This is a genomic window from Phenylobacterium sp. Root700 (genome assembly GCF_001429025.1).
In the GTDB taxonomy this organism is placed as follows: Bacteria; Pseudomonadota; Alphaproteobacteria; order Caulobacterales; family Caulobacteraceae; genus Phenylobacterium.
Window position 1 is genome coordinate 1 of record NZ_LMHT01000014.1, and the last position, 53,184, is coordinate 53,184.

The 53,184-nt window shown below is 67.9% G+C and carries 63 protein-coding genes (1 of these 63 only partly in view); 33 read left to right on the top strand and 30 right to left on the bottom strand.

Annotated features, from left to right (window positions below; translation table 11 throughout):
* Positions 1-182: 182 nt before the first annotated feature.
* Positions 183-998, bottom strand: coding sequence for an enoyl-ACP reductase (locus ASE02_RS08800; RefSeq protein ID WP_156405983.1), 816 nt, complete (start codon positions 996-998; stop codon positions 183-185).
* Positions 999-1,123: 125 nt separating this feature from the next.
* On the opposite strand from ASE02_RS08800, the gene ASE02_RS08805 reads away from it, so the two are divergent.
* A complete protein-coding gene (locus ASE02_RS08805) occupies positions 1,124-1,660 on the top strand; it encodes a GNAT family N-acetyltransferase (RefSeq protein WP_056733259.1) in 537 nt (178 codons plus the stop codon).
* Here the strand turns inward: ASE02_RS08805 and fabB are convergent.
* The 3 genes from fabB to ASE02_RS08820 form a co-directional block, all read right to left on the bottom strand.
* Positions 1,657-2,868, bottom strand: coding sequence for a beta-ketoacyl-ACP synthase I (gene fabB, locus ASE02_RS08810; protein ID WP_056733262.1), 1,212 nt, complete (start codon positions 2,866-2,868; stop codon positions 1,657-1,659). The genes ASE02_RS08805 and fabB overlap by 4 nt on opposite strands.
* Positions 2,869-2,893: 25 nt before the next feature.
* Positions 2,894-3,409, bottom strand: coding sequence for a 3-hydroxyacyl-[acyl-carrier-protein] dehydratase FabA (fabA, locus tag ASE02_RS08815; protein WP_056733264.1), 516 nt, complete (start codon positions 3,407-3,409; stop codon positions 2,894-2,896).
* An 85-nt stretch (positions 3,410-3,494) separates the two neighbouring features.
* Entirely contained in the window at positions 3,495-4,031 is a 537-nt protein-coding gene (locus ASE02_RS08820; RefSeq protein WP_235536652.1) for an SH3 domain-containing protein, read from the bottom strand.
* Between the two features lie 110 nt (positions 4,032-4,141).
* On the opposite strand from ASE02_RS08820, the gene ASE02_RS08825 reads away from it, so the two are divergent.
* Entirely contained in the window at positions 4,142-5,128 is a 987-nt protein-coding gene (locus ASE02_RS08825) for a D-glycerate dehydrogenase (protein WP_056733269.1), read from the top strand.
* 161 nt (positions 5,129-5,289) lie between these two features.
* On the opposite strand, the gene ASE02_RS08830 is transcribed toward ASE02_RS08825, so the two are convergent.
* Positions 5,290-6,042 (bottom strand): HesA/MoeB/ThiF family protein, encoded by a 753-nt coding sequence (locus tag ASE02_RS08830; RefSeq protein WP_056733524.1) that lies wholly within the window; start codon positions 6,040-6,042, stop codon positions 5,290-5,292.
* A gap of 109 nt (positions 6,043-6,151) precedes the next feature.
* Between ASE02_RS08830 and hslV the strand changes: the two genes are divergently transcribed.
* The 5 genes from hslV (at position 6,152) to ASE02_RS08855 (ending at position 10,601) form a co-directional block, all read left to right on the top strand.
* Positions 6,152-6,700 (top strand): ATP-dependent protease subunit HslV, encoded by a 549-nt coding sequence (gene hslV, locus ASE02_RS08835; protein WP_056733271.1) that lies wholly within the window; start codon positions 6,152-6,154, stop codon positions 6,698-6,700.
* Entirely contained in the window at positions 6,687-7,529 is an 843-nt protein-coding gene (locus ASE02_RS08840; RefSeq protein WP_056733274.1) for a hypothetical protein, read from the top strand. Before hslV ends, ASE02_RS08840 begins: the two co-directional genes overlap by 14 nt.
* A gap of 16 nt (positions 7,530-7,545) precedes the next feature.
* On the top strand, positions 7,546-8,853 hold the full coding sequence (gene hslU / locus ASE02_RS08845; protein WP_056733276.1) for an ATP-dependent protease ATPase subunit HslU: 1,308 nt from the start codon (positions 7,546-7,548) through the stop codon (positions 8,851-8,853).
* Positions 8,854-9,087: 234 nt separating this feature from the next.
* Positions 9,088-9,930, top strand: a complete 843-nt coding sequence (locus tag ASE02_RS08850) for a hypothetical protein (RefSeq protein WP_056733278.1) — start codon at positions 9,088-9,090, stop codon at positions 9,928-9,930.
* Positions 9,927-10,601, top strand: a complete 675-nt coding sequence (locus ASE02_RS08855; RefSeq protein ID WP_056733280.1) for an alpha/beta family hydrolase — start codon at positions 9,927-9,929, stop codon at positions 10,599-10,601. Before ASE02_RS08850 ends, ASE02_RS08855 begins: the two co-directional genes overlap by 4 nt.
* Before the next feature lie 53 nt (positions 10,602-10,654).
* Here the strand turns inward: ASE02_RS08855 and ASE02_RS08860 are convergent, their stop codons facing one another.
* Positions 10,655-11,131, bottom strand: a complete 477-nt coding sequence (locus ASE02_RS08860) for a DUF2244 domain-containing protein (RefSeq protein WP_056733282.1) — start codon at positions 11,129-11,131, stop codon at positions 10,655-10,657.
* 87 nt (positions 11,132-11,218) lie between these two features.
* Between ASE02_RS08860 and nth the strand changes: the two genes are divergently transcribed.
* The 4 genes from nth to ASE02_RS08875 all read left to right on the top strand — a co-directional run bounded on the left by nth (position 11,219) and on the right by ASE02_RS08875 (position 15,259).
* Positions 11,219-11,893: an endonuclease III gene (gene nth / locus ASE02_RS08865; RefSeq protein ID WP_056733284.1), complete on the top strand. Its 675-nt coding sequence runs from the start codon at positions 11,219-11,221 to the stop codon at positions 11,891-11,893.
* A complete protein-coding gene (gene gcvA / locus ASE02_RS08870; protein WP_056733285.1) occupies positions 11,890-12,804 on the top strand; it encodes a transcriptional regulator GcvA in 915 nt (304 codons plus the stop codon). The genes nth and gcvA overlap by 4 nt, the downstream gene beginning before the upstream one ends.
* An 88-nt stretch (positions 12,805-12,892) precedes the next feature.
* A complete protein-coding gene (locus tag ASE02_RS22295; RefSeq protein ID WP_156405984.1) occupies positions 12,893-13,030 on the top strand; it encodes a hypothetical protein in 138 nt (45 codons plus the stop codon).
* Positions 13,031-13,240: 210 nt separating this feature from the next.
* Positions 13,241-15,259, top strand: coding sequence for a transglycosylase domain-containing protein (locus tag ASE02_RS08875; RefSeq protein ID WP_162257159.1), 2,019 nt, complete (start codon positions 13,241-13,243; stop codon positions 15,257-15,259).
* Positions 15,260-15,386: 127 nt separating this feature from the next.
* Here ASE02_RS08875 and ASE02_RS08880 read toward each other — a convergent pair whose 3' ends face one another.
* Positions 15,387-15,671: a hypothetical protein gene (locus tag ASE02_RS08880; RefSeq protein WP_235536653.1), complete on the bottom strand. Its 285-nt coding sequence runs from the start codon at positions 15,669-15,671 to the stop codon at positions 15,387-15,389.
* A 133-nt stretch (positions 15,672-15,804) separates the two neighbouring features.
* On the opposite strand from ASE02_RS08880, the gene ASE02_RS08885 reads away from it, so the two are divergent.
* From ASE02_RS08885 to ASE02_RS08910, 6 genes are read left to right on the top strand one after another with little or no spacing between them, the layout of a single operon-like run.
* Entirely contained in the window at positions 15,805-16,794 is a 990-nt protein-coding gene (locus tag ASE02_RS08885) for an adenosine kinase (protein ID WP_056733289.1), read from the top strand.
* A 20-nt stretch (positions 16,795-16,814) separates the two neighbouring features.
* The gene (gene hisB, locus ASE02_RS08890) at positions 16,815-17,405 is read left to right on the top strand and encodes an imidazoleglycerol-phosphate dehydratase HisB (protein ID WP_056733528.1); all 591 of its coding nucleotides are present in this window, start codon (positions 16,815-16,817) and stop codon (positions 17,403-17,405) included.
* Positions 17,406-17,415: 10 nt separating this feature from the next.
* Positions 17,416-18,048, top strand: coding sequence for an imidazole glycerol phosphate synthase subunit HisH (hisH, locus tag ASE02_RS08895; RefSeq protein ID WP_056733291.1), 633 nt, complete (start codon positions 17,416-17,418; stop codon positions 18,046-18,048).
* A complete protein-coding gene (hisA, locus tag ASE02_RS08900; RefSeq protein WP_056733530.1) occupies positions 18,045-18,767 on the top strand; it encodes a 1-(5-phosphoribosyl)-5-[(5-phosphoribosylamino)methylideneamino]imidazole-4-carboxamide isomerase in 723 nt (240 codons plus the stop codon). Before hisH ends, hisA begins: the two co-directional genes overlap by 4 nt.
* A 14-nt stretch (positions 18,768-18,781) precedes the next feature.
* Positions 18,782-19,543 carry an imidazole glycerol phosphate synthase subunit HisF gene (gene hisF / locus ASE02_RS08905; protein WP_056733293.1) on the top strand — a complete coding sequence of 254 codons (762 nt, stop codon included), beginning with the start codon at positions 18,782-18,784 and terminating at the stop codon, positions 19,541-19,543.
* Positions 19,540-19,869: a phosphoribosyl-ATP diphosphatase gene (locus ASE02_RS08910; RefSeq protein WP_056733295.1), complete on the top strand. Its 330-nt coding sequence runs from the start codon at positions 19,540-19,542 to the stop codon at positions 19,867-19,869. The genes hisF and ASE02_RS08910 overlap by 4 nt, the downstream gene beginning before the upstream one ends.
* A 159-nt stretch (positions 19,870-20,028) precedes the next feature.
* Here ASE02_RS08910 and ASE02_RS08915 read toward each other — a convergent pair whose 3' ends face one another.
* Both ASE02_RS08915 and ASE02_RS08920 read right to left on the bottom strand, forming a co-directional pair.
* Positions 20,029-20,256 (bottom strand): YdeI/OmpD-associated family protein, encoded by a 228-nt coding sequence (locus tag ASE02_RS08915; protein WP_156405986.1) that lies wholly within the window; start codon positions 20,254-20,256, stop codon positions 20,029-20,031.
* 51 nt (positions 20,257-20,307) lie between these two features.
* Positions 20,308-21,309: a sensor histidine kinase gene (locus ASE02_RS08920; RefSeq protein ID WP_056733298.1), complete on the bottom strand. Its 1,002-nt coding sequence runs from the start codon at positions 21,307-21,309 to the stop codon at positions 20,308-20,310.
* Positions 21,310-21,515: 206 nt separating this feature from the next.
* Between ASE02_RS08920 and ASE02_RS08925 the strand changes: the two genes are divergently transcribed.
* A complete protein-coding gene (locus tag ASE02_RS08925) occupies positions 21,516-22,400 on the top strand; it encodes a CPBP family intramembrane glutamic endopeptidase (RefSeq protein WP_056733300.1) in 885 nt (294 codons plus the stop codon).
* Here ASE02_RS08925 and ASE02_RS08930 read toward each other — a convergent pair.
* The 4 genes from ASE02_RS08930 to ASE02_RS08940 are packed head-to-tail and all read right to left on the bottom strand — an operon-like array spanning position 22,381 to position 24,009.
* Entirely contained in the window at positions 22,381-22,689 is a 309-nt protein-coding gene (locus tag ASE02_RS08930; protein WP_056733302.1) for a polyhydroxyalkanoic acid system family protein, read from the bottom strand. The two genes, ASE02_RS08925 and ASE02_RS08930, sit on opposite strands and share 20 nt — an antisense overlap.
* 42 nt (positions 22,690-22,731) lie before the next feature.
* Positions 22,732-22,908: a hypothetical protein gene (locus ASE02_RS22300; RefSeq protein ID WP_156405987.1), complete on the bottom strand. Its 177-nt coding sequence runs from the start codon at positions 22,906-22,908 to the stop codon at positions 22,732-22,734.
* On the bottom strand, positions 22,901-23,572 hold the full coding sequence (locus ASE02_RS08935; RefSeq protein WP_056733304.1) for a LysR family substrate-binding domain-containing protein: 672 nt from the start codon (positions 23,570-23,572) through the stop codon (positions 22,901-22,903). The genes ASE02_RS22300 and ASE02_RS08935 overlap by 8 nt, the downstream gene beginning before the upstream one ends.
* Positions 23,573-23,574: 2 nt before the next feature.
* On the bottom strand, positions 23,575-24,009 hold the full coding sequence (locus tag ASE02_RS08940; protein ID WP_056733306.1) for a hypothetical protein: 435 nt from the start codon (positions 24,007-24,009) through the stop codon (positions 23,575-23,577).
* A 179-nt stretch (positions 24,010-24,188) separates the two neighbouring features.
* Between ASE02_RS08940 and ASE02_RS22305 the strand changes: the two genes are divergently transcribed.
* Complete coding sequence (locus ASE02_RS22305; protein WP_156405988.1) at positions 24,189-24,326, top strand: hypothetical protein; 138 nt, start codon at positions 24,189-24,191, stop codon at positions 24,324-24,326.
* A 211-nt stretch (positions 24,327-24,537) separates the two neighbouring features.
* Here ASE02_RS22305 and ASE02_RS08945 read toward each other — a convergent pair whose 3' ends face one another.
* The 4 genes from ASE02_RS08945 to timA all read right to left on the bottom strand — a co-directional run bounded on the left by ASE02_RS08945 (position 24,538) and on the right by timA (position 28,048).
* Positions 24,538-25,503 (bottom strand): Tim44 domain-containing protein, encoded by a 966-nt coding sequence (locus ASE02_RS08945; protein ID WP_200957650.1) that lies wholly within the window; start codon positions 25,501-25,503, stop codon positions 24,538-24,540.
* Between the two features lie 78 nt (positions 25,504-25,581).
* Positions 25,582-26,118, bottom strand: coding sequence for a Smr/MutS family protein (locus ASE02_RS08950; protein ID WP_082601966.1), 537 nt, complete (start codon positions 26,116-26,118; stop codon positions 25,582-25,584).
* 38 nt (positions 26,119-26,156) lie between these two features.
* The gene (locus ASE02_RS08955) at positions 26,157-27,323 is read right to left on the bottom strand and encodes an MltA domain-containing protein (RefSeq protein WP_082601967.1); all 1,167 of its coding nucleotides are present in this window, start codon (positions 27,321-27,323) and stop codon (positions 26,157-26,159) included.
* Positions 27,324-27,436: 113 nt separating this feature from the next.
* Positions 27,437-28,048 (bottom strand): TIM44-related membrane protein TimA, encoded by a 612-nt coding sequence (gene timA / locus ASE02_RS08960; protein WP_056733311.1) that lies wholly within the window; start codon positions 28,046-28,048, stop codon positions 27,437-27,439.
* A gap of 151 nt (positions 28,049-28,199) precedes the next feature.
* On the opposite strand from timA, the gene secB reads away from it, so the two are divergent.
* Both secB and ASE02_RS08970 read left to right on the top strand, forming a co-directional pair.
* Positions 28,200-28,700, top strand: a complete 501-nt coding sequence (gene secB, locus ASE02_RS08965) for a protein-export chaperone SecB (protein ID WP_056733314.1) — start codon at positions 28,200-28,202, stop codon at positions 28,698-28,700.
* Between the two features lie 87 nt (positions 28,701-28,787).
* Positions 28,788-29,327, top strand: coding sequence for a GNAT family N-acetyltransferase (locus tag ASE02_RS08970; RefSeq protein ID WP_056733316.1), 540 nt, complete (start codon positions 28,788-28,790; stop codon positions 29,325-29,327).
* Between the two features lie 114 nt (positions 29,328-29,441).
* On the opposite strand, the gene ASE02_RS08975 is transcribed toward ASE02_RS08970, so the two are convergent.
* From ASE02_RS08975 to ASE02_RS09000, 6 genes are all read right to left on the bottom strand, one after another.
* Entirely contained in the window at positions 29,442-29,771 is a 330-nt protein-coding gene (locus tag ASE02_RS08975) for a hypothetical protein (RefSeq protein ID WP_056733318.1), read from the bottom strand.
* A gap of 40 nt (positions 29,772-29,811) precedes the next feature.
* Positions 29,812-30,519: a DNA polymerase III subunit epsilon gene (gene dnaQ, locus ASE02_RS08980; protein ID WP_056733320.1), complete on the bottom strand. Its 708-nt coding sequence runs from the start codon at positions 30,517-30,519 to the stop codon at positions 29,812-29,814.
* A gap of 15 nt (positions 30,520-30,534) precedes the next feature.
* Entirely contained in the window at positions 30,535-31,173 is a 639-nt protein-coding gene (gene coaE, locus ASE02_RS08985; protein WP_056733322.1) for a dephospho-CoA kinase, read from the bottom strand.
* 110 nt (positions 31,174-31,283) lie between these two features.
* Positions 31,284-32,126 carry a shikimate dehydrogenase gene (gene aroE, locus ASE02_RS08990; RefSeq protein WP_056733324.1) on the bottom strand — a complete coding sequence of 281 codons (843 nt, stop codon included), beginning with the start codon at positions 32,124-32,126 and terminating at the stop codon, positions 31,284-31,286.
* Positions 32,123-32,719, bottom strand: a complete 597-nt coding sequence (locus ASE02_RS08995) for a nucleoside triphosphate pyrophosphatase (RefSeq protein ID WP_056733326.1) — start codon at positions 32,717-32,719, stop codon at positions 32,123-32,125. The genes aroE and ASE02_RS08995 overlap by 4 nt, the downstream gene beginning before the upstream one ends.
* Positions 32,716-33,564 (bottom strand): pyruvate, water dikinase regulatory protein, encoded by an 849-nt coding sequence (locus ASE02_RS09000; RefSeq protein WP_056733327.1) that lies wholly within the window; start codon positions 33,562-33,564, stop codon positions 32,716-32,718. The genes ASE02_RS08995 and ASE02_RS09000 overlap by 4 nt, the downstream gene beginning before the upstream one ends.
* A gap of 519 nt (positions 33,565-34,083) precedes the next feature.
* Here ASE02_RS09000 and hemE point away from each other — a divergent pair.
* From hemE to rho, 4 genes are all read left to right on the top strand, one after another.
* The gene (gene hemE / locus ASE02_RS09005; RefSeq protein WP_056733330.1) at positions 34,084-35,115 is read left to right on the top strand and encodes a uroporphyrinogen decarboxylase; all 1,032 of its coding nucleotides are present in this window, start codon (positions 34,084-34,086) and stop codon (positions 35,113-35,115) included.
* Positions 35,112-36,158, top strand: a complete 1,047-nt coding sequence (gene hemH, locus ASE02_RS09010; protein WP_056733332.1) for a ferrochelatase — start codon at positions 35,112-35,114, stop codon at positions 36,156-36,158. Before hemE ends, hemH begins: the two co-directional genes overlap by 4 nt.
* Positions 36,155-36,610, top strand: a complete 456-nt coding sequence (locus ASE02_RS09015; protein ID WP_056733334.1) for a CopD family protein — start codon at positions 36,155-36,157, stop codon at positions 36,608-36,610. The genes hemH and ASE02_RS09015 overlap by 4 nt, the downstream gene beginning before the upstream one ends.
* A gap of 343 nt (positions 36,611-36,953) precedes the next feature.
* Complete coding sequence (rho, locus tag ASE02_RS09020) at positions 36,954-38,369, top strand: transcription termination factor Rho (protein WP_056733335.1); 1,416 nt, start codon at positions 36,954-36,956, stop codon at positions 38,367-38,369.
* 211 nt (positions 38,370-38,580) lie between these two features.
* On the opposite strand, the gene ASE02_RS09025 is transcribed toward rho, so the two are convergent.
* Together ASE02_RS09025 and ASE02_RS09030 are read right to left on the bottom strand one after the other, a co-directional pair.
* A complete protein-coding gene (locus tag ASE02_RS09025) occupies positions 38,581-39,552 on the bottom strand; it encodes a quinone oxidoreductase (protein ID WP_056733337.1) in 972 nt (323 codons plus the stop codon).
* Positions 39,552-40,262: a dienelactone hydrolase family protein gene (locus tag ASE02_RS09030; protein WP_056733339.1), complete on the bottom strand. Its 711-nt coding sequence runs from the start codon at positions 40,260-40,262 to the stop codon at positions 39,552-39,554. The genes ASE02_RS09025 and ASE02_RS09030 overlap by 1 nt, the downstream gene beginning before the upstream one ends.
* A 109-nt stretch (positions 40,263-40,371) precedes the next feature.
* Here ASE02_RS09030 and ASE02_RS09035 point away from each other — a divergent pair, with 109 nt between their 5' ends.
* The 6 genes from ASE02_RS09035 to ASE02_RS09060 all read left to right on the top strand — a co-directional run bounded on the left by ASE02_RS09035 (position 40,372) and on the right by ASE02_RS09060 (position 46,491).
* Positions 40,372-40,623, top strand: a complete 252-nt coding sequence (locus ASE02_RS09035) for a DUF6489 family protein (RefSeq protein ID WP_056733341.1) — start codon at positions 40,372-40,374, stop codon at positions 40,621-40,623.
* The gene (gene mnmE, locus ASE02_RS09040; protein WP_056733344.1) at positions 40,620-41,954 is read left to right on the top strand and encodes a tRNA uridine-5-carboxymethylaminomethyl(34) synthesis GTPase MnmE; all 1,335 of its coding nucleotides are present in this window, start codon (positions 40,620-40,622) and stop codon (positions 41,952-41,954) included. The genes ASE02_RS09035 and mnmE overlap by 4 nt, the downstream gene beginning before the upstream one ends.
* A gap of 329 nt (positions 41,955-42,283) precedes the next feature.
* Positions 42,284-44,134, top strand: a complete 1,851-nt coding sequence (mnmG, locus tag ASE02_RS09045) for a tRNA uridine-5-carboxymethylaminomethyl(34) synthesis enzyme MnmG (RefSeq protein ID WP_156405989.1) — start codon at positions 42,284-42,286, stop codon at positions 44,132-44,134.
* Positions 44,112-44,801, top strand: a complete 690-nt coding sequence (rsmG, locus tag ASE02_RS09050) for a 16S rRNA (guanine(527)-N(7))-methyltransferase RsmG (RefSeq protein ID WP_156405990.1) — start codon at positions 44,112-44,114, stop codon at positions 44,799-44,801. The genes mnmG and rsmG overlap by 23 nt, the downstream gene beginning before the upstream one ends.
* Positions 44,802-44,808: 7 nt before the next feature.
* Complete coding sequence (locus ASE02_RS09055) at positions 44,809-45,600, top strand: ParA family protein (protein WP_369818540.1); 792 nt, start codon at positions 44,809-44,811, stop codon at positions 45,598-45,600.
* Positions 45,601-45,606: 6 nt separating this feature from the next.
* Complete coding sequence (locus ASE02_RS09060) at positions 45,607-46,491, top strand: ParB/RepB/Spo0J family partition protein (RefSeq protein ID WP_056733350.1); 885 nt, start codon at positions 45,607-45,609, stop codon at positions 46,489-46,491.
* Positions 46,492-46,720: 229 nt separating this feature from the next.
* Here the strand turns inward: ASE02_RS09060 and holA are convergent, their stop codons facing one another.
* The 4 genes from holA to ASE02_RS09080 all read right to left on the bottom strand — a co-directional run bounded on the left by holA (position 46,721) and on the right by ASE02_RS09080 (position 51,495).
* The gene (gene holA, locus ASE02_RS09065; RefSeq protein ID WP_056733352.1) at positions 46,721-47,773 is read right to left on the bottom strand and encodes a DNA polymerase III subunit delta; all 1,053 of its coding nucleotides are present in this window, start codon (positions 47,771-47,773) and stop codon (positions 46,721-46,723) included.
* Between the two features lie 13 nt (positions 47,774-47,786).
* Positions 47,787-48,284, bottom strand: coding sequence for an LPS assembly lipoprotein LptE (gene lptE, locus ASE02_RS09070; RefSeq protein WP_056733353.1), 498 nt, complete (start codon positions 48,282-48,284; stop codon positions 47,787-47,789).
* A gap of 6 nt (positions 48,285-48,290) precedes the next feature.
* Entirely contained in the window at positions 48,291-50,873 is a 2,583-nt protein-coding gene (leuS, locus tag ASE02_RS09075) for a leucine--tRNA ligase (RefSeq protein WP_056733354.1), read from the bottom strand.
* A 109-nt stretch (positions 50,874-50,982) separates the two neighbouring features.
* Complete coding sequence (locus ASE02_RS09080; RefSeq protein ID WP_056733359.1) at positions 50,983-51,495, bottom strand: DUF3576 domain-containing protein; 513 nt, start codon at positions 51,493-51,495, stop codon at positions 50,983-50,985.
* Positions 51,496-51,797: 302 nt separating this feature from the next.
* Between ASE02_RS09080 and ASE02_RS09085 the strand changes: the two genes are divergently transcribed.
* A complete protein-coding gene (locus tag ASE02_RS09085; RefSeq protein WP_235536654.1) occupies positions 51,798-52,136 on the top strand; it encodes an NtrZ family periplasmic regulatory protein in 339 nt (112 codons plus the stop codon).
* Here the strand turns inward: ASE02_RS09085 and ASE02_RS09090 are convergent.
* Positions 52,126-52,713 (bottom strand): thiamine phosphate synthase, encoded by a 588-nt coding sequence (locus ASE02_RS09090; RefSeq protein WP_235536655.1) that lies wholly within the window; start codon positions 52,711-52,713, stop codon positions 52,126-52,128. The genes ASE02_RS09085 and ASE02_RS09090 overlap by 11 nt on opposite strands.
* Before the next feature lie 22 nt (positions 52,714-52,735).
* On the opposite strand from ASE02_RS09090, the gene ASE02_RS09095 reads away from it, so the two are divergent.
* Positions 52,736-53,184, top strand: the 5' portion of a protein-coding gene (locus tag ASE02_RS09095) for a YggS family pyridoxal phosphate-dependent enzyme (RefSeq protein ID WP_056733362.1). 202 nt of this gene lie beyond the right edge of the window; 449 of the gene's 651 nt are visible here — the first part of the coding sequence; its start codon is at positions 52,736-52,738; its stop codon lies beyond the right edge, outside the window.

Genomic DNA, 53,184 nt, shown 5'->3' on the forward strand with positions numbered 1-53,184 from the left:
AAGCGGCTCCTAACGGATAGCTTGGCTCCAACTCGTCAGCGCCAGCCGTAACGCAACAGGCCCTCTGGGGGAGCTGTCGGCGAAGCCGACTGAGGGGGACTTTGACTCTACTGGAGCCGAAGCCCCCTCCGTCTCGCTTTCAGCGAGCCACCTCCCCCAGCGGGGGAGGATCTGAATGGCCTCTAGCCCTCTTCGTCTTCCGTGAAGCCCATCATGTGGAAACCGGCGTCGACATGGATCAGCTCGCCGGTGGTCGAGCGGCCAAGGTCCGACAGCAGCCACAGGGCGGCCCCGGCGACGCCTTCCATCGAGGTGTCTTCCTTCATCGCCGACAGGTCGCGGCCCTTGGCCAGCATACCCTTGCCGCCGGAGATCCCGGCCAGCGACAGGGTGCGCATGGCCCCCGGCGACAGCGCGTTCACCCGGATGCCCTTGGGACCCAGGTCACGGGCCACATAGCGGGTCGCGGCCTCCAGCGCGGCCTTGGCCACGCCCATGGTGTTGTAATTCGGAATGGCGCGCTCGGAGCCCATATAGGTCAGGCAGATGATCGAACCGCCGTTCGGCATCAACTTCTCGGCGCGGCGGGCGCAGTCGACGAAGCTGTAGGCCGAGATGTCCATCGCCTGGAGGAAGCCCTGACGCGTGGCGTTGTCGACGAACGAGCCCTTGATCTGGTCGCGCGGCGCATAGGCGATGGCGTGGACGAAAAAGTCGATGGTCCCGAAGGCCTGCTTCACCGCCTCGAAGGCGGCGTCCATCTGCTCGTCCTGCGTGACGTCGACCGGAACCACCGTCGTGACACCGATGCTCTCGGCCAGCGGCTGCACGCGGCGCTCCATGCCGGGCAGGTGGAAGAAGGCCATCTGCGCGCCCTGGGCGGCGAGTTGCGAGGCGATGCCCCAGGCGATCGAGTCGTGGTTGGCGACGCCGATGACCACGCCCTTCTTGCCCTTCATCAGATCGCCCGTGGGCAGATCCCAGCCGTCCTTGGCCATGCGCGTCTCCTGGCGTTGAATATGCGCGGGTTTGTGAACGGGCCGGCCTACCGGCGCAAGCCTTGTCGACAGGCTCCGCCGCTGTAGGTTGCGGCGCTGCACGCGAGCGTCGGAAGAGTGATCGAATGAGCGGACTGCTACCGGTGATTGAGACGCAGCGCCTGATCCTTCGCGCCATCGAGCCTGGTGACGCCGCGGCCCTGGCCGCCAACCTGACCCCGGCGGTCACCAGGTGGCTGGCCTCCTGGCCCGACCCGATGACGCCGGAGATCGCCCTGGCCAGGATCGCCCGCTCACAGGCGGCGATGCGCCGTGGCGGCCATGTCTTCTACGTGCTGGAGCGTCGGTCCGACCGCCGCGTGATCGGCGGACTGAGCGGCGGGATCACCGCCGCCGATCGTCAAAGGATGGAGCTGGCCTATCACCTGGCCGAGGACTGCCAGGGGTCGGGCTATATGGGCGAAGCCGCCAGGGCCGCCCTGCCGGTGCTGTGGAGCCTGATCCCTGTGCAGGTCATGGAGGCCGGGGCGCAGATCGCCAACGCGGCCTCGTTCGGGGTCATGAAAGCGATGGGCATGACCCCGGTCGGCGAACGGCTGGTCTATTCCTCGGCGCGAGACCGCCAAGAGGCCAGCCAGTTCTTCGAAGTTAGAAGGCCCTAAACCTTCGCCATCACCAGGCAGCCGTTGGTGCCGCCGAACCCGAACGAGTTCGACATCACCGTCTCCAGCTGGACGTCCTTGCGGGCCAGCAGGATCGGCAGGTCGGCGAACTCGGGATCGAGATTCTCGATGTGCGCGCTCTGCGCGGCGAAGCCGTTGTTCAGCATCAGCAGGCTGTAGATCGCCTCCTGCGCCCCGGCCGCGCCAAGGCTGTGGCCGGTCAGCGACTTGGTCGACGAGATCAGCGGCACGTTGGCGCCGAACACCTCGCGCACCGCGCCCATTTCCTTGCTGTCGCCGACCGGCGTCGAGGTGCCGTGCGGGTTCAGATAGTCGATCTTGCGACCGCCGAGATCAGCCATGGCCATCCGCATGCAGCGCACCGCGCCCTCGCCTGACGGAGCGACCATGTCGAAGCCGTCGGAATTGGCGGCGTAGCCGACGACCTCGCCATAGATCTTGGCCCCACGGGCCTTGGCGTGCTCGTACTCTTCCAGCACCAGGATGCCGGCGCCGCCGGCGATCACGAAGCCGTCGCGGGCCGCGTCATAGGCGCGGCTGGCGGTCGAGGGCTTGTCGTTGAAGTTGGAGCTCATCGCGCCCATGGCGTCGAACAGCACGCTCAGCGTCCAGTCCAGCTCCTCGGTGCCGCCGGCGAACACCACGTCCTGCTTGCCCATGGCGATCTGCTCGTAGCCCGAGCCGATGCAGTGGGTGGAGGTGGCGCAGGCCGAGGAGATCGAGAAATTCAGGCCCTTGATCTTGAACCAGGTGGCCAGGGTCGCCGAGGCGCCTGAGCTCATCGCCTTGGGCACCGCGAACGGACCAACCCGCTTGGGGCCGCGCTCCTTGGCGGTGTTGGCCGACTCGATGATCGACTTGGTGGACGGGCCGCCGGAGCCGACGATCAGGCCGGTGCGCTCGTTGGAGACTTGCGACTCCTCCAGACCGGAATCGGCGATCGCCTGTTCCATGGCGATGTGGCCGAAGGCCGTGCCCTGGGCCAGGAAGCGCGCGGCGCGGCGGTCGACCATCGTCTCCCACTCAAGCGTCGGAGCCGCATGGACCTGCGAGCGGAAGCCAAGCTCGGCGTATTCCGGCGCGAAGGTGACGCCGGACTTGGCCTCACGCAACGAGGCGAGCACCTCGTCAGCGTTGTTGCCGATGGACGAGACGATACCGATTCCGGTGACGACGACGCGGCGCATGCTGTCTCCTCGACTTGGCGGCGGCTTAGCGCTGGTAAAGACCGACCCGAAGGTCTTGGGTGTGATAGATCGGGTTGCCGTCAGCTTCCAGCACGCCGTCGCCAATACCCATGACGAGGCGGCGGTTGATGACCCGCTTCATGTCGACCTTGTAGGTGACCTTCTTGATGTCGGGCGTCACTTCGCCGGCGAACTTCACTTCACCGCAGCCGAGCGCGCGACCGCGGCCCTTGCCGCCGATCCAGCCCAGATAGAAGCCCACAAGCTGCCACAGGGCGTCGAGCCCCAGGCTGCCCGGCATCACGGGGTCGCCGATGAAGTGGCAGTTGAAGAACCAGAGGTCGGGATTGATGTCGAACTCGGCCTCGATATAGCCCTTGCCGTGCGCGCCGCCGTCCTCGTTGATCGTGATGATGCGATCAAACAGCAGCATCGGCGGTGAGGGCAGCTGTGCGTTGCCCGGGCCGAACATCTCGCCTCTGCCGCAGGCCAGCAGCTCTTCGAGATTGTAGTGGTCCTTGGCCTTCACGCCCTGGCTCATGCTCGGCTTTCTTGTCGGAGACCCCGGAAAAAGCGGAGTCATTGGAATCATTGAATTCAGGCCCTAGCAGAGCAGGCCGTTCGGCTCAACGGCGCCGAGCGGAGGTCCGCTGGGCCACTTTGCACTGGATGGCGTCCGAAGTTCCCCAGAATTCATTGGCCGGAGCCCAGCCCGTGACCCGATCGGCGCGCACCTTGCACCAGCCGTCCTCACAGCGGATCAACGTCGCCAGGGCCCTTGGGTTCAGATAGGCCTCGATCGCCGCCTCGGCCTTAGGTTTCCGGTGCAGGGCCAAGGGTGTGGGCTTGTTGCGCAACACCGTGCTCTCGCCGCTGGTCAGGCGTTTGTGCACCCAGGCCATGCCCCCGTCCGGGTCGCAGATCCGCCGCCACTCGCTGTTTTCGGCGATCACCTGCACCGGCAGGCCCTTCACCTGGTAGACCCAGAGCAGCCGGTGGTCTTCGCTGGGTCCGGCCCGGGCGTAGACCTTGTCGAATTTCAGGGAAATATAACGCGGAACCGGCTGGCCGGAGGGGGTCTGGCGCGGTTCAGCGCGGGCCGCGGGCGCGCACGCCGCGCCGACCAGCAGCGCCGTCAAAAAAATAAGCGTCGGGAATTTCATTCGATAGTTCAGTTTAGGCTCGCCTTGGCCGTCCATGGCCGCTTTGCTAGAGGTTCCTGGTCACAACGCAAAGCGCGCCGCGCGCAGTTAAAGATTCCTTTCAAACGCCCATGGCCGCCCGCAAGCCGAAAATCATCGTCACACGCAAACTCCCCGATCAGGTGGAGACCCGGATGCGTGAGCTGTTCGACACCGAGCTGAACCTCGATGACGCGCCCATGAGCCGCGAGGCCTTGCTGGACGCCGTCCAGCGGGCCGACGCCCTGGTGCCGACCATCACCGACCAGATCGACGGCGACCTGATCGCCGCGGCGGGTGAGCGCCTGAAACTGATCGCCAACTTCGGAATGGGCGTCGATCACATCGACGTGGCCGCCGCCACCGAACGCGGCATCGTGGTGACCAACACGCCTGGCGTGCTGACCGAGGACACCGCCGACCTGACCATGGCGCTGATCATGGCGGTCTCGCGCCGGATCGTGGAAGGGGCCAATGTCGTCCAGGCTGGCGACTTCACCGGCTGGACTCCCACCTGGATGAACGGCCGCCGCGTCAACGGCAAGCGGCTGGGGATCATCGGCATGGGCCGGATCGGCCAGGCGGTGGCGCGCCGCGCCAAGGCCTTCGGCATGCAGATCCATTATCACAACCGCAAGCCGGTCAGCCACGTGATCGCCGAGGAGCTTGAGGCCACCTACTGGGAGAGCCTCGACCAGATGCTGGCCCGGATGGACATCATCTCGGTCAACTGCCCGCACACCCCGGCCACCTATCACCTTTTGTCAGCGCGCCGGCTGAAGCTGCTTCAGCCGCACGCCATCGTCGTCAACACCGCCCGCGGCGGGATCATCGACGAGGGCTCGCTGGCCGACCTGCTGGCGGCCGGCGGCATCGCCGGCGCGGGCCTCGACGTCTTCGAGTTCGAACCGGCGATCAATCCCAAGCTGCTCAAGCAGCCCAACGCCGTCCTGCTGCCCCACCTGGGCTCGGCCACGGTCGAGGCACGGATCGACATGGGCGAAAAGGTGATCATCAACCTCAAGACCTGGATGGACGGCCACCGGCCGCCGGACCGGGTCCTGATGTCGATGCTGTAGCCAAGGGTGTCATCCCGGAAGTCGCGAAGCGGCTATCCGGGACCCATGAACACCTGATGGGTCAGGACGCGGCCAGGCGTCGCCTTATTCCACCAATTTTGCGCGTATGGGTCCCGGTCTTGCTTCGCAAACCGGGATGACACTGGGGTTTGCGGCGACCTCTAGGCCCCGGCGCGCCCATGCCCGCAAACCTCGCACTCAGGATCGGCCCCGATCCGCACCGTCCGGGTCTCGGCCGCCAGGGCGTCGTAGATCAGCAGCCGGCCGGCCAGCGGCTCGCCCGCCCCGGCGATCAGCTTGATCGCCTCCAGCGCCATCATCGAGCCGATCACGCCGGCGATCGCGCCGACCACGCCGACGGTCGAGCAGGTCTCGGCGTCCGGCGGGATCTCCGGCACCAGGCAGCGGTAGCAGGGCTTGCCGCGAAACACCCCGACCTGGCCGGTCCAGCGGCCGATGGCCCCCGACACCAGGGTCCGCTCGTGAGCCACGCAGGCGGCGTTGACCGCGAAGCGCGTGGCGAAGTCGTCGGTGCCGTCCAGCACCAGGTCGACGCCTTTCACCAACGGCCCGGCGTTGCAGCTCTCCAGATGCACCGGGGTGCAGTCGACATGCACATGCGGGTTGAGCGCGCGCAGATGCGCGGCGGCCGCCTCGACCTTCCGGGCGCCGACGTCCGTGTTACGAAAAATGATCTGTCGCTGCAGGTTGGAGGTGTCGACCACGTCGGGATCGACCAGCACGATCCGCCCGATCCCGGCCGCCGCCAGATAGAGCGCGGCCGGCGCGCCCAGGCCGCCGGCCCCCACGATCAGCACGCTGGCCGCCTTCAGCCGCTGCTGGCCCTGGCCGCCGACCTCGCGCAGCACCAGCTGGCGGGCATAGCGCTCGACTTCGTCGTCGGTGAAGCTCATCGTCGCATTGTCCATTCTCGGCGCAGGCCGGTTCCTGATCGCCGCCTGCATGCCCTAACTTAAGTGCATCACGCTTGACCTCACCGGGACCGCTGGCCACATCCGCAGCATGATGACAGCCTCGAACTTTCCAGATTGGCACGGAACCACGATCCTGGCGGTACGCAAGGACGGTAAGACCGTGATCGCCGGCGACGGTCAGGTCTCGATGGGCCAAACCGTGGTCAAGGGCAACGCCCGAAAGGTCCGCACCCTGGCCGGCGGCAAGGTCCTGGCGGGCTTCGCCGGCGCCACCGCCGACGCCTTCACCCTGATCGAACGGCTCGAGGCCAAGCTCGAGCAGTATCCCGACCAGCTGGCGCGGGCCTGCGTCGACCTGGCCAAGGACTGGCGCACCGACCGCTACCTCCGCAAGCTGGAGGCCATGCTGCTGGTCGCCGACAAGGAGTCCATCTTCACCGTCACCGGGGTCGGCGACGTGCTGGAGCCGGAAACCGGCGTCGCGGCCATCGGTTCGGGCGGCAACTACGCCCTGGCCGCGGCCCTGGCCCTCGCCGACTCCGGGCTGTCGGCCGAGGAGGTGGCCCGCAAGTCCATGGCGATCGCCGCCAGGATCTGCGTCTACACCAACGGAGAACTCACGGTTGAGAGCCTCTAGCCTCAGCCTCGCCCTGCTGCTGATCGCCACCCCGGCGGTCGCGCAGGGTGATCCGGCCCCGGTCGTGGCCGCCGAACGCGCCTTCGCCGTCGACGGCCTGGCCCTGGGGGTCAAGGGTTCGTTCCTGAAACACTCGGCGCCCGAGGCGATCGTCTTCGCGCCCGATCCGGTCAAGGCCCACGACCTCCTCAAGGCCAGGCCCGACCGCAAGGGCCCGTCGCTGGTCTGGTGGCCGTTGTGGGCCGGGATCGCCCGCTCCGGCGACCTTGGCTTCACCACCGGGCCCAGCACCTTGGACGGCCAGGAAAACGGCTGGTACTTCACCGTCTGGGCCAGGCAAGCCGACGGCGGCTGGAAGTGGCTCTACGACGGCGGCGCGCCCAGCGCCCACGGCGACGCCCCGCCCCAAGGCTCCCGACCCACCTATCTGCCCGCCGCCACCGGCCCAGGCGCCACGCCCGCCAAGGCGATGAAGCAGGTCCGCGCCGCCGAAGCGGCCCTGGCCAAGCGCGCCGCCGCCGACCTTAAGACCGCTTATCTGGCGGCCCTGGCGCCGGGCGCCCGGATCGCCGGATCGAACGCCGTCCCCGCCACCACCGCCGCGGCGGTCGCCGCCGAGCTCGCCACCCGGCCGTCGATGATCAAATTTTCAGCCCTGGGCGGCGGCGCCTCAGCCGCCGGGGACCTGGCCTGGACCTATGGCGACGCGGCCTGGAGCGAGGGCGCGAAGCCCGCCCGCGGCCACTATGTCCGCGTCTGGCAGAGCCGATCGGAGGGCTGGCGATTGGTCTTCGATGAGATTCTCCCTGTCGCCGGACCAAAGTCGTAATTATCTAGCGGCCGACATGACCGAATTCTCCCCCCGCGAAATCGTCTCCGAACTCGACCGCTTCATCGTCGGTCACCCCGAGGCCAAGAAGGCCGTCGCCGTCGCCCTGCGCAATCGCTGGCGCCGCCGGCGCGTGCCCGCCGACCTGCGCGACGAGGTGACGCCGAAGAACATCCTGCTGATCGGCCCGACCGGCGTCGGCAAGACCGAGATCGCCCGGCGGCTGGCCAAGCTCGCCCACGCCCCGTTCCTGAAGGTCGAGGCCACCAAGTTCACCGAGGTCGGCTATGTCGGCCGCGACGTCGACCAGATCGTCCGCGACCTGGTGGAAAGCGCCATGGCCATGGTCCGCGACAAGCGCCGAGCCGCCGTCCGCGCCAAGGCCGAGGCCGGCGCCGAGGAGCGTCTGCTGGACGCCCTGACCGGTCCCGGCTCCACCGCCGCCCGCGACAGCTTCCGCAAGAAGCTGCGGGCCGGAGAGCTGGACGACAAGGAGGTCGAGCTGACCCTGGCCGAGAGCGGCGGCGGCATGCCGATGTTCGACGTCCCCGGCCAGCCAGGCTCGCAGATGGGCATGCTCAATCTCGGCGAGATGATGGGCAAGGCCTTCGGCGGCCGCACCAAGACCCACAAGACCACCGTCTCCGGCGCCTGGGCGCCCTTGATCGCCGAGGAAAGCGACAAGCTGCTGGATCAGGAGGCCCTGACCCAGGAAGCCCTGGAGCTGGCCGAGAACCAGGGCATCGTCTTCCTGGACGAAATCGACAAGGTGGCGACCAGCCGCGAACGCTCGGGCGGCGCCGACGTCTCCCGCGAGGGCGTGCAGCGCGACCTGCTGCCGCTGATCGAGGGCACCACCGTCTCCACCAAGTACGGCCCGGTGAAGACCGACCACATCCTGTTCATCGCCTCGGGCGCCTTCCACGTCGCCAAGCCGTCGGACCTGCTGCCGGAGCTGCAAGGCCGGCTGCCAATCCGCGTCGAGCTGAAGGCCCTGACCCGCGATGATTTCCGCCGCATCCTCACCGAGCCGGAAGCCAACCTGATCCGCCAGCACCAGGCGCTGCTGCTGACCGAAGGCGTGATCCTGACCTTCACCGAGGACGCCGTCGACGCCATCGCCGACGCCGCCGTCACCGTGAACAACGCGGTCGAAAACATCGGCGCGCGCCGCCTGCAGACCGTGCTGGAAAAGGTGCTTGAGGAGGTCAGCTACACCGCCTCCGACCGCTCGGGCGAAACCTTCAACGTCGACGCCGCCTATGTGCAATCGCGGATCGGCGAACTGGCCCAGAACACCGACCTCAGCCGGTTCATTCTGTAGGTCGAGCGCCCTCCCCTCGTTCGTCATCCTCCGGTCGTCTGAAAGACGATTCGGGGGACCCAAGCTGAGTTGCAGAACCTGCCAAGCCCTATGGGTCCCCCGGATCTCGCTTCGCGAGCCCGGAGGATGACGAGTCTTGGGTTGGCGGTCCGCTCCGCGCCCTGCCGCAATCACCGCTTGCCTCACCCTCGCAAACGTCGATGAATTCTCCGGCTATCGCAGGGGAACCGCCGCATGCAGGTCGAACTCGCCGAAGAGCGCATCTTCCGGATGACCGACCGCTTCAGCCTGGAGCACGCCGAGGGCCGCGCCTGGTCCAAGCGGATCGAGGCGTTCGGCGCGCTGGCCCGCGTCACCGGCCTGTTCGCCCAGCCCAAGGACGAGGAGTTCGCCGTCGTCTACCGCGAGCGCCGACTGCAGCCGTTCTGGCGGGTCACCGTCTCCACCGCCACGGCCTATGAGCGCACGCGCACCTACCTGGTGAAGGTGCCGCCGGAAGTGCGCGAGGTGACCATCGGCGAAACGGTCCTGCCCGCCAGCACCGGCCAGATCCAGGTGGTCGGACTGGAGTCCTGCCGCGAGGAGACCCGCCGAGAGACCCTGATCGACGGCCTGAGCAAGCAGGTCGCCCCGGCGCTCGCCGCCTATCTGCAGCACGACGCCATCGAGACGAGCGCCGACGCCCTGGCCGCCGCCACGGCCGAGGGCATGGTGATCGTCCCGCCGGAGGCCAAGGCCTCGATGGTGGTGCGCGACGTCGTCGCTTCGGCGATCGGCAAGATCGACGCCGACCGGGTCACCGAGGAACTGGTGCGGGTCGAGGCCGTCGACCTCTACTATCGGCCGGTCCACGCCTTCCGTTATCGGCGGGGCGACAAGGAGGCGGTGGTCGAGTTCGACGCCGTCACCGGCGAGACCAAGGTCGGCGGCGCCACCTTCGAGCAATATCTGGGCAAGGCGCTGGAGCCGAAATTCCTGCTCGACGTCGGCGCCGAGACCCTCAACTTCGTGATCCCCGGCGCCAACCTCGCCAAGCTGATGATCGTGAAGGGCCTGGAGCTGAAGGCCGGCAAATGACGCCCGAACCTGTCGTCATCGATCTCGGCGAGGACCGCGCCGTTTCCGGCCTCTGGATGCAGCCGGACGCGGCGATCGCCGCCCTTGTGCTCGCGCACGGCGCCGGCGCCCCCATGACCCACAAGTCGATGACCGCCATCGCCGAAGGGCTGGCCGAGCGCGGCGTCGCGACCCTGCGCTACAACTTCCCCTATATGGAGCGGGGATCCAAACGCCCCGACACGCCGGCCGTGGCGCACGAAGCCGTCCGCGCCGCCGTCGGCCAGGCCGCGCGCCTGGCCCCGAACCTGCCCCTGTTCGCCGGCGGCCGGTCGTTCGGCGGGCGCATGACCTCGCAGGCCCAGGCGGCGCAGGCGCTGCCCGGCGTGCGCGGCCTGGTGTTCTTCGCCTTCCCCCTGCACCCGCCGGCCAAGCCCGGCGTCGAGCGCGCCGAGCACCTCGCGGCGATCAAGATCCCGCAGCTCTTCCTGCAAGGCTCGCGCGACGAGTTCGCCCGGCTCGACCTGCTGGAGGCCACGGTGGGGGGTCTTGGCGCCCTGACGACCCTGAAGCTGCTGGACGCCGCCGACCACGCCTTCCACGTTCCGGCCAAGACCGGCCGCAAGGACGCTGACGTGCTGGGCGAAGCTCTAGATACCGCCCGCGCATGGATGCTGGGGCGCGAGGCCTAGGGTCCAGGCTCAAATTGGGATGAGCGGTATTGAGTCCAGACCTAGGCCGGCGGCTAACGCCACCCTCGCCGCGCGTCATAGATCGCCCGTTCCAGCGCGTGGGCGAAGTCGGCGCGCTCGGCTGGGCTCAGCGCGGCGGCCACATGGGCGTGACGGCCCGACAGCGCCAGGCGCACGCCGACCACCACGTCGTCCTCGTCGATCTCGCGCGCCACCCGGGTGAAGGCGGTCGGGCTTTCCCAGACCACCTGGCTCGAGGTCGGGGTTTCATAGACCACGCGGACCTCGCGGGAGGTCACCTGCACGCGCTCGACCCGCTTGGCCTGGGCGTAGCTGACCAGGAAGGCGGCGATCACCGCCACCAGGTCCAGCCCCAGGAAGAGCGGCACCAGGGTCGCGCCCATCGCCAGGAACACCGCCGCGGCCGCGCAGTTGAAGAAGGTGACCACGCAGATCAGCACCACGAACCCTCGCTGGGACAGCGAGCGGTTGGGGGTGATCACGGCGTCCATGTAGACGAGGCCATCCATCGTACCGGCGAGTTTAGTCCGGAAAACCGCCGTGCAAAGCCTCAAGCTCTTGGCGAGCCGCGCGACGCGGGCGATGGTCGCCCCGACATGGCCAAGCCCGTTACCAAGAAGCGCGTCAGCCCCGCCGAAAAGGCCCGGGTCGAGGAACTGTTCAGCCGCTTCCTGTCGCTCAGCGACGACCCGCGCACCGAGCTGAACTATCACAGCCCCTACACCCTGATCGTCGCGGTGGCGCTTTCGGCCCAGGCCACCGACGTCGGCGTCAACAAGGCGACGGCCAAGCTGTTCGCGGTCGCCGACACGCCCGAGGAGATGCTGGCCTTGGGCGAGGAGGGCCTGATCCCCTACATCTCCTCGATCGGCCTCTTCCGGACCAAGGCCAAGAACGTCATCGCCGCCGCCAAGATCATCGTCGAGCAGCATGGCGGCGAGGTGCCTCTGAACCGCGAGGCGCTGATGGCGCTGCCCGGCGTCGGCCGCAAGACCGCCAGCGTCGTGCTGAACGAACTGCGGATCGAACCGGCCATCGCCGTCGACACCCACGTCTTCCGCCTCGCCCACCGGCTGAAGCTGTCGTCGGCCAAGACCCCCGACCAGGTCGAGGCCGACCTGATGGCCATCGTGCCCGAGCCCTATCTGACCAGGGCCCATCACTGGCTGATCCTGCACGGCCGCTACATCTGCACCGCCCGGCGGCCTAAGTGTGAGGAATGCGAGATCTCCGATCTCTGCCCGTCGAAGTCGCTGTTCGCGGCGTCATGAACGGACGGCTGCCGCTCAACGCCCTGCGGGTGTTCGAGGCCTGCGCCCGGCACGGCAGCTTCCTGCAGGCCGCCGATGAGCTAGCCATCACCCCCGGCGCCGTCTCGCGCCACATCAAGGGGCTGGAGGCCGAGCTGGAGGTGCGGCTGTTCGACCGCTTCAACCGCGCGGTGCGGTTGACCCAGGCCGGAACCCAACTGGCCACCGGCGTCCATCAGGGCCTCTCGACCCTGCAATCTGCAGTCGACGCCGTCCGCTCGCGACGCGACGCGCCGCTGGTGGTGACGGTGATCCATTCGCTGGCCGCCCGCTGGCTGGTGCCGCGCCTGCACGATTTCCAGCGGCGCTATCCCGATGTCCAGATCCTGGTCTCGGCCTCCGACACGCCCAAGGACCTGGCGCGCGACAATGTCGACGTCGCCATCCGGCTCGGCCGTGGCCCCTATCCGGGCCTGCACGTCACCCACCTGTTCGACACCATCATGTCGCCGGTCTGCAGCCCGGGCCTGGTCGAGAAGTTCGGGCCGTTCGAACACCCCAACGACCTGGCCCGCGTCACCCTGCTGCATGACGTGCTGATGTTGTCCGATGAGCCGGAATGGAAGGATTGGCTGGCCGCCGCCGGCGCCGATAAGGTCGATCCGCATCGCGGCCCTCGGTTCTCCAACACCTATCTGGCGGTCGAGGCGGCCCTGGCCGACCGGGGCGTGGCGCTCGCCCACCATGCCATGGTCATCGACGACCTGGCCAGCGGGCGGCTCGTCCAACCCTTCGACCTCAGCCTGCCCAGCCCGTTCAGCCAGCGGATCCTGTCGCTGCCCGAGAAGGCCGACCAGCCGAATATCCGCCGGTTCCGCGCCTGGCTGCTGGACCAGGCCCGTACTGACGGCTTGACCAGTACAGTTGACTAAAGATCAACTGACCCCCTCTAAGCTCGTTTGTCACCAGAGGCCCGAAAGGCCCATATCCTAAGCGTTCACGCGCTGTAGGAGCCTCCCCGTGACCTGCACCTATCCTCAATCGATTGAGCTCAAGGCCCATCACACCGCCGACGCCGTCATTCGCGACGTCGTGGTGACCATCGCCGTGGCGGTGATCTTCTCGCCGCTGGCCATCTTGGCCCTCGGCGCGCTCTAGGCCGCGTCAAATCGAGACATCTCGCGGCGGACGGCACGTGTCCGCCGCCGAAATGGCGCAGGTTCACGCCGCGCTGAGCACGCGACAGCTGGCGCGCGGCTTGCAAAGATCGGGACGAACCCGGCCGTCGAACGGCGCCATCCTTCGTCAACCCGCTCCTGGCCGGCCTCCCGCCGGAATTGATCCGTGCTTCCCGCGTCCCCCGATGCCGTGTCGCCCGCTCCGAAGCCCCGACGCCGGGCTCCGGTCGACTGGCGGCTGGCCGCCTGCACGGCGCTGTTGCTGTTCAATCTGGGGCTTGGCGGCTGGTTCGCCTTCGACCGCGCCTTCCTGCGCGACCTGCCGAAAGTTCCCGGTCCTGAGGCCCTGTGGTCGGCGGGCCGTCCGCCCGGCCTGACCTTCGTCGGCTCCGACGGCCAGGTGATCGCCCGGCGCGGCCCGCGCCACGGCGCGCCCGTGCGGCTGACCCAGCTGCCGGCCCATGTGCCGCTGGCCTTCCTCGCCATCGAGGATCGGCGCTTCTATGAACACGGCGCCGTCGACCTCCGCGGCGTCCTGCGGGCCGGCGTCGTCAACCTGCGGACCGGCCGCACGGTGCAGGGCGGCTCGACCATCAGCCAGCAGGTGGCCCGCAACCTGTTCCTCGAGCCCGACCAGACCCTGCGCCGCAAGGTCCAGGAGATCCTGCTGGCCGTCCAGCTGGAACGGATGCTGACCAAGGACGAGCTGCTCGAGCTCTATCTCAACCGCATCTATTTCGGCGACCGCGCCTATGGCCTGTCGGCCGCCGCCGAGACCTATTTCGGGAAGTCCGCCGCCGACCTGACCCTGTCGGAAGCCGCCGTCCTGGCCGCCCTGCCCCGCGCGCCGACCCGGCTGTCGCCGACCAACGCGCCGGATGCGGCCTGGGCGCGGGCCAAGATCGTCCTGCGCCGGCTCGGCGAAATGGAGTGGCTCGACCCCAAGATCACCCGCGCCGCCGCCGACGGCCCGGCGCCGGCCATCGTCAGCTTAGGCGCCCCTGGCGAGGGCGACATGGCCTGGGCCTATGACGCCGCGGCGATCCAGGCCCGCGAGCTGGTCGGCCACGCCACGCCCGACCTGGTGATCCAGATCACCGTCGATCCGAACGCCCAGGCCCTGGCCGCCAGCGTCGTCCGCCGTGCGATGGCCAGCCAGGGCCGCGCCCGCGGCGCCCGACAGGCCGCCCTGGTGGCCCTGGCCCCAGACGGCGCGATCCGCGCCATGATCGGCGGGGTGAACCACGAGGCCAGCCCCTTCAACCGCGTCACCCAGGCCCGTCGCCAACCGGGCTCGGCCTTCAAGCCGATCGTCTGGGCCGCGGCGTTGGAGCATGGGGTGCGGCCGATGGACTGGCGATCCGACGCGCCGATCCGCATCGGAACCTGGAGCCCCCGCAACTATGGCGGCGGCTATGCCGGGGCCGTCTCGGTCCAGCGCGCGCTGCAGCTCTCGCTCAACACGGTCTCGGTGCGGCTGGCCCGCGAGACCGGCCTGACCAAGGTCGCCGACCTCGCCCACCGCTTTGGCCTGACCTCGATCCCCGACCATCCCGGCGGGTCGCTGGCGCTGGGCGCCTACGAGGTGACGCCGCTGGAGCTGGCCGCCGCCTACCAGGTGCTGCAGTCGGGCGGCGGCCAGACCCGGCCCTATCTGATCGCCAGGATCACCGACGCCCGGGGCCAGGTGCTGTACTTCCACCCCGCCAGCGCCGCCGTTCCGGTCTATCCCACCTTCCAGGCCGCCCAGATGGTGCAGATGATGCGCGGCGTGATCCTGGCCGGCACCGGCAAGGAGGCCGCCTTCGGGCGGCTGGCGGCCGGCAAGACCGGCACCAGCCAGAACCACCGCGACGCCTGGTTCGTCGGCTTCACCCCCGACTGGCTCTGCGCGGTGTGGGTCGGCAATGACGACGGGCGGCCGATGGCCAAGGTCACCGGCGGCCAGATCCCGGCCCAGATCTGGCGCGGCTTCATGTCCGCCGCCCACAAGGGCCTGCCCGACACCGAGTTCGCCTGGTTCCCGGCCCTGCCGCCGCCGCTCTATGTCGAGGAGCCGGCCCCGCCGCCGGCCGACGGAGATCTCGGCCCCGTACGCCGCAACGCCATGGCGAGCCGCGACGGCCGCATCTGGCTGCCGCCCGGCGCGGAACTCTCGGAAGCCAGCTACCAGGACGACGAACCGAACATCTCGGAAATTCCGTACTGAACCCCACTCGTCATCCTCCGGGCTCGCGAGGCGAGATCCGGGAGACCCAAGCCGAGTTGCAAACCTAGAACCGCCGTTTGAGTCCCCCGGATCGTCTTTCAGACGACCGGAGGATGACGAACCAAGGTCAGGTGATCCGCTTGACGCTGACCGGATCGCTGCTGGGGAAGCTCTCTTCCAGGCCCTCGTCGAGCAGGGCCTCCTGCCGGTCCTCGGAATATTGCTGCTTTTCGGCCAGCTGATCGGGCTTCTCGTTCTCGCCCAGGGCCGCGATCGGCCGCGAGTGCGGGGCGTCGCTCCTGTGGTCGCCGTGCGGGCGGCCCTCCACGGCGGAGTCCGCCGCCGCGCCGCCTGATCCGGCGATGATGTAGCGCTCCGGCTGCTTTGTCTTGTCGCGCTTCAGAATACTCATGGTCGCTTCTCCGCACTGTGCAATATCAACACATGGGCCGAAGCGCGGTTGCAGATCGGCGCCAACGCGTTGCCCCGCCACGTCTTTCCCTGTAGGAGGCGAGGCCAATTTCCTCGAAAGCCGACCCTCCCGCATGACCGAGCTCTACGACGTCGCCGCCATCGGCAACGCCATCGTCGACGTGATCGCCCCGGCCACCGACGAGTTCCTCATCCAGCAAGCCATGGACAAGGGTTCCATGATGCTGGTCGACGAGGCCCGCAGCGCCGCGCTCTACGCCGCGATGGCGCCGGGCGTCGAAGCCTCGGGCGGCTCGGCCGGCAACACCATCGCCGGCGTCGCCTCGTTCGGCGGCAAGGCCGCATTCCTGGGCAAGGTCGCCAATGACCAGCTCGGCAAGGTCTTCACCCACGACATGCGCGCCATCGGCGCCCACTTCGACACCTCGCCCCTGCTGAACGGCAAGGCGACGGCGGTCTCGATGATCAATGTCACGCCCGACGGCGAGCGGACGATGTCGACCTTCCTGGGCGCCTCGACCGAATTCACCTCCGACGACATCGACGCGAATGTCATCGAAGCGGCCAAGATCGTCTATCTCGAAGGCTACTTGTTCGACGCCGAAGCGGCCCGCAAGGCCTTCGCCAAGGCCGCGGGCCTGGCCCGCGCGTCCGGCCGGATGATCGCCATCACCCTCTCCGACGGTTTCGTGGTCGATCGCCACCGCGAGGCGCTGCTGGGCTTCCTGGAAACCCAGGTCGATCTGGTGTTCGCCAACGACACTGAGGTCACCGCCCTCTTCCAGACCACCGACTTCGACGCCGCCGTCGCGGCGCTGCGCTCCAAGGTCAAGATCGCCGCCGTCACCAAGGGCGCGCAGGGCTCGGTGATCGCCGCCGGCGGTGAAACCTTCGCCGTTCCCGCCTATCCGGTCGAGAAAGTCGTGGACACGACCGGCGCAGGCGACCAATACGCAGCCGGGTTCATGTTCGGCCTCGCGACCGGCCGGCCGCTCAATGTCTGCGGCCAGCTCGGCTCCCTCGCGGCCTCCGAGGTGATCTCGCATTATGGTCCTCGCCCGTTGGTCAATCTGAAAGACCTGGCGGCTACCAAAGGACTCTAGGGCCCAAAGGACGTTTGGAAATGTCGCGAACGGCGGAAGTCAGCCGCAACACCAAAGAGACCCAGATCACGGTCAGCGTGGATCTGGACGGCTCTGGCGTGTCCGATGTCGAGACCGGCATCGGCTTCTTCGACCACATGCTGGACGCCTTCGCCCGCCACAGCGGGATCGACCTGAACGTCCGCACCAAGGGCGACCTGCACATCGACTTCCACCACACCGTGGAAGACACCGGCATCGTCATCGGTCAGGCGATCAACAAGGCGCTGGACGGCTTCAAGGGCGTCCGCCGCTTCGGCCACGCCTATATCCCGATGGACGAGACCCTGACGCGCTGCGCCCTCGACCTCTGCAATCGCCCCTATCTGGTCTGGAAGGTCGCCTTCAAGACCCCGAAGATCGGCGAGTTCGACACCGAGCTGTTCAAGGAATTCCACCACGCCTTCGCCATGAGCCTTGGCGCCTGCATGCATCTGGAAACCCTCTACGGCGACAACAGCCACCACATCGCCGAAAGCGGTTTCAAGGCGCTCGCCCGCGCCCTGCGCGACGCGATCGAAATCGACCCCAAGACCCATGGTCACGCCCCGTCGACCAAGGGCGTGCTCTAGGATTCATCCCATGCAGAGCGTCGCCCTGATCGACTACGGGTCGGGCAACCTTCGCTCGGCCGAAAAGGCCCTCGTCCGCGCCGCCGACGGCCGCGCAAACATCGTCGTCACCAGCGACCCTAAGGTCGTGGCCGCCGCCGACCGCGTCATGCTGCCCGGCGTCGGGGCCTTCGCGGCTTGCATGAAGGCGCTGGCCGAGCGCCCTGGCCTGATCGAAGGCATGACTGAAGCGGTGCAGGCCAAGGGCCGTCCGTTCCTCGGCGTCTGCGTCGGCATGCAGCTGCTAGCCTCGCGCGGCCTGGAGTTCGGCGAGACCCCCGGCCTCGGCTGGATCGAAGGCGACGTCCGTCGCGTCGAGCCCGCCGATCCGAGCGCCAAGATCCCGCACATGGGCTGGAACAACCTGATTTCGCTCAGCGGCCCGCCGCTGGTCAGCGAGATCGGCGAGGCCCCTATGTACTTCACCCACTCCTTCGCCTTCTATCCGACGGACGAGAGCGATGTGGCGGCCTATGTCGACCATGGCGGAAAGTTCCCCGCCGCGGTCGCCAAGGGCAATGTCGCGGGCGTACAATTTCACCCTGAAAAGTCGCAGAGCGCCGGGCTTGCCCTCCTGGCGCGGTTTCTGGAGTGGCGACCGTGATCCTTTACCCGGCCATCGATCTGAAGGACGGCCAATGCGTGCGCGTCCTGCATGGCGACCTCAGCACCGCCACGGTGTTCAACACCTCGCCCGCCGCCCAGGCGGCCAGCTTCGTGGAGTCCGGCTTCCACTGGGTGCACGTGGTCGACCTGAACGGCGCCGTGCAGGGCCGAGCCATCAATGAGAAGGCCGTCGAGGCCATCCTTGAGGCCGTCTCGATCCCCGTCCAGCTGGGCGGCGGCATCCGCAGCCTGAAGGACATCGAGCGCTGGATCGAGGCCGGCGTCAGCCGCGTGATCCTCGGCACCATCGCCGTCACCGAGCCCGAGATCGTCAAGCAGGCCGCCAAGCTGTGGCCCGAGCAGATCGCCGTCTCGGTCGACGTGCGCGGCGGCAAGGTGGCCACCCAGGGCTGGACCGAAAGCTCCGACCTCGACGCCGTCACCGTGGCCAAGCGTTTCGAGGACGCCGGGGTCGGCGCCCTGATCATCACCGACATCGACCGCGACGGCACCGTCATGGGCTTCAATGTCGAGGCCTTCGGCGCCATCGCCGACGCCGTGGCCATTCCGGTGATCGCCGCCGGCGGCCTGGCCACCATCGACGACATCATCCGGCTGAAGGCCCACAAGGGCGTGCCGATCGCCGGCGCCGTGCTGGGCCGCGCGCTCTACAACGGCGCGATCTCGCCGGAAGAAGCCCTGAAGGTCGCCGCCTAAAGGATGCAAGAGAGATGCTGAAGGTCCGCGTCATCCCCTGCCTGGACGTCAAGGACGGCCGCGTGGTGAAGGGCGTGAACTTCGTCTCGCTCCGCGACGCCGGCGATCCGGTCGAACAGGCCACCGCCTATGACGCCGCCGGCGCCGACGAGCTGATGTTCCTGGACATCACCGCCAGCCACGAACGGCGCGGCGCCATCCTCGACGTCATCGCCCGCACCGCCGATGTCTGCTTCATGCCGCTCAGCGTCGGCGGCGGCATCCGCCAGGTGGAGGACGCCCGGCGTCTGCTGCTGGCCGGCGCCGACAAGATCAGCGTCAACACCGCCGCCGTCGAAAATCCCGACCTGATCAGCGCCTGCGCCGACGCCTTCGGCTCCCAGGCCGTGGTCGTGGCCATCGACGCCAAGCGGACGGACGACGGCTGGCGGGTCTTCACCTATGGCGGGCGCACCGACACCGGGCTCGACGTCGTGGAATATGCGATCAACGCCGTGAAGCGTGGGGCCGGCGAGATCCTGCTGACTTCGATGGACCGCGACGGCGCCAAGACCGGCTACGATCTCGACCTGCTGAAGGCCGTAACCAGCGCCGTCAATGTGCCGGTCATCGCCTCGGGCGGAGCCGGCAACGCCCAGCACATGGTCGAGGCCGTGACCAAGGGCGGCGCCGACGCCGTGCTCGCCGCCTCGATCTTCCACTTCGGCGAGGTTTCGGTGGCCGAGGTCAAACGCCAGATGGCTCAGGCCCACATTCCGGTCCGGGAGCTCGCATGACCCGTTTCTCCGAGACGCTCGAGCGGCTGGCCGCCACCATCGAGGCCCGCAAGGGCGCCGACCCGTCCAGCTCCTACACCGCCAAGCTGCTTAGCGAAGGCGTCGAACGCGCCGCCAAGAAGTTCGGCGAGGAAGCCGTCGAGGCGGTGATCGCCGCCGCCCAGGGCGACCAGGACGGCCTGGCCGCCGAGAGCGCTGACCTGATCTATCACTGGCTGGTCCTGCTGGCCCGCGCCGGCGTCAGCCTCGACGACGTCGCCGCCAAGCTTGAGGCCCGCGAAGGAACCTCCGGCCTGGCCGAGAAGGCCTCGCGCCCACCCTCCTAAGCTCGTCACCCCCCGCGTTCGTCATCCTCCGGTCAGCCGCAGGCTGATCCGGGGGACCCAAGCTGAGTTGCCGAACTTTCTACGTCGTATGGGTCCCCCGGATCGTCTTTCAGACGACCGGAGGATGACGAACGCGGGTGTTGGCCACGGGGCGCGCCCTCAGGCCTTCCACCGCACCTTCATGTAGACGTCGCCGTCTTCCAGCTCGTCCAGCATCTGGGCCAGGCGCTTCTGGCGGGTCGTGTCCGTCCGCGCGCGGCCAATCCAGCCGAGATAGTCGTTTCGCTGAAACGGAGGGCGAGCCTCATAGGCGGCCGTGAGGTTTCGCGCGGCCAGCGCGTCGCGCACGAAGGCGGTCATCGGATTGACGGTGCGGATCAGCGTCATGCAGGCAAGCTCCACAGTCTGCCCTAACAACGAAGAACAACGGCGAAGGTTCTAGTGCGGCAGCACCAGGACCAGCGCCGTGCCCGGTCCGTCCCCAGCGGTGAGGATTCCGCCGGACTGGCGCGCGAAACTCTCCACCAGTTTGCGGCCAAGGCCGGTGGTCTTGATCTGGGTTTCCGGCGGCAGCCCCACCCCGTCGTCGGCGACGGTCAGTTCGCACCCGGTCTCGATGGCCCGGAGCCGCACCAGGATCGTGCCCGGACGGCTGTCGGGAAAGGCGTATTTGGCGGCGTTGGTGACCAGCTCATTGACCACCAACCCGACCGCCACCGCCCGATCACGGGATATCGTGCAGGTGGTCAGCCGGCAGTCGAGCCGCACCAGGCCGCTGAGCAGCAGGCTGTCGGACAGGTTCTCGCAGAGATCGCCGAGATAGGAGGCCAGGTCGATATGCTCGTCCGTGCCGCCAGGCGAGTAGAGGTACGAATGGGCCTGGGCCATCGAATGGATCCGGCGCAGGGCGTCGGACAGCGCCTGCTGGGAGCCGGGATCGGCGGTGCGCCGCCGCTGCATGTCGAGCAGGCTCTCGACCATCTGGAAATTGTTCTTCACCCGATGGTTCAGCTCGCGCAGCAACAGATCGCGCACCTCCAGCTTGGCCGCCCGCTCCGCGCCGGCGGCGCTGTAGGCGGTGCGGAAGGCCTGGGCCACCGCCACCACCAACAGGCCGCTGAGCCCGTTCAGCAGCAGGGAGGCCCCCTCCCCCGGCTCCAGCGGCCCGAACCGCGCCGGCGACAGCACCATGTACCAGACCCCCAGCAACAGCAGGGTCAGGGCGATGACGCCGGCCCGCCAACCGGCCAGCAGGGTCGCCAGCAGCACGGCGGGAAACAGGAATACGAACGGGGCCGGCGCCGGGACCACCAGGTCGACGATCAGCCGCAGCAGGCCGGCCAGCGCGACACAAACGCTGGCGCATACCCACTCTGTCACCCAGGTGGGCACCTCCGGCGCGAGCCGCTCGCGCAGATCAAGGTCGTCCAGTCCTCGCATAGCTCAACCACAACGGTCCCATGTGGCGTGACGGTCAAGGAAGTAATCTCGTTAGACGCGAACTTTTCGCAAAAACAGCCTTAATGGGTCATACGTCAAGAAGGTTGAACGCCGGCCACGACGATTTCTTGCGCTCTCCGGGCCAGATCGGGACTAAATGTCAGCGCCAAAGTGGCTTTGCTGCATGAGCCGACTGATAGTCACCCGTGATCGCCGAATTTCCCTTCCTACGGGCCGTGACCGAGCGTGATCGGCGTTGGCCGCGGATCGCGGTCATGGCCCTGGCCACCCCGGTGGTGTTCTTCGTCCTCAGCATCGTCATCGCCATGGTCTTGGCGATGTCGTCCGGCGGCGACATCTTCGCGGTCACCGCCGACCCCAAGCTCCAGCGCTCGGCGATCTATGTGCTGCAGCTCGGCGCCGGGCTGGGCGGCCTGGCCTTCGGCATCATGCTCGCCGCCCACTACATCTTCGCCCGGCCGATGTTCAGCTGGCTCACCGCGGCCCCGCGCTTTCGCTGGAACCTGGTGCTGTGGGGCGCCGCCCTCACCGTGATCGGCGTGGCGGTGGTGATGACCGTCGACGTGCTGATCCTGAACGGCGAGTTCGAGTTTCCGATCTTCGACCCGGCCTATGGCCTCAGCCTCAAGCTCGGCTATCTCGCCGCAGTGCTGGTCGGCCTGTTCGTCGCCGCGACGGCCGAGGAAATCGTGTTCCGCGGCTACCTGCTGCAACAGACCGCGGCCCTGACCCACCGGACTTGGGCGATCATCGCGATCAACGCCGTGGTGTTCGCGCTCTTCCACCTGGAGTTCGACCCGGCCGCCCTGGCGGCGCGGGCCTTGGCTGGGGCGGCCTTCACCTGGGCCGCCTTGCGCCTGGGAGGCCTGGAGTTCGCCATCGGCGCCCATGTGGCGACCAACCTGATGATCGCCCTGGTCCAGGGGCCGATGCTGCCGGAGGATCCCGGCGCGGCCGGCGACGCCAGCGATGTCGTCGGCGAGGTCGCCCTGGCGCTCTACATGATCTGGGCGGTGGAGATCACGCGCCGCATGCCCCGGCTGATGAGGTCTATTTCTTCTCAAGCATGAGCTGGCCCTCGGTCTTCAGCCGGCCCTTCACCTTGTCGGCGATCATCGCGAAGAACGGCGGCAGGTCGACCTCCATGCGGACGGTCTCCTCCAACACGTCGAGCCGGCCGGCCACCGCCTGACCGACGACCTTGGCCGAGAAGCTCAGGCAGTCGCCCTCCCAGGCCTTGGTCAGTTTCACGCTGTCGCCGAACTGGTGGCCCAGGCGGCCGATCCCATCCTCGATCCGCTTACGCGCCTCGGCCTTGCCGAGCTCATGGGGGATGGTGACGGTGACGGGCTTGCTCATGAGGGCCTCCTCCGAAGGATCCCGTTATAACGGGCGGGCGGCCTAAGCGCTCCCGTCCTGTGACGCCCCCGGCGGCGCGGGCTGGCCCCTCCCCTCGGCCTGACGAGCCAGCGCCACCGCTCCGGCCAGGATCAGCACCATGGCGGCGATGGCGAGATTGGCCCACAGCCCGCGACGGTCGCCGCCGCGTCGGAACATCGAGGGCTCGCCGTCACGCATCGCCCGCCTCCCCGCCGCGCGCCGCCTCCAGGAACCGGCGCAGCGCCGGGCGCTCATTCTCCGGCGCCCAGAACGCGCAGTAGGACAACCACGCGCTCTCGCTCTCCAGCGGCCGCGCGCAAACCCCGGGATAGAAGGCGCCGAGCGCCGAGCCGCCGGCCAGGGTCACGCCGAAGCCCAGCGCCGTCAGGTCGATCAGATTGTCCCGCTGGACGGCGTAGTACAGGAAATTCGGCGGGCCGCCGAGCGCCCCGATGATCGCCCGCTGCAGGGCGCGGTCCCCGGCCCCGTTCCCGGCCATCAGGATCGGGGTTTCGCGCAGAGCGGCCGAGGGCACGCTGTTGCAGGCGGCCAGGGGATGCCCCTCGGCCATGAAGGCCATCAGCGGCTCGCTCCAGAGCGGCGTCGAACGCCACCCGCGCGCGCCGGCGTCATGCAGCGCCACGGCCAGGTCGACGCCCCGTCCGGGGATACGCTCGGCCAGCCCGATCTCGTCGAGGTCCTCGATCACCAAGTCGACCTCCGGCCGCCCGGCGCGATAGCGGCCGACCAGAGTACGAAGCGGCCCCCAGTTGAGCGAGCAGGCGACGCCCAGCGTCAGCCGCTCCCGCCGCCGGGGCATGCGCCACGCGGAGATCGGCGTGGTGTAGGTGCGAAGGTCCATGATCAAGCCGCCGCCCGCAGTTCGCTCACCCGCCGACGCGCCACCAGCACCTCGCGGCGGGCGCCCGACAGTCGGCGGACCACGTTGAAGCCGTGGCCCCGGAACACCGCCTCCATCACGCCGTCATTGGCGGCTGGCGCATGGGCGGTCTGGACGATCATCACCCCGCCCTCGCGGACATGAGGGCCTCGATCCAGCAGGTCCGCCAGCCAGCTCGCCGTCGCCGTGTGGGCGACCAGCAGCGCCTGAGCGTCGTCGGCCGGCGCCCGCTGGCCCGCCTGCAGGCAGCCGACCTTCTCGTAGCCCCGTCGACATAGCCAAAGCAGCGCGGGCAAGCTGCCAGGGCCGGTGACGCGAATAACGCTGCCGGCCCCGACGCCGGACTCCGACAGGAGCTGCGACAGACCGATGCTTGGGTGGGAAGTCTCTTGCGACATGATCGCCTCTAACGCCGAAACGCTGACCGGGCCGGAGCCGGGTCATCGCCGAGATCATGGCCCGGCGGCGCGTAAGGGTTCGATGCGGAAGACGGCGGGCCGCATAAGGGCGGCGTCAAGATTTGGGAACGAAAGCCCCGGCTCGGCGCTCTAGGTGGCAGGACCAGAAGGGCTCCATCGTGTCCCGTTCAAAGCGTATCCTGCTCGCCATCGGCCTGATGATCGGCGTGGCCCTGATCGCCACCGAGGCCCAGGCGAGCGAGTCTGTCTGCAAGGGCCAAGCCCCGGCGCCGGCCCCCACAAGCTCGTCATCCTAGGCCTTGTGCCTAGGACCCCTCGTCCCGTTTCGCTGATCTGCAACACCTAAGCTCGACCGTCCAGGTTCCTGCCGGCCGCATTGCGACCGACAGAGGGGTCCTAGGCACAAGGCCTAGGATGACGAGGCGGAGAGATGACGAGGTCGGATGACGAGGTGACCAGGATGGAAGGATCGCCGGGCGCTAGTACGCCCGACGTCCACAAACGTCCCTAGGCTTCCTGGATCGCCGACAGCTTCCAGGGCTGGCCCTGGCCGCGCACGAAGGTCCAGAGTTCGGTGGTCTCGGTGAGCGCGTTCGGGTCGCCCTCCACCACCGCGCCGCTCTGGCGGTCGACCATCCAGTCGCGGCTCGAGTAACGCAGGGCCGCGGTGGCGTATTCCAGGTCGCCTTCGCGCCAGGCCTCGGCCACGTCGCCTTCCAGCATCTGCACATCGCTGACCTGGTTGCGCACGCCGCGGGTGGCGTTCTGGCTGAGTTCCTCGGCCAGGTAGCTCATGATCTCAGGCGTGCTGTGCTCGCGGATCGCGCCGTAGTCCTCGCGGCCGAAGGCTTCCTGGATCTCGCGCAGCAGGCGCTCGAAGATCTCACGGTCGGTCGTCAGCACGGCGAAGTCCTCGCCGGCCGAAGGCGCGACGCTCGGCGCATAGCCGCCCGACGCCGGTTGCTGGACGTCGAAGGGCGAACGGAAGCTGGTGTTGGCGGCCGACATAGGCCCGGCCGCCGCAGCGGTCGCCGGACGGCGGCGATTGGCGAAGAACTTGAAGACCAGCATCCCGACCAGGGCGAGCAGGGCGATCTGCAGGATGCCGCCCATAGCGCCGGCCAGGCCCGCGCCGAAGCCGTGGCCCAGCAGCATGCCGACCAGGCCGCCGATCATCAGGCCCTTCATCAGCGGACTGCCGAGGAAGCCGCCACGCTTAGGCGCGTTCATCGGGTTAGCCGTCTGCGGGCGAGCGGCGTTGGCCGCGCCCGGCTGGCCCGGTTGCTGCGGGGTCATCGTGCGCTGCACGGGGGCGGTCTGGGTCGGCGCGGTCCTGGTCGGGGGCGGGGCGCTGTAGGTCCGCGCGCCACGGCTGCCGAAACTTCCGCCACGACGGGCGTCCGCCTCCGAGGCGAGGGAGAGGCCCATGACGAGCGACAGGCCCAGGACGGCGGCGACTTTCGGCAACTTCAAGACACGTTTCCTTTGGTGGTTTGCGCCCTATGTCGGGTGCCGAGGTCCAACTTGCTAGGACTAAACGCTAAATTGACCTCAGCCGCGCGGCTTTAGCTTCAGCGCGACGTAGAGCGCGCCGTCGCCGCCATGCCTTGGATGGGCCGCCGAGACCCCGGCGACCACGCCGCGCAGGGCCGGGGAGGCCAGCCATTCCGGGGCGCGTTGGCGCAGCACTCCGCCGCCGCGAACGCCCTTGCCGGTGATCACCAGCACCGCGCGGCAACCGTCGTCCCAGGCGCGCAGCACGAAACGCTCCAACGCCGCCTGGGCCTGGTCCTGATCCAGTCCGTGCAGGTCGATCCGCGCGCCGATCGGGTCGCGTTCCTTGGCGATGCGATGCTTGCGGCGCGGCTCGATGTCCCGCTCGCCGCTGTTGCGCGGCGAAGGGCTGGAACGGGGCGGACCCTTGACCAGTTCGCCGACCGTGAACGGCGCGCCATCCCACACGGGCGGCGGCGGCGGCGCGGGGCCTTTCCTGGGGGGCTTGGCCTCGACCGGCGGCGTGGGTGTAGGCGCAACTTCAGGTGGCGGAGCCTTGCGGCCCGGCTTGCGGTGGACCGTTGCGGCGACCATCGACCAGAGCTTCTGCTCCTCAGGTCGGATGGGCCGTTTCACCGGTAGGGGCCGACCTTCGGGACCAGGCGGTGCATCCGCAGGGTATGACGCACCCGTCCAGCCTCGGCGCCCGCGCCATGGCCCTGGCCCAGATAGAGATCGGCGCGCACCGCGCCCTTGATCGCCCCGCCCATGTCCAGCGCCATCACCGTGCGCCGATAGGTCGGGAAGGCCCCGTTCAGGGTCGGCGCGACGCCGTCGATGAAGAAGATGTCGCCCAGGCTGTTGCGGCCGGTGTCGATCGCGATGGCCCGGCCGGGCGGCAGGGGAATGCCCGCCGCGCCCACCGGCTGGCGACCGTCGTCGGGCGCCAGGGTGAAGAACACATAACGCGGATTGAGGCGCATCACCTCGTCGGCGCGCGGCCCACGGTTGTCGGCCAGCCAAGTGCGGATCGCCTCGCCCGAGGTGTTGTTGGCCGGCAGCAGGCCCCGGTCGCGCATGGGATTGGCGATGCCGATGAAGGTCCGACCGTTGGTGGCGGCGAACACCGCCTTGATCCGGCGCCCGCTCGGATAGGTCAGCACGCCCGAGCCTTGGATCTGCAGGAAGAACAGATCCTCCGGCCGCATCCAGGCCAGGGCCTGGTCGGGGGAGGAGGTCTCGATCGCCGTGCGGTCCGGATAGGCGCCGAGTTGGCCGTTCGGCCCGCGGCGCTGGGCGTCCTTGCCCGGCGTGCCCGCACCGATCAGGTCGGCCGGCTTGCCACGAACCGGCGCCGAGAACTCAGCGTCGGGACGTTCCCGCGCCTCGTATTCCGGCGAGAAATAGGCGGTCAGGATTCCCTCGCCGATCAGCAGCTCGGGCCGGAAGTTGTCCTCGAAGAAGGCCTTGGCGCGGGCGCTGTCGAGCGGCCCGATGGCGCGCGAGCGGCGGCAGATCTCGGCCATGGCCGGGTCGCGGGCGACGCCGCAGGTGGTGCGAAACGCCTCATAGCCGGCGCCATGATCGTCCTGCGCCCAGCCGGGCAGCTCGGCGAAGCTCTCCGGGCGGGCCGGGGCGGGCAGGGGCTCAGTCGGGGTCGGACGCAGCGGAATCGAGCCCGGGCCAGGACCGGGCGGGGGAACCGCCTTGGGCGTGGCGCAGGCGGCCAGGGCGAGCGTCAGCAGCAGGGCCGGGACAAACCTGCCCTTGCCCAGATGGCCGCAGAACGCCTGCGTCATGTGTCGATAAACCAAGATCGCCCCCGGAATTGAAGCAGCGGTCCCGAGCCGAGCCGGGATTTGGTGTTTTCTAGCCTCCCGTTCGGGGCGGGAAAACGGCGGGCGGGGCCTTTCTAGGCCTCGGCGGCGTCCACATGGACCAGGAGCCAGTTCGGATCGCGGCTCTTGACACTCCGCTCGAAGGTCCAGAGTTCGGCGGTGCGCTTGTCGTCGACGGCCTCGCCCTCCGGGCCCTTGGTGCGGCTGCGGAATTCGGCGAGGAAGCGCACGGTGATCCGCGCGACGTCGTCATGCAGGTCGGCGCGCTCCAGGTCGGCGCGCGGCGGATGCAGGAATTCCACGCTCTCGGTGGCGCCTCGCGCCTCGCGCTCAGCCAGCACGGCTTCGAAACTGGCCATCACCGGCGGGGCCAGCAGGTTCTTCAGCGTCGCGCGGTCGGCAGCAGCGAAAGCGCGGACCACCATCTCGTAGGCGCCCTTGGATCCGGCCAGGAACTGCGACAGGTCGAAGGACGGATCATGATGCTTGATGGCCGGCAAGCCGGTTAGCCCCACCCCGTCGTCGGGGACGTCGAGCGCCGGCGCCTGGCGCGCGCTCGTCGCGACCGCATCGGCGGCGGGCGTGTCCTCGGGCTGACGTCCCACGCGCCGTCCCAGCACCGCGTAGAGCTGGTAGAGCACGACCCCGGCCAGGCCGGCGAAAATGATCAGTTCTAGGACTTGCAACTTCTTGGGGCTCGCTGGACGTTGAACATTCAATATAGGGCCGCGAAACGCCCTCGTCAGGGGCGACGTTGCCACGGCTTAGGCCACATGTTAGCAGCCCGCGCCACAACAGGACGTGAATGAGCGTCCAATCAACCGGATTTTCCTTAATATGACCGATACCGACGCCGCCGGCCCCGAGACCAACGGAGCGGATGCGCCCGAACCCGGCATCCGCATCCTGGCCCAGTTCGTCCGCGACCTGTCCTTTGAGAATCCCCGCGCCCCCGAGACCCTGCGCGCTCAGAACACCGCCCAGCCGCAGATCGAAATGGGCGTCGAGATGAACGCCCGCGGCCGTGAAGACGGTCTGTTCGAAGTCGACCTGAAGCTCTCGGCCCGCGCCACGCGCGAAGACGGCCCGGTGTTCCACGTCGAGCTGCTCTACGGCGGCGTCTTCCAGATCACCGGCGTCAGCCAGGAAGAACTGGAACCGGTGCTGCTGGTCGAGTGCCCGCGCTTCATGTTCCCGTTCGCCCGCCAGATCATCGCCGGCGTCACCGCCGACGGCGGCTACCCGCCCTTCATGCTCGACCCGATCGACTTCGGCGGCGTCTACGCCGCGCGCAAGGCGCAAGAAGGCCTGGGCGGCGAAACGGTCGGCAACGCCTAAGCCATCCTCGTCTTCCCCCGTCCGGCCGGCGGCGGGGCGGGGGAGGCGACCTGAATATCTGTTTGTTTTCAAAGACTCGGTGACCTGATGACCGAGCTTCATACCCCTCGGCTCCGGCTCCGGCCCGCACGGCAGGGCGACCTCGCCGCCCTGCACGCCGTGCTCAGCGACGCGCGGGCGATGCGCTGCTGGTCGACCCCGCCCCACGACAACCTCGAAATTACCCAGGCCTGGCTACGCGGCATGATTTCGGCGCCGCCGGAGACCAGCCACGACTTCATCGTCGAGCATCAAGGCCAAGTGATCGGCAAGGCCGGCTTCTATCAGTTGCCCGAAATCGGCTTCATCCTACATCCGGACTATTGGGGCCGCGGCCTGGCCCGCGAGGCTTTGGAAGCCGTGATCGCCAGCGCCTTCGCGAACTACCCGATCCCAAAGATCATCGCCGACGTCGATCCGCGGAACACCGGATCGCTGGCGGTCCTGGCTCGCCTGGGCTTTACCGAAACCGGCCGCGCCGAAAAGACGTTCCTGCTCGGCGACATCTGGTGCGACAGCGTCTACCTGGCCCTTGAACGCCCGCTGACGTCTTCCTCTCCCTCTGGGCTGGGGGGCGAGGCTAGGTGAGGGGCGGCGGCGCGTAGCGACGCAATTCGGCGCCGCCAGTATTGCGACGAGACCGCAGCCAAGGGGAGAGGAGATGGTATTTGGGCGGGTTAGCTCCAGCAAAACCGCTTCCGTTCAGCCGCGCGAAATGGACGACCACTCGACAGCTTGCGCCTCTATGACGAGCGGCTCGCGATCACAGAAGTCCAAATGAACGCGGCCTTCGGCATCGAAATAGGCCTCGCTCACCCAACCGTCTTCAAGACCAGCGAGTTCGCCTGAGACGATCTGGGCGTGGCGAAACGTCATGATTCCGGCTCGAGATGCGCTTTTTTCGTCGTTCTGATTGGACCATTCATCATCAATGCCGAGGATCAACTGATCCGGGTCATGATCGACGGTGGTGATACGCGCGTCGTGAAGCAGGCCGCGCTCATGAAACCACTGCTGGTCGATTGCCGTCATTCTCGGCCCTCCGCTTCCTGCGTTTGACCCCAGGCCGGGCCTAGATCCCGAACTTCCCCCAGAGGGTCTCGTTCTTCATCACGTCGCGGATGAACTGAGCGTGCAGTTCGCGCTCGGCGTCGGTCGAGCGGAAGGGCAGGGGACGTGGGCGCGCGCCGTATGACCCCGCCCTGGCGATGGCGACCGCCTGGGCCGCCATTTCGTGCGTAGTCAGCTCCAGAGTCAGGGCGCGGCCGCCCTTGAGCTCCAGATAAACCCCGGCCAGCAGCCGGGCGTCGATCAAGGCGCCGTGCTTTTCGCGGTCGCTGAGCGAGATCTTGAAGCGCTTGCAGAGCGCGTCCAGGGAGTTGTGCATCCCCGGGAACTTCTTGCGGGCGATGGCCAGGGTGTCGATCCAGCGCTCTTCCGGGATCTGGGCGACGCCCAGCGTCTGAAGCTCGTAGTTCACGAAGGCGCGGTCGAACCCAGCGTTGTGAGCGATGATCGGCGAGTCCCCGACGAAATCGAGGAAATCGCGGTGGATCTCCTTATCGGCGAACTTCGGCTTGCCCTTCAGGAAGGCGGCCGACAGACCGTGGACCTTCTCGGCCTCCGGCGGCATGTCGCGTTCAGGGTCGATATAGACGTGGAAACTCCGCCCGGTGGGCAGGTAGTCCTCGATCTCCAGGCACGCCAGTTCCACCAGCCGGTGGCCCAGATGCGGCTCAAAGCCCGTGGTTTCGGTGTCGAGGACGATCTCACGCGCCATGCGCTCTAGATCGCCTTATTTGGCTCGGCCTTCAAGGGAGGCGAGACGCCGCGGCGGTCTGCGCTGTGGATCACGCATGGCGGCGATAATCTCGGCCACCTGGCGGCGCGCCGGCTCCAGCCCCTGACCGGTGTCGACCACGAAATGGGCGCGGGCCTTCTTCTCGGCGTCATGCATCTGACGCGAGAGGATAGCGTCGAGCCGCTCGGCGGTCATGCCGGGCCGGGCCAGAACCCGCTCGCGCTGCTGGCTTTCCGGCGCCGAGACCACCACAACCGCGTCCATATTGGCCTCGCCGCCGGTCTCGTAGAGCAGGGGAATATCCAGCACGACCATGTCGGCCCCGGCCTCTTCGGCCGCCTTGAAGAAATGCACCCGCTCGGCGCCGACCAGCGGGTGGACGATCTTGTTCAGCCGCCCCATCGCCTCGTCGTCGCCCAGCACCCGGGTCCGCAGCGCCTCGCGATCGACGGCGCCGTCCTTGGTCACACCAGGAAAGGCTTCTTCTAACGGCGCCACGGCCGCCCCGCCGCTCTGATAGAGGTCGGCCACCGCCGCGTCGGCGTCATAGACCGGCACCCCGGCCTCGCGGAACATCGAGGCGGTCGTCGACTTGCCCATGCCGATGGAGCCGGTCAGTCCGATGATCAGCATGAGGTGTTTCTCCTGAGCAGATGCTCCCCCGCTGGGGGAGCTGTCAGCGAAGCTGACTGAGGGGGACTTTGACTCTTCGAGGCCCCANGGGAGGATCTGGAGGCTGGAGGTCACAGCCCCAAGGCCTTGATCGCCAGCGCCCGCACATCGACACTGGTCGGCGGCGCCTGGCCATAGAAGGCTTCGAAGGATGGAACCGCCTGGCCGATCAGCATGGCCAGCCCGTCCACGGTTCGCCGTCCCAATCCCTCGGCCTGCGCCAGGAACGGGGTCTTCAGCGGCTTGTAGACCATGTCCATCACCACCGCCGTTTGCGGCGTGGCTTCCAGCGGAACCTCCAGGGTCGGCGACCCGGACAGTCCGGCCGAGGTGGCGTTCACCACCGCGATTACGTCTTCGAAAGCCTTGGCCGCCTGGTCCAAGCCAAATGCCTTGGCCCCCAACGGTTCAGCGAGGGCCTGGGCCTTGACCAGCGTGCGGTTGACGATCCGCACCTGCGGGCACCCGGCCTCGACAAAGGCCGCCGCCGCGCCGCGCGAGCCGCCGCCGGCGCCCAGGATCACCACCGGGCCGGCGGCGGGATCAAACCCCGGCGCCTGCTGGCCAAAGGCGTGCAGCATGCCCAGCCCGTCGGTGTTGTCGGCGACGATGGTTCCGTCCGGCCGGAACACCAGCACATTGGCGGCGTCGGCGCTGCGGGCGCGGAAGCTCGCCTCGTCGGCCAGGGCCAGCGCCTCGCCCTTGAAGGGCAGGGTGACGTTCAGCCCCGCCACCGTCCCGCCGCGCAGCGAATTCACGAAGGCGACAAAGCGGCCCGGCTCCACCGAGAACGGCACATAGACGCCGTCCAGCCCGGCCGCGGCCAGCCAGGCGTTGTGCAGGATCGGGCTCATCGAATGGCTGATCGGCCGCCCGATCACCCCGGCCACCCGGGTCGCGCCGGAAATGCTCATGCCGCCAGCACGCCGTGGCGGCGGAAGAGGTCGAGCAGGCCCATCAGCGGCAGACCGAGAATGGCGAAATAGTCGCCCTCGATCTTCGAGAACAGCTGTGCGCCGGGGCCTTCCAGCCGGTAGCAGCCGACCGAGCCCAGAGCGTGGTCGCCCTCGACCGCCAGATAATCGGCCAGGAAATCGTCGGAGAAGTCGCGCATGGTCAGGGTCGCCGAGACGATCTCTCGCCAGATCGGCGCGCCATCCTTGGCCACCACCACCGCCGAGTGCAGCTTGTGCGGCTTACCGCGCATCAGCTTCAGCCGTTCGGCCGCGGCCTCGACGGTCTCGGCCTTGTCGTAGAGCTTGCCTTCAAACTCCAGGGTCTGGTCGGAACCGATCACGAAGCCGGGCTTGGACCGCGACACCCGGATCGCCTTCAGTTCGGCCAAGGCGTCTGCCACGTCGCGGGGGGTCGCGCCCTCGGCCAGCATGGCGTTCTTCACCGCGTCCTCGTCGACGCCGGCCACGGAAACCTCGAAGGGCACCCCGGCCCCGGTCAGCACGGCCCGGCGCGCGGCGCTCTTCGACGCCAGAATAATCTGCGGACTCAACCCAGCACCTCCACCTGGCCGTGGCCGCCATGCAGCAGGTTCATCACCGCCGCGGCGGTCTCCTCGACGCTGCGGCGGGTGACGTCGATCACCGGCCAGCCCTGACGCTCATAGAGCCGGCGAGCCTTCACCGTCTCCTCGCGCACCGCCTCGATGTCGATATAGCTCGACTCCCGGTCCTCCTTGAGACTGAGCAGGCGGTTACGACGGATCTGGATCAGCCGGTCCGGCGAGATGGTCAGGCCGACGACCATGGCGTTCTTCAGTTCGAACAGCTTTTCCGGCGGCGGCCGGGTCGGCACCAGCGGCACATTGGCCGCGCGCACGCCCCGATGGGCCAGATAGATGCAGGTCGGGGTCTTGGAGGTCCGCGAGACCCCGACCAGGACCACGTCGGCCTGTTCCAGATCCTGCCCGCCCTGGCCGTCGTCGTGGCCGATGGCGTAGTTCAGGGCGTCCATGCGGTTGAAATAGTCGTTGTCCAGCGCGTGCTGCACGCCGACCCGGCGGCTGATCGAGGCGCCGAGATAGCGCTGCAGCGAGGAGACCAGCGGATCGAGCGCGGCGATGCACGGCATGTCCATCCGCCGCACGCCTTCTTCCAGCGCGGTTCGCAGCTGATCATCGACGATGGTGTGGATGACGACGCCCGGCGCCTCCTCGATATCGGTCAGGGCCCGCTCGAGCTGCCGGGGCGAGCGCACCAGCGCATAGATGTGTTCGATCGGCAGGACGTTCTCGAACCGGGCGCAGACGGCGCGCGCCATGGCGTTCAGCGTCTCTCCGGTCGAGTCCGAGACCAGGTGGACGTGGAAGTAGGTCGCGACACGCGGGGTCGAGGTCATGGGCCTCTAGGGGCTGCAAGGACGAAGTGCGGGATCTGGGCGGGAAAACTGGGGACAAAAGAGTCGATACCTTCTTAACGAAGGTGGACTGGTTTGGGGATAGCGCGGCGCGCGCTCGGCGCCCTGTGAACGGGCGGGATGAAGTCGGGGTTTTGCTCCTCCGCCGTCCACCGAGATGATGGTTAAAAAACTATGAACAGGGCCCAACTTCGCCGAGCCTTGGACGACTCCGGTTCGGTATCGTTAACTCCCTGTTAACCTACTAACGAAACGTAAACGCTAATTGGGGATTCACGCTTTTCCCCGCAATCCACAGGCGAGTTTTCCAACCCGGTAAAACCGGCCAATCGCCTTGTTGAAAAGGGGTTGCAACGGTATGGCCACGCAAAGTTGTCCCCGTATGTCCAGGGTCTAACCTCTACCCCTTCAATCAGGATTCTAAATCTTAAAGGAAAGAAGAAGGGCAAGCGGGCGCCCGCGGGCTTGAGCCCGTGGCCTTAAGTCGGTTTAACGGCGCCCATGTCAGAAGGTTCAAAACCGCGCCTCTTGAGGGCGCTCGCCGGTGAAACCCTGGACCGTCCGCCGGTCTGGTTCATGCGTCAGGCCGGAAGGTCGCTGCCGGAATATCGCGAGCTTCGCACCCGAGCGCCGGACTTTATCGCCTTTTGCCATAATCCGGAGATGGCCGCCGAGGCCACGATGCAGCCGATGCGGCGGTTCCCGCTCGACGCCGCCATCGTGTTCGCCGACATCCTGCTGATCCCGCGTGCGCTCGGCCAGGAAGTTTGGTTCGAAGCCGGCGAGGGCCCCAGGCTTGGGGAACTGCCGTCGATCGAGTCCATGGCCGACCAGATCGAGGCCTCGACCGGACGGCTTGCGGACATCGGTGAGACGCTTTCGCGGGTTCGGGCGGAGCTGGAGCCGGATCGCACCTTGATCGGCTTTGCCGGCGCTCCCTGGACCGTGGCGACCTATATGATCGAGGGCAGGGGCTCCGATCGCTCCGGCGCCCGCACCTACGCCTATCAGAACCCCGAAAAGCTCGACCGCCTGCTGGACGTGCTGGTCGAGTCGACCGCGCGCTACCTGGTGATGCAGGCGAAATCCGGCGCCCAGGTGCTGAAGCTTTTCGAGAGCTGGGCTGAAGGCCTGGCCGAGGACGTTTTCGAACGCATCGTCATCAAGCCGCACGCCGCCATCATCGAGAAGGTGCGGGCCGCGGGGATCGACACCCCGTTCATCGGTTTCCCACGGGGAGCCGGCGCCCTGGTCGAAAACTACGCCGCCAAGGTTCCGGTCCACGCCGTGGCGCTGGACACCCAGGCGTCCGCCGCGCTCGGCCAGAAGATCCAGGCCGGCGGCAAGACCATCCAGGGCGCGCTCGACAATCTGTTGCTGCGCGCCGGCGGTCCGGCCCTCGACGCCCGGGTCGACGCCCTGATCGAGCAGTGGAATGGCGCGCCCTACATCTTCAACCTTGGCCACGGTGTCCTGCCCGACACCCCGATCGAGCATATCGAGCGCACGATCCGGCGCGTGACCGGCAAGTGAGCAAACTCGCGGTCGTCCTGTTCAACCTTGGCGGTCCCGATGGGCCGGACGCGGTGCGGCCGTTCCTGGAGAACCTATTCAAGGACCCGGCGATCATCACCTTGCCGGGGATCGTGCGGATCCCGTTGGCCAAGTTCATCGCGGCACGGCGGGCGGAGACGGCCAAGGCCAACTACGCGATCATGGGAGGTGGCTCGCCCCTGCTGCCCGAGACCCTGAAACAGGCCCGCGCCCTGGAGGCTTCGCTCACTGAGGCTGATTCCTCACGGGAAACCCGCGTCTTCATCTCGATGCGCTACTGGAAGCCGTTCGCGGCCCAGACCGCCAAGGAGGTGGCGGCCTTCGCGCCGGACGAGATCGTGCTGTTGCCGCTCTATCCGCAGTTCTCGACCACCACCACGGCCTCGTCGCTGAACGACTGGGACCAGGCCTATCGCGGTCCGGGCAAGGTTCGCGCCGTCTGCTGCTATCCGACCGAGCCTGGCCTCACCGACGCCCACGCCAAGCTGATCCGCCAGACCTGGGAGCAGGCTGGCAAGCCCGCCAATGTGCGGCTGCTGTTCTCCGCCCATGGCCTGCCGGAAAAGATCATAGAGGCCGGTGATCCCTATCAGGCGCAGATTCAGGCGACCGCCCAGGCCGTGGCGATGCGGTTGCCGGAACTCACCGACTGGAGCGTCTGCTACCAGAGCCGGGTCGGCCGGCTGAAATGGATCGGTCCATCCACGGACGATGAAATCCGCCGGGCGGGCGCGGAGGGTAAGGGCGTGCTGATCAGCCCGATCGCCTTCGTCTCCGAGCATGTCGAGACCCTGGTCGAGCTGGATCACGAATACGCCGAGCTGGCGGGGCAGGTCGGGTGCGCGCCCTATCTGCGAGCGCCGACGCCTAGCACCGAGCCGGCCTTCATCCGCGCCCTGACCCGGGCGACCACCCAGGCCCTGGGGCGCAACAGCGAGGTGGCGCCGCACGGCGCGTGGCGTTGCCCAGAAACCTATGGCAAATGCGCCTGTCGATACGGGGCGAGGGGAGCCGCAGCATGAACTACGATCTGCTCAGGGGTCTGCACATCATCGCGGTCATCGCCTGGATGGCCGGCATGCTCTACCTGCCGCGACTGTTCGCCTATCACGCCGCCGCCACCCCCGGTTCGGAGATGGACCAGACCTTCCAGACCATGGAGCTGAAGCTCTACCGGATCATCATGGGCCCGGCGATGATCGCCGCCTGGGTGTTCGGCCTGGCGCTGATCTATGTCGACGCCACGCAGATCCGCGGCGGCTGGGACTTCCTGGCCCAGCCCTGGATGATCGTGAAGCTGACCGGGGTTGTGTTCTTGACCGGCTGGCACCATTTCCTGGGCGCGGCCCGCAAGAAGTTCGCCGCTGGGACCAACACCCGCCCCGCGCGCTTCTGGAAAATGACCAACGAACTGCCGTTCCTGGCGGCCATCGTCATGGTCCTGGCCGTGACCACCGAGTTCCTCAGCCGCTAACCTGGTCGTCATCCTCCGGGCTCGCGCAGCGAGATCTGGGGGACCCAAGCTGATTTTCAGATCCGGACGGGCCGCTTGGGTCCCCCAGATCGCCCTTCGGACGACCGGAGGATGACGAGCGTGGCGAACGACCACGCTTGACCCCAACAGCGGCATGTGGTTCCGGTCTCCCTACGTGTCGACGGATCCCGTAGATACGCCCCGCCTTTTTCCGTGCGCCGCGCGCTTAACCAGCAGCTGCGGCCCGGCCCTCGAAACAAATCCGGCGTCTCAAAACGCCTCCAACGATTCTCTCCGCGCCCGAGAACCGCTCGGCTGACGGAGCCTATCTCAGAGTATTTTCATGACTGAAGACACCCCGAACGAAACCCCGACCGACGAAACCCTGGTCGAAACCGCCGCCGAAGCCGTTGAGGCCCAGGTCGAAGCCGGCGTCGACACCGACGAAGACGACGAACCCTCCGAGGTCGCCGCGGCCATCGCCGCCATGGGCCTGACCCGGATGTCGCTCCAGGAGCTGAAGGACAAGTCGCCCGCCGACCTGCTCTCCTTCGCCGAGACGCTGGAGATCGAGAACGCCAACTCCATGCGCAAGCAGGACATGATGTTCGCGATCCTCAAGGCCCTGGCCGAGGAAGGCATCGCCATCTCCGGTTCTGGCACCCTGGAAGTCGTGCAGGACGGCTTCGGCTACCTGCGCAGCCCGGAGGCCAACTACCTGTCCGGCCCCGACGACATCTATGTCAGCCCCTCGCAGATCCGGAAGTTCGGCCTGCGCACCGGCGACACCGTCGACGGCGCCATCCGCGCGCCGCGTGAAGGCGAGCGTTATTTCGCCCTGGTCAGCGTCGAGCAGATCAACTTCGAGAACCCCGAGAACGTCCGCCACAAGGTCCTGTTCGACAACCTGACCCCGCTCTATCCTGACGAGCGGTTGAACATGGAAATCCAGGACCCGACCCTGAAGGACCGCACCGGCCGGGTCATCGACATCGTCGCCCCGCTCGGCAAGGGCCAGCGCTGCCTGATCACCGCTCCGCCGCGGGTCGGTAAGACGGTGATGCTGCAGAACATCGCCAAGTCGATCGAGACCAACCACCCCGAGTGCTACCTGATCGTGCTGCTGATCGACGAGCGCCCGGAAGAAGTGACGGACATGCGCCGCACCGTGCGCGGCGAAGTCGTCTCCTCGACCTTCGACGAACCGGCCACCCGCCACGTGCAGGTCGCCGAGATGGTCATCGAAAAGGCCAAGCGCCTGGTCGAGCACAAGCGCGACGTGGTCATCCTGCTGGACTCCGTCACCCGTCTCGGCCGCGCCTACAACACCGTCGTCCCGTCCTCGGGCAAGGTGCTGACCGGCGGTGTCGACGCCAACGCCCTGCAGCGCCCCAAGCGCTTCTTCGGCGCGGCGCGGAACATCGAGGAAGGCGGCTCGCTGACCATCATCGCCACCGCCCTGATCGACACCGGCAGCCGGATGGACGAAGTCATCTTCGAAGAGTTCAAGGGCACCGGTAACTCGGAAATCATTCTGGACCGCAAGGTCGCCGACAAGCGGATCTACCCCGCCGTCGACGTCATCAAGTCGGGCACCCGGAAGGAAGACCTCATCACCCCGAAGGAACACCTGCAGAAGTCGTTCATCCTGCGCCGCATCATCACCCCGATGGGCGCTCAGGACGCGATCGAGTTCCTGCTCGACAAGCTGCGCTCGTCCAAGAACAACGACGACTTCTTCCAGTCGATGAACACCTAGGGCTCTCTAGCCTTAGCCAGCACGAAAAAGGGGCTCGCGGCGACGCGGGCCCCTTTGTTTTGGGTCAAGCTGTTGATTCCAGGCATGTTTCACGTGGAACGCCCCCTCCGTCGCGCTACGCGCGCCACCTCCCCCAGCGGGGGAGGATCTAAGGACCAGATGCTCCCCCGCTGGGGGAGCTGGCGGCGAAGCCGACTGAGGGGGTCTTCCCTTACGGAACCAGCAAGCTCGCCCCGACCGTCGCGCGGCCTTCCAGCGCCTCGTGCGCCTGGCGGGCCTGCGCGAGCGGGAAGGTCTGACCGATGTCGATCTTCACCGCGCCGGACTTGATCACCGCGAACAGCGCCGCCGCGCTCTCATCCAGCTCCTCGGTGGTGACCTGATAGTCGCCCATGGTCGGCCGGGTGAAGAACAGCGAGCCGCCTTGCGCCAGCCGCGCCGGAGCGAACGGCGGAACCGGGCCCGAGGCGTTGCCGAAGCTGACGAACAGCCCGCGCCGCGCCAGGCTGCCGAGCGTGCCCTCGAAGGTCGCCGCACCGACCGAGTCATAGGCCACCGGCACGCCCTTGCCGTCGGTGATCTTTCGAACCTCGGCGGCGACGTCCTGGTCGCGATAGAGGATGACGTGATCGGCCCCCAGGCTCCTGGCGCGCTCGGCCTTGTCGGGCGATCCGGCCGTGGCGATCACGGTGACCCCCAGGTGCTTGGCCCACTGGACGAGGATCGAGCCCACCCCGCCGGCGGCGGCGTGAACCAGGATCGTCTCGCCGGCCTTCACCGCGTAGCAGCGGCGCAGCAGGAACTCGGCCGTCATGCCCTTCAGCATGGCCGCCGCGCCGGTCGTCGCGTCGATCCCTTCAGGCAGGGCGATGGCCCGACCGGCCGCGACCGCGTGATACTCGGCGTAGGCGCCCAGCGGCCCGGAGGCGTAGGCGACCAGGTCGCCGGCCTTGAATCGGGTCACATCCGCGCCGACCGCCTCGACGACGCCCGCGCCTTCCATGCCCAGCCGCGAGGGCAGCTGCACCGGATAGAGGCCCGAGCGATGATAGGTGTCGATGAAGTTGACGCCGATCGCCTGCTGGCGGACCAGCACCTGGCCCGGACCCGCGACGGGAGTGGGGACGTCGACGACCTCGAGGACCTCAGGGCCGCCGGTCGCCTGGAACTGAACCGCTTTCATCACGCCCCCAGGTGTTGTTGGAAGAAGGTCAGCGTCCGGCCATTGGCCAGCTTGGCGTCGGCGGCGTCATAATGCTCGCCGCCCTTGCGCGCGAAGGCGTGGTCGCGGCCGGCGTAGGTGTGGATCTCGATCTGCGGATGGTTCTTCAAGGTGGCGAGGATCAGCGCCTGGGCTTCCTTCGGCACGAACTGGTCTTCTTCAGCGATATGCATCAGCAGGGGGTGAGCCTGCTTCTCGCTCTCGACCAGATTCTTTTCGATGCCGACGCCGTAATAGGCGACGCTGGCGTCGCAATCGGTGCGGGTCGCGGTCAGGAAGGCCAGCAGCCCGCCCAGGCAGAACCCGACCGCCCCGACCTTGCCGTTCACCTCGGCCAGGCCGCGGACATGGTCGATGGTGACGGCGATGTCCTTCACCCCGGCCTCGACGTCGAAGGCGTTGTAGAGCTCGAACGCCTTCTTCCACTCGGCCTCGGACTGGTCGGTGATGTCGACGCCCGGCTCGATCCGCCAGAAGAGGTCAGGACAGACCGCCAGGAAGCCGGCGGCGGCCAGCTCGTCGCAGGTGTCGCGCATCACCGCGTTGACCCCGAAGATCTCCTGGATGACCACCACGGCGGGGGTCTGGGTTCGGCCGGCGATCTTTTCGGGTCGCGCGACATAGGCGGCGAACTGGCCGTCCTGCGTCTTGATGCTGATCGTTTCGCCCATTGGCGTCTCCCGTTTCACTAAATGGCCCTCACGCGGCTACTAGCTTGTGAGGCCCGGCTGCGCTCATAACAATGTGGTCAGACCCGATGTGGCGCTTGGAGGTAATCAGATGAAGATGACGATCGAAATCGACTGCTCGCCCCAGGAAGCCCGGACCTTTCTCGGATTGCCGGACGTCACCGCTCTTAACGACAAGCTGGTCGAAGAGATGCAGAAACGCATGACCTCCAACATGGCCATGGTCTCTCCCGACGAGCTGATGAAGAACTGGGCGGCCTTCGGGGCCGGCGCCCAGGAGCAGTTCCGGAACCTGATGTCGGCGGCTGTCGACGTGGGCATGGGCGCTAACCGCAGCAAATGACCGACACCATCTTCGCGCCCGCCACCGCCGCCGGTCGCTCGGCGGTGGCCGTCGTGCGTTTGTCAGGCCCGGCGACGGGGAGGGCGGTCGCCGCCCTGGCCGGCGGCTTGCCGCAACCGCGCATGGCCGCCTTGCGGACCCTGCGCGATCAGGCGGGGGCGGCCATCGACCAGGCCCTGGTGCTCTGGTTCACCGGCCCCAAGAGCTACACCGGCGAGGACTGCGCTGAGTTTCACGTGCATGGCGGGCCGGCGGTGGTCGCCGGTCTGCTGGAGGCGCTGGCGGCGCTCGGCCTGCGCCTGGCCGATCCTGGCGAGTTCACCCGCCGCGCCTTTGAGAACGGTAAGCTCGACCTGGCCCAGGCCGAAGGCGTGGCCGACCTGATCGAGGCCGAGACCGAGGCCCAGCGCCGTCAGGCGCTCGACCAGCTGGGCGGCGCCTTGGGACACGCCCAGACCCGCTGGCGCGACGCCCTGATCGAGGCCTTGGCGATGTTCGAGGCCGCCGTCGATTTCCCGGACGAGGAGGTGCCGTCCGACGTGGCCGCCCGCGCCCGGCCGGTGCTGGCCGATCTCATCGCCGATCTCGAACACGCCCTGGTCCATGTGAAGCGCGGCGAGCAGGTGCGCGAGGGCTTCCGCATCGCCCTGATCGGCGCGCCCAACGCCGGCAAGAGCACGATCCTCAACGCCCTGGCGGGGCGCGAGGCGGCGATCGTCACCGCCACGCCCGGCACCACGCGCGATATCATCGAGGTGCCGATGCGGTTCGGCGGCTACAAGGCGCTGCTCGCCGACACCGCCGGCTTGCGCGAAACCCACGATGAGATCGAGGCCGAGGGCGTGCGCCGGGCCCGGGCCTGGGCCGGCGACGCCGACCTGCGCATCTGGGTGGTGGATGGGGCCAGCGATGCGCCCGCCACGGCGCCGGACCTTCATCCGCACGACCTTTGCGTAATCAACAAGGCCGACCTGCCTTCCGGGGCGGAAACCGGCCACGCCCTGGTCGAGGCCCGGGCGTTCGGCGTGGAGGCCCTGCGGCTCAGCGCGAAGTCATCGGGCGATATCGCCGCCCTGGAGCACGCGCTGGAGACCCGGGTGGTCGACGCCCTGGCCGGCGCCGAACTGCCCACCGCCACCCGCCTGCGCCACCGCGAACTGTTGGCCGAAGCCCTGGAGCGCCTGCAACGCGCCCTGGTGCTGGAAGACGACCTCGAACTCGCCGCCGAAGACGTGCGCCTCGCCGGCCGGGCCCTGGACCGCATCACCGGCCGCATCGACCCCGAAGACGTCCTCGACCGCGTCTTCTCCAGCTTCTGCATCGGTAAATGAATGCCCTCTCCCTCTGGGAGAGGGTTGGGTGAGGGGCCGCCCAGCGGCGGGCCGGCGTTTCACGTGAAACAATTGCCCCTCAGTCGGCTTCGCCGTTAGCTCCCCCAGCGGGGGAGCATCTAGTACGACCCAGATCCTCCCCGGCTGGGGGAGGTGGATCGGCGCGCAGCGCCGAGACGGAGGGGGCTCTCCACCCCAATGTTTCACGTGAAACACCGATCCACCCCGACCCCGACGCCGAATCCCACGTGAAACCTCGGCCGTCTTGCCCTATATAGCTCCAGACCGCCCCCGCCTCGCCGGGGGCGTCTTTCGTGGAGACGACAAGCTTGAGCGCCTGGGACGTCATCATCATCGGGGGAGGGCACGCCGGCTGCGAGGCCGCGGCGGCGTCCGCGCGCTTCGGCGCCAAGACCCTGCTGCTCACCCACAAGCTCGAAACCATCGGCGAGATGAGCTGCAACCCGGCCATCGGCGGCCTCGGCAAGGGCCACCTGGTCCGCGAGATCGACGCCTTGGACGGCCTGATGGGCCGGCTGGCCGATGTCGCCGGCATCCAGTTCCGCATGCTCAACCGCTCCAAGGGCGCGGCGGTGCGCGGCCCGCGCTCGCAGATCGACCGCAAACTTTACCGCCAGGCCATGCAGGCCGAGCTCGCCGCCACCCCCAACCTCAGCATCCTGGCCGAGGCGGTCGAGGACCTGATCGTCACCGACGGCGTGGTCCAGGGCGTGGTCGGCGCCACGGGAACGCAGTACCGGGCGGGCAGGGTGGTGCTGACGACCGGCACTTTCCTCAAGGGCATCATTCACCAGGGCGAGAAGCGCATCCCGGCCGGACGGGTCGGCGACGCCCCGGCCATCGGCTTGTCGGACCGGCTGTACGCCTCGGGCGTTTCGATGGGCCGTTTGAAGACTGGAACGCCGGCGCGGCTCGACGGCTCGACCATCGCCTGGGACGGGCTGGAGATGCAGGCGGCCGACGCCGAGCCTGTGCCGTTCTCGTTCCTGACCGACAAGATCACCACCCCGCAGATTGAATGCGGCGTCACCTACACCAACGCCGCGACCCACCAGATCATCGCTGATCGGCTGACGGAGTCGGCGGTCTATGGCGGCCGTATCAACGGTCGTGGCCCGCGCTATTGCCCGTCCATCGAGGACAAGGTGGTTCGGTTCGGCGACAAGGACAGCCACCAGATCTTCCTGGAACCGGAAGGCCTGGACGACACGACCGTCTATCCGAACGGCATCTCAACCTCAGTCTCGGAAGAGACCCAGGATCTGTTCCTGCGCACCATCGCCGGGCTCGAGAACGTCCAGGTGAAGCGCTACGGCTACGCCATCGAATACGACTATGTCGATCCGCGTGAGCTCGACCCCACCCTGGAGGTCAAGCGTCTGCCGGGCCTCTACCTGGCTGGCCAGATCAACGGCACCACGGGCTATGAAGAGGCCGGCGCCCAGGGCCTGGTCGCCGGTTTGAACGCCGCCCGCGCCGCCTCGGGCCTGGACGCCGCCGCCTTTGGCCGGGACGAGGCCTATATCGGCGTGCTGATCGACGACCTGGTGACGCGCGGCGTCACCGAGCCCTATCGCATGTTCACCAGCCGCGCCGAGTTCCGGCTGTCGCTGCGAGCGGACAACGCTGACCAGCGTCTCACCGAACGCGGTATGGCCTTGGGTGTGGTCGGTGTTTCACGTGAAACAGCGTTCCGCGCAAAGTCTGACGCGCTCGGTCATGCCCGCGCCCGCGCCGCGGCCCTGACCCTGACCCCGGCCGTCGCCCAGAGAGCCGGCCTGCCGGTGAAGGCCGATGGCGTGGTGCGTGACCTGACCCAGCTGCTGGCCTATCCGACCATCGGCTTCGACGAGCTCGCGGCCATCTGGCCGGAGATCGCCGCCTGGGCGCCGGAGATCCGCGAACAGGTCGAGATCGACGCCGCCTATGCCGGCTATCTGGACCGCCAGGCCGCCGACGCCGCCGCCTTCCGCCGCGACGAAAACCTGCGCCTGCCTGCCGATCTGGACTATGCGGGAGTAGGGGGCCTTTCCAACGAGGTCCGCGAAAAGCTCATCGCGGTTCGGCCGCTCACCCTGGGCCAAGCCGCCCGCATCGAGGGCGTGACGCCTGGAGCCCTGACCGCCTTGCTCGCCCATGTCCGCCGCCGCGCCGCCTGAGTCCTCGCCCTTGTCGCAGTCCAATATCTCCGAGCCGGTCGACGTGACCGACGCCGCCAGTTTCGCCGCCGTGTCCGGCGCCAGTGACGCGGCGCTCGCCGACCTCGAGCGCTACCGGTCCTACCTGATCGAGTGGAACCAGAAGATGAACCTTGTGGGTCCCGCGACCCTCGACGTCTTCTGGTCGCGGCATGCTTGGGACTCCGCCCAGATCCTGCCGCTGGCCCCCGAGGCGGTGACCTGGGCCGATCTCGGAACCGGCGCAGGATTGCCCGGTATCGTGCTGGCGATCCTGGGAAAAGACCGCCCCGGCTTCCACGTGCACCTGGTCGACAGCCTGACGAAACGCTGCCGGTTCCTGACCGAAGTGGTGGAGGGGTTGCAGCTTCCGGCCACGGTTCACGATTCACGTGCGGAAGACTTGTCGCTGACTGTGGATATCGTGACGGCGCGGGCTTGCGCGCCCCTGTCGCGACTGATGGGGTACGCCCAGCCCTACTTCAAGCGCGGGGCGACCGCGCTGTTCCTGAAGGGCCAAGATGTTGCGTCCGAACTCCAAGACGCTGCGAGACAATGGGACTTCGAGGCCGACGTGCTGCCCAGCTTGAGCGACGCCAGAGGTCAAATCGTGCGTGTGAGGAGGCTCGGCCGTGGCCGTAAAAGCTAACCGTAAACTGCGCGTCCTGGTCGTCGCGAACCAGAAGGGCGGGGTGGGCAAGACCACCACGGCCATCAATCTGGGCACCGCGCTCGCCGCTGTCGGCGAGAAGGTGCTGCTGATCGACTCCGATCCCCAGGGCAACGCCTCCACCGGTCTCGGCATTGGCCGGGCGCTGCGCAAGGTCACGCTCTACGACGTGCTGATGGGCGAGCAGCCGATCCTCTCGGCGGTGGTCCACACCGCCCTGCCGGGACTGGACCTGATCGCCGCCGACCCCGACCTGTCCGGCGTCGAGTTGGAGCTGGGCCAGCAGGCGCGCCGCTCCTTCAAGCTGCGCGACGCCCTGGAGCCGGTCCGGGCGTCCGGCCAATACACCTACGTCCTGATCGATTGCCCGCCGTCGCTGAACCTGCTGACGGTCAACGCCATGGCCGCCTCCGACGCGGTGCTGGTGCCTTTGCAGTGCGAGTTCTTCGCTCTGGAAGGCCTGACCCAGCTGATGCGGACGGTGGATCTGGTGCGCGGCAGCCTCAACCCGAACCTGGAGATCCAGGGCGTGGTGCTGACCATGTACGACCGGCGCAACAGCTTGTCGGAGCAGGTGGCGCGCGACGTGCGCGGCCACTTCGGCGACACCGTCTACAACACCGTCATTCCGCGCAATGTGCGGGTGTCGGAGGCGCCGTCCTACGGCAAGCCGGTGCTGGTCTATGATTTGAAATGCTCGGGCTCCCAGGCCTACCTGAAACTCGCCCGCGAGGTCGTGCTGCGTGAGCGCGATCGTCGGGCCAAGGCAGCGGCCTAAGGAACGATGATGGTCGAAAAACGCGGTTTGGGCCGGGGCCTGTCAGCCCTGTTGGGCGATGTCGACGAGGCCAAGGTGGTGGCCGGCGCGCCGGTGACCGAGGTCTCCGGGGTTCGCGAGATCCCCATCGAGTTGATCCATCGTAACGCCGATCAACCGCGCTGGGTGTTCTCCGAGACGGAGGTGGAGGAACTGGCCGCCTCGATCCGTGAGAAGGGCGTGCTGCAGCCGATCTTGGTCCGCCCCGCGCCGGGCATACCGGGCGAGTGGGAGATCGTCGCCGGCGAGCGTCGCTGGCGCGCCAGCCAGAAGGCCGGCCTGCGGGTCATGCCGGTGCTGGTCCGCGAACTGGACGACGTCCAGGTCCTGGAAATCGCCGTCATCGAGAACGTCCAGCGGGCCAACCTCAACCCGATCGAAGAGGCGACCGCCTACCAGCAGCTGGTCGAGAAATTTGGCCGCACCCAGGAGGCGGTGGCCGACGGCGTCGGCAAGAGCCGCAGCCACGTGGCCAACACCCTGCGCCTGATGAACCTGCCCGAGGTGGTTCGGATCCACGTGCTGGAAGGCCGCCTCTCGGCCGGTCACGCCCGCGCCATCCTCACTGCCGACGATCCGGTCGCCCTGGCCGAGATCATCATCGCCAAAGGGCTGTCGGTCCGCGAGGCCGAGAACCTCGCCCGCAACACCCCCTCGGCCGCTCGGCCGCAAGCCGCCAAGCGCAAGCCGGCGAAGGACACCGACACCCAGGCGCTGGAGGCCGACCTCTCCGACGTGCTCGGCCTCGACGTCGAGGTGGTCGACCGCGGCGGCGTCGGCGAACTGAAGATCAAATACGCGACCCTCGAACAGCTCGACGAGCTCTGCCGCAAACTGACCTCGCGGGGCTGATCACCCACCCCAGCTCGTCATCACCGGGCTTGTCCCGGTGATCCATACACACGAGCCGGCGAAATCCGCCTCTCGGCGCAACCTGTATGGCTGCTCGAAAATCGTCTCCGGCTAAGTCCTTGATTTATAAGGACCGAAAATCAAAATCCGGATTCTGGCGAAACAAACATACAGAGATACGAAGGTCCGTACTTCTGAGCCGCTGAGAGCCGATTTTGTTTGGCGGTTTTTAGAGGCCTAGACGGCGGGCGCGGCCGGCGATGGTCAGGGCAAGGCGCTCTGCGATCAGGCTGTCGGGCGAGCCGGCGGTCTTGCAGGCCTTGTCGGCGGCGAGCACGTCGGGCTGCAGCTTGTCGAGGTCTTCGAGCGACCAGCTGCGCGCCTGCCGCAGGAACTCGCGCTCCTGTTTCCAGAATACCCCGGAGGCCTTGGCGGCTTCCTGCAGACCCGCGCCGTTCTTGGCGAGCGTCAGGGTGCGTCGCAGCTTGGCGAGATACATGCTGATCGCGCGGACCGCGGCCGGTCCGGCTTCGCCCTCGGCGGCGGCGCGGCGCAGGGCGGCCTGGGCGTCGGCGAGCTTGCCGCTGAAGGCGTCGGCGGCGGCGTCGAACAGCGAGGCCTCGGGTTCAACCCCCAGGAAGTCGTCCAGGTCCTTGGCGGCGGCGGTGCGGCCGCTGCCCGGTTCGAGATAGAGGGCCAGGCGCTCGATCTCCTGGCGGGCGACGCCGCGTTCCTTGGGCAGGCGCCCGACGAACAGCTGCAGGGCCTGGGCGTCCAGGCCGACATTGTCCTTGGCCAGCAGCTCGCGGACCAGCCGCGCCACGTCGCCGGGCTCGTCCTCGTAGCAGGGGATGGCGGCGGCCTCAGTCGCCTTCTCGGCGGCTTTGCGCAGGGCGGAGTCGCGGCCGAGGTTGCCGGCCTCGATGATGAAGAAGGCGTCGGGGTTCAGCTTGCCGGCGGCGTGGGCGACCAGCGCCTCGGCCACCTGCTTGTCGAGGCCGGCCTTCTCCGTGGCGAACCGCAGCCGCACCAGGCGTTTGCCGCCCATCAGCGACTGGGCGGCCAGCTCACCTTCGAGCCGCGCGCCGTCGCCGTCGAGATCGCCGTCGGTCAGCAGCGCGACATCGAACGGATCGTCGAGGTTGGGTACGATCTTGGAAGCGAGCTGCGTTCCGCGATCCTGCACCACGCCCATGTCGCGGCCATAGATCAGCACCGCGCGGATATGGCCCTCCGGCTTGGCCAGGAAGCGTTCGATATCGGGCCGCTTGGCAAGGATCACGGCCTTGAAATCCCTAGGATTTCTCTTTGGTCGCCAACCAGGCGGCGAGCTCCAGCTGGATCTTGCGGGCGGTCTCGGTCGCGGCGCGATCCTGGGCGTCCTGCTGGGCGGAGATCGAGGCGTAGGGCTGGTCGGCGCTGTCGTAGGTGACTTCGACGCGGGTGGTGCCCTGCTTGATCCCCACGCCGGAGGGGTAGGCCGAGAGCGTGTAGACCGCCGTCAGGACGTACTCGTAGCGGGTGGCGACGTTGTCGACCCGCACGCCGCGCGGATAGCGGGTTTCCGACAGGGCGACGTCCATCTTGTAGCGCGGCGTGGCGCCCTTATCGCGGGCCAGGGCGTCGTCCAGGTGCTCGCGCAGCAGCTGGCCGGTGCGGCCCGGTGGCGTGGTCACCTGCACGGCGGTGAGCTGCGAGGAGACGCCGGGCGTCGCGTAGAGCGGCGTGAACCCGCAGCCCGCGAGGCCGAGGGCCGCGGCCGCCAAGGCGGCGGAGATGACGACGCGGTTCATGTCTGCTTACCCAGCCACGATGTTGACGATGCGATCCTTCACCACGATCACCTTTTTGATCGAGAGACCTTCCAGGCGACGCGCGATCTCGGGATCGTTCAGCACCAGCTTCTCAACATCGGCTGGTTCCGCGCCGGCGGCGACTGAAATTTCACCGCGACGCTTGCCATTGACCTGCACCGGCAGGATGCGCACCGCGTCCTGGGTCAGGGCCGGGTCAAATTCCGGCCAGGGCGCGGAAACCACCATGCCCTCGCCGCCGATGCGGGCCCAGGCTTCTTCAGCCAGGTGAGGCGTGAACGGCGAGATCAGCCGGGCGAAGGCCGACAGAGCCTCATGCCGCGCGCCGAGCACCGCCGGCGTCGCGCCCTCGGCCGGGAATTCCTTGAGTTTGTTAAGGAATTCGTACATCCGCGCGATGCCGGAGTTGAAGCGGAAGCTCTCGACCGCCTCGGTCAGGCCCTTGATGGTGCGGTGGGTGAAGGCCCGCAGTTCGTCGGCCTTGGGATCGGCGACCGGGGCGGGCGCGGGGCCGGCCGGCTGGCTGTCGAACTCGTTCCACACCCGGTTGACGAAGCGCCAGGCGCCCTCGACGCCGGACGCCGACCACTGTGTGTCGCGTTCGGGCGGTGAATCGGACAACACGAACAGGCGCGCGGCGTCGACGCCGTAGACGTCGAAGATTTCGTCGGGGGTGACGGTGTTCTTCTTCGACTTGGACATCTTCTCGACGTCGCCGATGACGATCGGCTCGCCGGTCTCGGCGATCTTGGCGCGGCGGGCGCCAGCTTCGGTTTCAAACTCGACGGCGCGCGGCTCGATCCATTCGCCGCTCTGGCGACGATAGGTTTCGTGGGTGACCATGCCTTGGGTGAACAGGCCCGCGAAGGGCTCGCGCACCGACAGCATGCCCTCATCGGCCAGGGCCTTGGTCACGAACCGCGCATAGAGCAGGTGCAGGACCGCGTGCTCGATGCCGCCCACATACTGGTCGACCGGCATCCAATAGTCGGCGGCGGCCTTGTCGATGGGCGCGGCGCTATCGGTGTCGGTGAAGCGGGCGAAGTACCACGAGCTGTCGACGAAGGTGTCCAGCGTGTCGGTTTCGCGCGTCGCCGCCTCGCCGCAGCCGGGGCAGGTGGTGTCTTTCCAGGTCGGGTGACGCGCCAGGGCGTTGCCGGGCTTGGAGAAATCCATGTCGTCGGGGAGGACGATCGGCAGCTGATCCTTGGGCACCGGGATCACGCCGCACTTGGCGCAGTGGACCACCGGGATCGGGCAGCCCCAGCCGCGTTGGCGGGCCACGCCCCAGTCGCGCAGGCGGAAGACGGTCGCGCCTTGGCCCTGGCCCTGTTCCTCGATGCGGGCGATGGCCGCGGCCTTGCCGGCCTCGACGTCCAGTCCGTCCAGGAAATCGGAATTGAACGCGACGCCGGGGCCGGTATAGGCCTCGCTTCCGACTGCGAAGCTGGCGGGGTCCTCGCCGGGCGGCAGGACCACGGCCTTGACCGGCAGGTCGTACTTGCGGGCGAAATCCAGGTCGCGCTGGTCATGGGCCGGGCAGCCGAAGACCGCGCCGGTTCCGTAATCCATCAGGATGAAGTTCGCGATCCAGACCGGCAGACGCCAGGTCGGGTCGAAGGGGTGGGCCACGGTCAGGCCGGTGTCGAAGCCGATCTTCTCGGCGGTGTCGATCTCGGCTTCCGACGCGCCGCCCTTGCGGCATTCGGCGATGAAGGCGGCGACCTTGGGGTCGGCGGCCAGCTGCTCGGCCAGGGGATGCTCAGGAGCGATGCCGACGAAGCTTGCGCCGTACAGGGTGTCGGGACGGGTGGTGTAGACCTCCAGGCCGCTCTCGAAGCCCTTGGGGGCCTCAGAGGCCCAGCCGAAGGAGAACTTCAGGCCCTTGGAGCGCCCGATCCAGTTTTCCTGCATCAGCCGGACCTTGTCGGGCCAGCGGTCCAGGGTCTTGAGGCTGTCGGTCAGCTCGCCGGCATAGTCGGTGATGCGCAGGAACCACTGGTTCAGCTTGCGCTTCTCGACCGGGGCGCCTGAGCGCCAGCCGCGGCCGTCGACCACCTGTTCGTTGGCCAGGACCGTCTGGTCGATCGGGTCCCAGTTGACGATGCTTTCCTTGCGGTAGACCAGGCCGCGCTTCCACAGGTCCAGGAACCAGTCCTGCTGCTTGCCGTAATAGGCCGCGTCGCAGGTGGCGAATTCACGGGACCAGTCGATCGACAGGCCCAGCTCCTTCAGTTCCGACCGCATCTTGGCGATGTTTTCGTAGGTCCAGCCGCGCGGATCGACGCCGCGCTCCATGGCCGCGTTCTCGGCGGGCAGGCCAAAGGCGTCCCAACCCATCGGGTGCAGGACGTTGAAGCCGCGGGCGCGCTTGTAGCGGGCCACGACGTCGCCGAGCGAATAGTTGCGCACATGGCCCATGTGCAGACGCCCCGACGGATAGGGGAACATCTCCAGCGCGTAGTACTTGGGAACCCCCGGCGTCGGCGGACCGGCGCGGAACACGTCGGCGTCAGCCCAGGCCTTACGCCACTTGGGTTCGGTCTCTTTCGGGTTGTAGCGGGCCATGAGGCGTTCTTCGAAACTCAAGTTAGGTGTCGGTCAGCACCGACATTGCGCTGACCCAAGGGGGAGAGCGCATCCTGACTGGAGTCCCCGAATGCGCCCCTTGGAGGCCTTAGCCGATGTTGGACAGCCGAAGCTGCCGGGCCTTGGTAAGGATCGCGTTTTCCAGATCGGTCTCGGTCTGACCGGCCGAGGTAGCGTCCGTCCAGTTGCCGGCGGCGTCCTTGACCTGCTTGAAGACGGCCACGTTCAGGCCGTCGGCGCGCAGGCGCGCATCCAGAATGTAGACGGTGCACTTGAAGCGCTCGTCAGGCTTTTCCGGGTTCACATACCAATCGGTGATGACCACGCCGCCATAGGGGTCGGCCGAGGCCAGCGGCATGAAGGACAAGGTGTCCAGCGTCGCTCGCCACAGATAGCCGTTCACGCCGATCGCCGGCTGGCTGGCGCCGCCGGAGCTCGCCTTCTTGCCGCCGCCGAGGCCAAACATACTCAGGCCGCCACCAGATTCCTGAGTCTGGAAGGTCCGAGATCCGCCGCTCGAGCAAGCCGCCAGGGCCGTGAGGCTGAGCACCAGCACTCCGGTCGTCACGCCACGCATCAACTCACCGCGCACAAACGGCATATATCGGCTCCTAGTCGTTATCCCGCGTCGGTTCGCGCCGCGGCGCAGCCCCCCGCAGCCGCGCTCTCTATAACAACGCCCGTGCAAGCGCCAAACAGGAATCGCGTGTCTCTGCCGCCACAGGCGCCGACGATCTGTCTACAGACCGGGCAGCGGGCGCCGGGAGTCTGTTGACCTGAGGTCTGGGGGGACTTTAATCGGCTCAACGGTCACGCCTCAACTGGCGGGGCCGGGGCTTAGGGGCCATATGGGTGGTTATGTCCAAGGGTTTGGTCATTTCGTTGATCGGTGCGGCGCTCCTCGTGAGCGGCGCTTCGACGGCGCATGCCCAGACCACGAAGAAGACCACCGACTTCACCGTGCGTAGTGAATCCTCGGCGGTCGTGTCCTCGCAAGGGACCAAGTCGCTGAAGTGGGACACGCGCAAGGGGCGCTGGGGGGTCTCTCTCAACCTGGACCAACGGGCTGAGCGCGACACGCAACTGAACGACGTCCAGGCCGGGGCCTATTTCCGCATCACGCCGAGCCTTCGGGTCGGCGGCGCGGTGGCGTTGGGCGAGAAAGAAACGCCGGCCTACAAGAAGACCGAGCCGCAGGACTCCGCGCCGCGGGTCAAGCTCGAGACCGCCTTCAAGTTCTAAGGGCTTCCACAGCCGCCAGACCGATCAGGCCCGCAGGCATTAGCCGGCGGGCTGTTTTGTCATTGATCCCGCCCAGGCCGTAGACCGGACCGCCAGCCATGCGGACGATCGCCGCCAGCCGCAGCGGGCCGATCGGCTGGCCGGCCGAGGGGCTGGCCGAGGGAAAGATCGCCGACACCACCACCGCGTCGGCGCCGGCAAGCAGGCCGCGCCGCGCCGCCGCGGCGCTGTGAGCCGCCGCCGTGACGATCCAGCCACGCTGCTTCAGGCGACGCGCGCGATGGGCCAGGCGTTCGGGCAGGTGGACGCCGTCGGCCCCGATCCTGGCGGCCAGGGTCGCGTCGGCGCCGATCAGCAGCAGCAGGCCGCGGCTATGGGCGATGGCGAGCAGCTTCCGGGCGCGGGCCTCGGCGTCCGGCGCGCCGAAGCTGCGATAGACCACGGCCGATCCGCGCGGCAGCCTGCGGGCGGCGGCCTCGATGTCGGGCGTGCGTTCGGGATCGGTGAAGAACAGCAGTGACGGCAGCGGGGGCTTTCGCGCCGCCGCGCGCCGCCCTAAGGCTTGCGCCGTTCGCACCACTGTCCAGAAGTTGCCTGAAATGACCGTCTCTCCCGCCCTCACCGATGTCCTAGACCGGATCGCCCGGGCGGCGAAGGCGTGCGGCCGCGCCAGCCACGATGTGACCCTGGTCGCGGTCTCCAAGCAACAGCCCTGGGAAAAGGTCGCGCCGGTGCTGGCCGCGGGCCAGGCGGTGTTCGGCGAGAACCGGGTGCAGGAGGCGATGGAGCGCTGGACCGAGCATCGCGCCGGCGTCGAGCTGCGGCTGATTGGGCCGCTGCAGAGCAACAAGGCGCGCGAGGCGGTGGCCTTCTTCGACGTGATCGAGACCCTGGACCGCGAGAAGCTGGCCGTGGTGCTGGCTGAAGAAATCCAGAAGCAGGGCAAGGCGCCGCGCCTCCATGTGCAGGTCAACACCGGCGAAGAGGATCAGAAGGCCGGGGTAATCCCGGGTGAGGCCGACGCCTTCATCGCCGCGTGCCGGGCGAC

Excerpts from the sequence above, each read along its gene's own strand:
- ASE02_RS08800 (WP_156405983.1), bottom strand. The coding sequence starts at position 998 with ATGGCCAAGGACGGCTGGGATCTGCCCACGGGCGATCTGATGAAGGGC.
- ASE02_RS08805 (WP_056733259.1), top strand. The coding sequence starts at position 1,124 with ATGAGCGGACTGCTACCGGTGATTGAGACGCAGCGCCTGATCCTTCGC.
- fabB (WP_056733262.1), bottom strand. The coding sequence starts at position 2,868 with ATGCGCCGCGTCGTCGTCACCGGAATCGGTATCGTCTCGTCCATCGGC.
- fabA (WP_056733264.1), bottom strand. The coding sequence starts at position 3,409 with ATGAGCCAGGGCGTGAAGGCCAAGGACCACTACAATCTCGAAGAGCTG.
- ASE02_RS08820 (WP_235536652.1), bottom strand. The coding sequence starts at position 4,031 with ATGAAATTCCCGACGCTTATTTTTTTGACGGCGCTGCTGGTCGGCGCG.
- ASE02_RS08825 (WP_056733269.1), top strand. The coding sequence starts at position 4,142 with ATGGCCGCCCGCAAGCCGAAAATCATCGTCACACGCAAACTCCCCGAT.
- ASE02_RS08830 (WP_056733524.1), bottom strand. The coding sequence starts at position 6,042 with ATGAGCTTCACCGACGACGAAGTCGAGCGCTATGCCCGCCAGCTGGTG.
- hslV (WP_056733271.1), top strand. The coding sequence starts at position 6,152 with ATGATGACAGCCTCGAACTTTCCAGATTGGCACGGAACCACGATCCTG.
- hslU (WP_056733276.1), top strand. The coding sequence starts at position 7,546 with ATGACCGAATTCTCCCCCCGCGAAATCGTCTCCGAACTCGACCGCTTC.
- ASE02_RS08850 (WP_056733278.1), top strand. The coding sequence starts at position 9,088 with ATGCAGGTCGAACTCGCCGAAGAGCGCATCTTCCGGATGACCGACCGC.
- ASE02_RS08855 (WP_056733280.1), top strand. The coding sequence starts at position 9,927 with ATGACGCCCGAACCTGTCGTCATCGATCTCGGCGAGGACCGCGCCGTT.
- ASE02_RS08860 (WP_056733282.1), bottom strand. The coding sequence starts at position 11,131 with ATGGATGGCCTCGTCTACATGGACGCCGTGATCACCCCCAACCGCTCG.
- nth (WP_056733284.1), top strand. The coding sequence starts at position 11,219 with ATGGCCAAGCCCGTTACCAAGAAGCGCGTCAGCCCCGCCGAAAAGGCC.
- gcvA (WP_056733285.1), top strand. The coding sequence starts at position 11,890 with ATGAACGGACGGCTGCCGCTCAACGCCCTGCGGGTGTTCGAGGCCTGC.
- ASE02_RS08880 (WP_235536653.1), bottom strand. The coding sequence starts at position 15,671 with ATGAGTATTCTGAAGCGCGACAAGACAAAGCAGCCGGAGCGCTACATC.
- ASE02_RS08885 (WP_056733289.1), top strand. The coding sequence starts at position 15,805 with ATGACCGAGCTCTACGACGTCGCCGCCATCGGCAACGCCATCGTCGAC.
- hisB (WP_056733528.1), top strand. The coding sequence starts at position 16,815 with ATGTCGCGAACGGCGGAAGTCAGCCGCAACACCAAAGAGACCCAGATC.
- hisH (WP_056733291.1), top strand. The coding sequence starts at position 17,416 with ATGCAGAGCGTCGCCCTGATCGACTACGGGTCGGGCAACCTTCGCTCG.
- hisF (WP_056733293.1), top strand. The coding sequence starts at position 18,782 with ATGCTGAAGGTCCGCGTCATCCCCTGCCTGGACGTCAAGGACGGCCGC.
- ASE02_RS08910 (WP_056733295.1), top strand. The coding sequence starts at position 19,540 with ATGACCCGTTTCTCCGAGACGCTCGAGCGGCTGGCCGCCACCATCGAG.
- ASE02_RS08915 (WP_156405986.1), bottom strand. The coding sequence starts at position 20,256 with ATGACGCTGATCCGCACCGTCAATCCGATGACCGCCTTCGTGCGCGAC.
- ASE02_RS08920 (WP_056733298.1), bottom strand. The coding sequence starts at position 21,309 with ATGCGAGGACTGGACGACCTTGATCTGCGCGAGCGGCTCGCGCCGGAG.
- ASE02_RS08930 (WP_056733302.1), bottom strand. The coding sequence starts at position 22,689 with ATGAGCAAGCCCGTCACCGTCACCATCCCCCATGAGCTCGGCAAGGCC.
- ASE02_RS22300 (WP_156405987.1), bottom strand. The coding sequence starts at position 22,908 with ATGCGTGACGGCGAGCCCTCGATGTTCCGACGCGGCGGCGACCGTCGC.
- ASE02_RS08935 (WP_056733304.1), bottom strand. The coding sequence starts at position 23,572 with ATGGACCTTCGCACCTACACCACGCCGATCTCCGCGTGGCGCATGCCC.
- ASE02_RS08940 (WP_056733306.1), bottom strand. The coding sequence starts at position 24,009 with ATGTCGCAAGAGACTTCCCACCCAAGCATCGGTCTGTCGCAGCTCCTG.
- ASE02_RS08950 (WP_082601966.1), bottom strand. The coding sequence starts at position 26,118 with ATGGTCGCCGCAACGGTCCACCGCAAGCCGGGCCGCAAGGCTCCGCCA.
- ASE02_RS08955 (WP_082601967.1), bottom strand. The coding sequence starts at position 27,323 with ATGACGCAGGCGTTCTGCGGCCATCTGGGCAAGGGCAGGTTTGTCCCG.
- secB (WP_056733314.1), top strand. The coding sequence starts at position 28,200 with ATGACCGATACCGACGCCGCCGGCCCCGAGACCAACGGAGCGGATGCG.
- ASE02_RS08970 (WP_056733316.1), top strand. The coding sequence starts at position 28,788 with ATGACCGAGCTTCATACCCCTCGGCTCCGGCTCCGGCCCGCACGGCAG.
- ASE02_RS08975 (WP_056733318.1), bottom strand. The coding sequence starts at position 29,771 with ATGACGGCAATCGACCAGCAGTGGTTTCATGAGCGCGGCCTGCTTCAC.
- dnaQ (WP_056733320.1), bottom strand. The coding sequence starts at position 30,519 with ATGGCGCGTGAGATCGTCCTCGACACCGAAACCACGGGCTTTGAGCCG.
- coaE (WP_056733322.1), bottom strand. The coding sequence starts at position 31,173 with ATGCTGATCATCGGACTGACCGGCTCCATCGGCATGGGCAAGTCGACG.
- aroE (WP_056733324.1), bottom strand. The coding sequence starts at position 32,126 with ATGAGCATTTCCGGCGCGACCCGGGTGGCCGGGGTGATCGGGCGGCCG.
- ASE02_RS09000 (WP_056733327.1), bottom strand. The coding sequence starts at position 33,564 with ATGACCTCGACCCCGCGTGTCGCGACCTACTTCCACGTCCACCTGGTC.
- hemE (WP_056733330.1), top strand. The coding sequence starts at position 34,084 with ATGTCAGAAGGTTCAAAACCGCGCCTCTTGAGGGCGCTCGCCGGTGAA.
- ASE02_RS09015 (WP_056733334.1), top strand. The coding sequence starts at position 36,155 with ATGAACTACGATCTGCTCAGGGGTCTGCACATCATCGCGGTCATCGCC.
- rho (WP_056733335.1), top strand. The coding sequence starts at position 36,954 with ATGACTGAAGACACCCCGAACGAAACCCCGACCGACGAAACCCTGGTC.
- ASE02_RS09025 (WP_056733337.1), bottom strand. The coding sequence starts at position 39,552 with ATGAAAGCGGTTCAGTTCCAGGCGACCGGCGGCCCTGAGGTCCTCGAG.
- ASE02_RS09030 (WP_056733339.1), bottom strand. The coding sequence starts at position 40,262 with ATGGGCGAAACGATCAGCATCAAGACGCAGGACGGCCAGTTCGCCGCC.
- ASE02_RS09035 (WP_056733341.1), top strand. The coding sequence starts at position 40,372 with ATGAAGATGACGATCGAAATCGACTGCTCGCCCCAGGAAGCCCGGACC.
- mnmE (WP_056733344.1), top strand. The coding sequence starts at position 40,620 with ATGACCGACACCATCTTCGCGCCCGCCACCGCCGCCGGTCGCTCGGCG.
- rsmG (WP_156405990.1), top strand. The coding sequence starts at position 44,112 with ATGTCCGCCGCCGCGCCGCCTGAGTCCTCGCCCTTGTCGCAGTCCAAT.
- ASE02_RS09060 (WP_056733350.1), top strand. The coding sequence starts at position 45,607 with ATGATGGTCGAAAAACGCGGTTTGGGCCGGGGCCTGTCAGCCCTGTTG.
- lptE (WP_056733353.1), bottom strand. The coding sequence starts at position 48,284 with ATGAACCGCGTCGTCATCTCCGCCGCCTTGGCGGCCGCGGCCCTCGGC.
- leuS (WP_056733354.1), bottom strand. The coding sequence starts at position 50,873 with ATGGCCCGCTACAACCCGAAAGAGACCGAACCCAAGTGGCGTAAGGCC.
- ASE02_RS09080 (WP_056733359.1), bottom strand. The coding sequence starts at position 51,495 with ATGCCGTTTGTGCGCGGTGAGTTGATGCGTGGCGTGACGACCGGAGTG.